This window comes from Microbacterium sp. NPDC089987, from assembly GCF_044748505.1.
In the GTDB taxonomy this organism is placed as follows: Bacteria; Actinomycetota; Actinomycetes; order Actinomycetales; family Microbacteriaceae; genus Microbacterium.
The window spans coordinates 627,110-681,315 of record NZ_JBIVGE010000001.1 but is presented as its reverse complement, the minus strand read 5'-3'; the positions used below and the strand labels follow the sequence as shown (position 1 = coordinate 681,315).

General features: G+C 69.3%; 62 protein-coding genes and 1 tRNA gene (2 of these 63 running past the window's edge). 28 read left to right on the top strand and 35 right to left on the bottom strand.

The window, feature by feature from the left end; genetic code table 11:
• Both ACIPV2_RS03150 and ACIPV2_RS03145 read left to right on the top strand, forming a co-directional pair.
• Positions 1-1,364, top strand: partial view of an MDR family MFS transporter gene (locus ACIPV2_RS03150; RefSeq protein WP_400838371.1) — the 3' portion only. Its footprint begins 112 nt before the window's first position; the window shows 1,364 of its 1,476 coding nt (coding positions 113-1,476); the start codon falls outside the window, past its left edge; it ends in the stop codon at positions 1,362-1,364.
• A 41-nt stretch (positions 1,365-1,405) separates the two neighbouring features.
• Positions 1,406-1,990 (top strand): carboxymuconolactone decarboxylase family protein, encoded by a 585-nt coding sequence (locus ACIPV2_RS03145; RefSeq protein ID WP_400838368.1) that lies wholly within the window; start codon positions 1,406-1,408, stop codon positions 1,988-1,990.
• Positions 1,991-1,995: 5 nt separating this feature from the next.
• On the opposite strand, the gene ACIPV2_RS03140 is transcribed toward ACIPV2_RS03145, so the two are convergent.
• Positions 1,996-2,205: a hypothetical protein gene (locus ACIPV2_RS03140; protein WP_400838365.1), complete on the bottom strand. Its 210-nt coding sequence runs from the start codon at positions 2,203-2,205 to the stop codon at positions 1,996-1,998.
• 103 nt (positions 2,206-2,308) lie between these two features.
• On the opposite strand from ACIPV2_RS03140, the gene ACIPV2_RS03135 reads away from it, so the two are divergent.
• Both ACIPV2_RS03135 and ACIPV2_RS03130 read left to right on the top strand, forming a co-directional pair.
• Positions 2,309-2,794: a DUF6328 family protein gene (locus ACIPV2_RS03135; protein WP_101187257.1), complete on the top strand. Its 486-nt coding sequence runs from the start codon at positions 2,309-2,311 to the stop codon at positions 2,792-2,794.
• Positions 2,795-2,933: 139 nt separating this feature from the next.
• Positions 2,934-3,224, top strand: coding sequence for a Fe-S cluster assembly protein HesB (locus tag ACIPV2_RS03130; protein WP_400838362.1), 291 nt, complete (start codon positions 2,934-2,936; stop codon positions 3,222-3,224).
• 63 nt (positions 3,225-3,287) lie between these two features.
• Here the strand turns inward: ACIPV2_RS03130 and ACIPV2_RS03125 are convergent, their stop codons facing one another.
• Positions 3,288-3,860, bottom strand: coding sequence for a Dps family protein (locus ACIPV2_RS03125; RefSeq protein ID WP_101187259.1), 573 nt, complete (start codon positions 3,858-3,860; stop codon positions 3,288-3,290).
• A gap of 176 nt (positions 3,861-4,036) precedes the next feature.
• Between ACIPV2_RS03125 and ACIPV2_RS03120 the strand changes: the two genes are divergently transcribed.
• Both ACIPV2_RS03120 and ACIPV2_RS03115 read left to right on the top strand, forming a co-directional pair.
• Positions 4,037-4,603: a 1-acyl-sn-glycerol-3-phosphate acyltransferase gene (locus ACIPV2_RS03120; protein ID WP_400838358.1), complete on the top strand. Its 567-nt coding sequence runs from the start codon at positions 4,037-4,039 to the stop codon at positions 4,601-4,603.
• Between the two features lie 7 nt (positions 4,604-4,610).
• Positions 4,611-5,081 (top strand): GNAT family N-acetyltransferase, encoded by a 471-nt coding sequence (locus ACIPV2_RS03115; RefSeq protein ID WP_400838355.1) that lies wholly within the window; start codon positions 4,611-4,613, stop codon positions 5,079-5,081.
• Here ACIPV2_RS03115 and ACIPV2_RS03110 read toward each other — a convergent pair.
• On the bottom strand, positions 5,056-6,114 hold the full coding sequence (locus ACIPV2_RS03110) for a tellurite resistance/C4-dicarboxylate transporter family protein (protein ID WP_400838352.1): 1,059 nt from the start codon (positions 6,112-6,114) through the stop codon (positions 5,056-5,058). The two genes, ACIPV2_RS03115 and ACIPV2_RS03110, sit on opposite strands and share 26 nt — an antisense overlap.
• Positions 6,115-6,145: 31 nt before the next feature.
• A complete protein-coding gene (locus tag ACIPV2_RS03105) occupies positions 6,146-6,715 on the bottom strand; it encodes an alpha/beta fold hydrolase (RefSeq protein ID WP_400838349.1) in 570 nt (189 codons plus the stop codon).
• 106 nt (positions 6,716-6,821) lie between these two features.
• Between ACIPV2_RS03105 and pdxH the strand changes: the two genes are divergently transcribed.
• Complete coding sequence (gene pdxH, locus ACIPV2_RS03100; protein WP_400838345.1) at positions 6,822-7,436, top strand: pyridoxamine 5'-phosphate oxidase; 615 nt, start codon at positions 6,822-6,824, stop codon at positions 7,434-7,436.
• Positions 7,433-8,128, top strand: coding sequence for a mismatch-specific DNA-glycosylase (locus ACIPV2_RS03095; protein ID WP_400838343.1), 696 nt, complete (start codon positions 7,433-7,435; stop codon positions 8,126-8,128). The genes pdxH and ACIPV2_RS03095 overlap by 4 nt, the downstream gene beginning before the upstream one ends.
• 19 nt (positions 8,129-8,147) lie before the next feature.
• Here the strand turns inward: ACIPV2_RS03095 and ACIPV2_RS03090 are convergent, their stop codons facing one another.
• Positions 8,148-8,315 (bottom strand): hypothetical protein, encoded by a 168-nt coding sequence (locus ACIPV2_RS03090; protein WP_400838340.1) that lies wholly within the window; start codon positions 8,313-8,315, stop codon positions 8,148-8,150.
• A 62-nt stretch (positions 8,316-8,377) separates the two neighbouring features.
• Here ACIPV2_RS03090 and ACIPV2_RS03085 point away from each other — a divergent pair, with 62 nt between their 5' ends.
• A complete protein-coding gene (locus ACIPV2_RS03085; protein ID WP_400838337.1) occupies positions 8,378-9,217 on the top strand; it encodes an endo alpha-1,4 polygalactosaminidase in 840 nt (279 codons plus the stop codon).
• A 22-nt stretch (positions 9,218-9,239) separates the two neighbouring features.
• Here the strand turns inward: ACIPV2_RS03085 and ACIPV2_RS03080 are convergent, their stop codons facing one another.
• The 4 genes from ACIPV2_RS03080 to ychF form a co-directional block, all read right to left on the bottom strand.
• On the bottom strand, positions 9,240-9,803 hold the full coding sequence (locus ACIPV2_RS03080; protein ID WP_400838335.1) for a dihydrofolate reductase family protein: 564 nt from the start codon (positions 9,801-9,803) through the stop codon (positions 9,240-9,242).
• A gap of 94 nt (positions 9,804-9,897) precedes the next feature.
• Positions 9,898-10,197: a HigA family addiction module antitoxin gene (locus ACIPV2_RS03075; protein WP_101187264.1), complete on the bottom strand. Its 300-nt coding sequence runs from the start codon at positions 10,195-10,197 to the stop codon at positions 9,898-9,900.
• A 9-nt stretch (positions 10,198-10,206) separates the two neighbouring features.
• Positions 10,207-10,488 (bottom strand): type II toxin-antitoxin system RelE/ParE family toxin, encoded by a 282-nt coding sequence (locus ACIPV2_RS03070; protein ID WP_400838331.1) that lies wholly within the window; start codon positions 10,486-10,488, stop codon positions 10,207-10,209.
• Between the two features lie 184 nt (positions 10,489-10,672).
• The gene (gene ychF, locus ACIPV2_RS03065; protein ID WP_400838328.1) at positions 10,673-11,746 is read right to left on the bottom strand and encodes a redox-regulated ATPase YchF; all 1,074 of its coding nucleotides are present in this window, start codon (positions 11,744-11,746) and stop codon (positions 10,673-10,675) included.
• 215 nt (positions 11,747-11,961) lie between these two features.
• Here ychF and ACIPV2_RS03060 point away from each other — a divergent pair, with 215 nt between their 5' ends.
• Positions 11,962-12,555: a 3'-5' exonuclease gene (locus ACIPV2_RS03060; RefSeq protein ID WP_400838325.1), complete on the top strand. Its 594-nt coding sequence runs from the start codon at positions 11,962-11,964 to the stop codon at positions 12,553-12,555.
• Positions 12,556-12,582: 27 nt separating this feature from the next.
• A complete protein-coding gene (locus tag ACIPV2_RS03055) occupies positions 12,583-12,966 on the top strand; it encodes an ankyrin repeat domain-containing protein (protein ID WP_400838322.1) in 384 nt (127 codons plus the stop codon).
• Positions 12,967-12,991: 25 nt separating this feature from the next.
• Here ACIPV2_RS03055 and ACIPV2_RS03050 read toward each other — a convergent pair whose 3' ends face one another.
• Together ACIPV2_RS03050 and glpX are read right to left on the bottom strand one after the other, a co-directional pair.
• Positions 12,992-13,270 carry a hypothetical protein gene (locus tag ACIPV2_RS03050; RefSeq protein WP_101187270.1) on the bottom strand — a complete coding sequence of 93 codons (279 nt, stop codon included), beginning with the start codon at positions 13,268-13,270 and terminating at the stop codon, positions 12,992-12,994.
• 106 nt (positions 13,271-13,376) lie between these two features.
• Complete coding sequence (gene glpX / locus ACIPV2_RS03045) at positions 13,377-14,363, bottom strand: class II fructose-bisphosphatase (protein WP_400838318.1); 987 nt, start codon at positions 14,361-14,363, stop codon at positions 13,377-13,379.
• A 182-nt stretch (positions 14,364-14,545) separates the two neighbouring features.
• Between glpX and fbaA the strand changes: the two genes are divergently transcribed.
• On the top strand, positions 14,546-15,574 hold the full coding sequence (gene fbaA / locus ACIPV2_RS03040) for a class II fructose-bisphosphate aldolase (RefSeq protein WP_101187271.1): 1,029 nt from the start codon (positions 14,546-14,548) through the stop codon (positions 15,572-15,574).
• Positions 15,575-15,638: 64 nt separating this feature from the next.
• On the opposite strand, the gene ACIPV2_RS03035 is transcribed toward fbaA, so the two are convergent.
• From ACIPV2_RS03035 to ACIPV2_RS03025, 3 genes are read right to left on the bottom strand one after another with little or no spacing between them, the layout of a single operon-like run.
• Positions 15,639-16,886 carry a hypothetical protein gene (locus ACIPV2_RS03035; RefSeq protein ID WP_400838313.1) on the bottom strand — a complete coding sequence of 416 codons (1,248 nt, stop codon included), beginning with the start codon at positions 16,884-16,886 and terminating at the stop codon, positions 15,639-15,641.
• A gap of 9 nt (positions 16,887-16,895) precedes the next feature.
• Entirely contained in the window at positions 16,896-17,441 is a 546-nt protein-coding gene (locus tag ACIPV2_RS03030; RefSeq protein WP_400838310.1) for a DUF6264 family protein, read from the bottom strand.
• 37 nt (positions 17,442-17,478) lie between these two features.
• Positions 17,479-18,519 (bottom strand): 4-hydroxy-3-methylbut-2-enyl diphosphate reductase, encoded by a 1,041-nt coding sequence (locus ACIPV2_RS03025; protein ID WP_101187464.1) that lies wholly within the window; start codon positions 18,517-18,519, stop codon positions 17,479-17,481.
• A gap of 144 nt (positions 18,520-18,663) precedes the next feature.
• On the opposite strand from ACIPV2_RS03025, the gene xseA reads away from it, so the two are divergent.
• The 8 genes from xseA (at position 18,664) to ACIPV2_RS02985 (ending at position 25,396) form a co-directional block, all read left to right on the top strand.
• Positions 18,664-19,941 (top strand): exodeoxyribonuclease VII large subunit, encoded by a 1,278-nt coding sequence (gene xseA, locus ACIPV2_RS03020; protein ID WP_400838307.1) that lies wholly within the window; start codon positions 18,664-18,666, stop codon positions 19,939-19,941.
• 43 nt (positions 19,942-19,984) lie between these two features.
• Positions 19,985-20,215, top strand: coding sequence for an exodeoxyribonuclease VII small subunit (locus tag ACIPV2_RS03015; protein ID WP_400838304.1), 231 nt, complete (start codon positions 19,985-19,987; stop codon positions 20,213-20,215).
• Positions 20,212-20,853, top strand: a complete 642-nt coding sequence (locus ACIPV2_RS03010) for a DUF4245 family protein (protein ID WP_101187276.1) — start codon at positions 20,212-20,214, stop codon at positions 20,851-20,853. The genes ACIPV2_RS03015 and ACIPV2_RS03010 overlap by 4 nt, the downstream gene beginning before the upstream one ends.
• Positions 20,850-21,524, top strand: a complete 675-nt coding sequence (locus ACIPV2_RS03005; protein WP_400838301.1) for a carbonic anhydrase — start codon at positions 20,850-20,852, stop codon at positions 21,522-21,524. Before ACIPV2_RS03010 ends, ACIPV2_RS03005 begins: the two co-directional genes overlap by 4 nt.
• Positions 21,521-22,915, top strand: coding sequence for a class II fumarate hydratase (locus ACIPV2_RS03000; RefSeq protein WP_400838298.1), 1,395 nt, complete (start codon positions 21,521-21,523; stop codon positions 22,913-22,915). The genes ACIPV2_RS03005 and ACIPV2_RS03000 overlap by 4 nt, the downstream gene beginning before the upstream one ends.
• Positions 22,916-23,729: 814 nt before the next feature.
• Positions 23,730-23,939, top strand: coding sequence for a DUF559 domain-containing protein (locus ACIPV2_RS02995; RefSeq protein WP_400838295.1), 210 nt, complete (start codon positions 23,730-23,732; stop codon positions 23,937-23,939).
• Positions 23,940-23,994: 55 nt separating this feature from the next.
• A complete protein-coding gene (locus ACIPV2_RS02990) occupies positions 23,995-24,540 on the top strand; it encodes a hypothetical protein (protein ID WP_400838292.1) in 546 nt (181 codons plus the stop codon).
• A 283-nt stretch (positions 24,541-24,823) separates the two neighbouring features.
• Positions 24,824-25,396 (top strand): PKD domain-containing protein, encoded by a 573-nt coding sequence (locus tag ACIPV2_RS02985; RefSeq protein WP_400838289.1) that lies wholly within the window; start codon positions 24,824-24,826, stop codon positions 25,394-25,396.
• A gap of 216 nt (positions 25,397-25,612) precedes the next feature.
• Here ACIPV2_RS02985 and ACIPV2_RS02980 read toward each other — a convergent pair whose 3' ends face one another.
• The 3 genes from ACIPV2_RS02980 to ACIPV2_RS02970 all read right to left on the bottom strand — a co-directional run bounded on the left by ACIPV2_RS02980 (position 25,613) and on the right by ACIPV2_RS02970 (position 29,053).
• A complete protein-coding gene (locus ACIPV2_RS02980) occupies positions 25,613-26,968 on the bottom strand; it encodes a PhoH family protein (RefSeq protein WP_400838286.1) in 1,356 nt (451 codons plus the stop codon).
• Positions 26,969-27,125: 157 nt separating this feature from the next.
• Positions 27,126-28,274 carry an aminotransferase class V-fold PLP-dependent enzyme gene (locus tag ACIPV2_RS02975; protein ID WP_400838283.1) on the bottom strand — a complete coding sequence of 383 codons (1,149 nt, stop codon included), beginning with the start codon at positions 28,272-28,274 and terminating at the stop codon, positions 27,126-27,128.
• On the bottom strand, positions 28,271-29,053 hold the full coding sequence (locus ACIPV2_RS02970) for an isoprenyl transferase (protein WP_400838280.1): 783 nt from the start codon (positions 29,051-29,053) through the stop codon (positions 28,271-28,273). Before ACIPV2_RS02970 ends, ACIPV2_RS02975 begins: the two co-directional genes overlap by 4 nt.
• Before the next feature lie 132 nt (positions 29,054-29,185).
• Between ACIPV2_RS02970 and ACIPV2_RS02965 the strand changes: the two genes are divergently transcribed.
• Both ACIPV2_RS02965 and ACIPV2_RS02960 read left to right on the top strand, forming a co-directional pair.
• Positions 29,186-29,872 carry a hemolysin III family protein gene (locus tag ACIPV2_RS02965; protein ID WP_400839893.1) on the top strand — a complete coding sequence of 229 codons (687 nt, stop codon included), beginning with the start codon at positions 29,186-29,188 and terminating at the stop codon, positions 29,870-29,872.
• A gap of 135 nt (positions 29,873-30,007) precedes the next feature.
• Entirely contained in the window at positions 30,008-30,481 is a 474-nt protein-coding gene (locus tag ACIPV2_RS02960) for an S-ribosylhomocysteine lyase (protein ID WP_101187286.1), read from the top strand.
• 12 nt (positions 30,482-30,493) lie between these two features.
• On the opposite strand, the gene ACIPV2_RS02955 is transcribed toward ACIPV2_RS02960, so the two are convergent.
• Positions 30,494-30,739: a hypothetical protein gene (locus ACIPV2_RS02955; RefSeq protein ID WP_101187287.1), complete on the bottom strand. Its 246-nt coding sequence runs from the start codon at positions 30,737-30,739 to the stop codon at positions 30,494-30,496.
• A 71-nt stretch (positions 30,740-30,810) separates the two neighbouring features.
• Between ACIPV2_RS02955 and ACIPV2_RS02950 the strand changes: the two genes are divergently transcribed.
• Positions 30,811-31,197 (top strand): DUF4307 domain-containing protein, encoded by a 387-nt coding sequence (locus ACIPV2_RS02950; RefSeq protein ID WP_101187288.1) that lies wholly within the window; start codon positions 30,811-30,813, stop codon positions 31,195-31,197.
• 122 nt (positions 31,198-31,319) lie between these two features.
• Complete coding sequence (gene greA / locus ACIPV2_RS02945; RefSeq protein ID WP_400838275.1) at positions 31,320-31,808, top strand: transcription elongation factor GreA; 489 nt, start codon at positions 31,320-31,322, stop codon at positions 31,806-31,808.
• Positions 31,809-31,870: 62 nt separating this feature from the next.
• Here greA and ilvA read toward each other — a convergent pair whose 3' ends face one another.
• Both ilvA and ACIPV2_RS02935 read right to left on the bottom strand, forming a co-directional pair.
• Complete coding sequence (gene ilvA, locus ACIPV2_RS02940) at positions 31,871-33,118, bottom strand: threonine ammonia-lyase (protein ID WP_400838272.1); 1,248 nt, start codon at positions 33,116-33,118, stop codon at positions 31,871-31,873.
• Positions 33,115-34,314, bottom strand: coding sequence for an AI-2E family transporter (locus ACIPV2_RS02935; protein WP_400838269.1), 1,200 nt, complete (start codon positions 34,312-34,314; stop codon positions 33,115-33,117). The genes ilvA and ACIPV2_RS02935 overlap by 4 nt, the downstream gene beginning before the upstream one ends.
• 69 nt (positions 34,315-34,383) lie before the next feature.
• Between ACIPV2_RS02935 and ACIPV2_RS02930 the strand changes: the two genes are divergently transcribed.
• Positions 34,384-35,646: a winged helix-turn-helix domain-containing protein gene (locus ACIPV2_RS02930; RefSeq protein WP_400838266.1), complete on the top strand. Its 1,263-nt coding sequence runs from the start codon at positions 34,384-34,386 to the stop codon at positions 35,644-35,646.
• 40 nt (positions 35,647-35,686) lie between these two features.
• Here the strand turns inward: ACIPV2_RS02930 and ACIPV2_RS02925 are convergent, their stop codons facing one another.
• The 3 genes from ACIPV2_RS02925 to ACIPV2_RS02915 all read right to left on the bottom strand — a co-directional run bounded on the left by ACIPV2_RS02925 (position 35,687) and on the right by ACIPV2_RS02915 (position 38,875).
• On the bottom strand, positions 35,687-36,253 hold the full coding sequence (locus tag ACIPV2_RS02925; RefSeq protein ID WP_101187292.1) for a LemA family protein: 567 nt from the start codon (positions 36,251-36,253) through the stop codon (positions 35,687-35,689).
• A gap of 73 nt (positions 36,254-36,326) precedes the next feature.
• The gene (locus tag ACIPV2_RS02920; protein WP_400838262.1) at positions 36,327-37,640 is read right to left on the bottom strand and encodes a D-arabinono-1,4-lactone oxidase; all 1,314 of its coding nucleotides are present in this window, start codon (positions 37,638-37,640) and stop codon (positions 36,327-36,329) included.
• Complete coding sequence (locus tag ACIPV2_RS02915) at positions 37,637-38,875, bottom strand: amino acid deaminase/aldolase (RefSeq protein WP_400838259.1); 1,239 nt, start codon at positions 38,873-38,875, stop codon at positions 37,637-37,639. The genes ACIPV2_RS02920 and ACIPV2_RS02915 overlap by 4 nt, the downstream gene beginning before the upstream one ends.
• A gap of 47 nt (positions 38,876-38,922) precedes the next feature.
• On the opposite strand from ACIPV2_RS02915, the gene ACIPV2_RS02910 reads away from it, so the two are divergent.
• Positions 38,923-38,995: transfer RNA gene (locus tag ACIPV2_RS02910), tRNA-Leu, on the top strand.
• 199 nt (positions 38,996-39,194) lie between these two features.
• Here ACIPV2_RS02910 and ACIPV2_RS02905 read toward each other — a convergent pair.
• The 9 genes from ACIPV2_RS02905 to ACIPV2_RS02865 form a co-directional block, all read right to left on the bottom strand.
• Positions 39,195-40,799, bottom strand: coding sequence for an FAD-dependent oxidoreductase (locus ACIPV2_RS02905; RefSeq protein ID WP_400838255.1), 1,605 nt, complete (start codon positions 40,797-40,799; stop codon positions 39,195-39,197).
• A gap of 20 nt (positions 40,800-40,819) precedes the next feature.
• Positions 40,820-42,184 (bottom strand): S8 family peptidase, encoded by a 1,365-nt coding sequence (locus ACIPV2_RS02900; RefSeq protein WP_400838252.1) that lies wholly within the window; start codon positions 42,182-42,184, stop codon positions 40,820-40,822.
• Entirely contained in the window at positions 42,181-42,714 is a 534-nt protein-coding gene (locus ACIPV2_RS02895; RefSeq protein ID WP_400838249.1) for a DUF501 domain-containing protein, read from the bottom strand. The genes ACIPV2_RS02900 and ACIPV2_RS02895 overlap by 4 nt, the downstream gene beginning before the upstream one ends.
• Positions 42,715-42,755: 41 nt before the next feature.
• Positions 42,756-43,271 carry a septum formation initiator family protein gene (locus ACIPV2_RS02890; RefSeq protein ID WP_101187297.1) on the bottom strand — a complete coding sequence of 172 codons (516 nt, stop codon included), beginning with the start codon at positions 43,269-43,271 and terminating at the stop codon, positions 42,756-42,758.
• A gap of 44 nt (positions 43,272-43,315) precedes the next feature.
• Positions 43,316-44,596, bottom strand: a complete 1,281-nt coding sequence (gene eno / locus ACIPV2_RS02885) for a phosphopyruvate hydratase (RefSeq protein WP_101187298.1) — start codon at positions 44,594-44,596, stop codon at positions 43,316-43,318.
• Between the two features lie 97 nt (positions 44,597-44,693).
• Positions 44,694-45,356: an O-methyltransferase gene (locus ACIPV2_RS02880; protein ID WP_400838246.1), complete on the bottom strand. Its 663-nt coding sequence runs from the start codon at positions 45,354-45,356 to the stop codon at positions 44,694-44,696.
• 31 nt (positions 45,357-45,387) lie between these two features.
• Positions 45,388-46,353, bottom strand: a complete 966-nt coding sequence (locus ACIPV2_RS02875) for a lysostaphin resistance A-like protein (protein WP_400838243.1) — start codon at positions 46,351-46,353, stop codon at positions 45,388-45,390.
• A 16-nt stretch (positions 46,354-46,369) separates the two neighbouring features.
• A complete protein-coding gene (locus tag ACIPV2_RS02870) occupies positions 46,370-47,404 on the bottom strand; it encodes a DUF1648 domain-containing protein (protein WP_400838240.1) in 1,035 nt (344 codons plus the stop codon).
• Complete coding sequence (locus ACIPV2_RS02865) at positions 47,401-47,751, bottom strand: GntR family transcriptional regulator (RefSeq protein WP_400838237.1); 351 nt, start codon at positions 47,749-47,751, stop codon at positions 47,401-47,403. The genes ACIPV2_RS02870 and ACIPV2_RS02865 overlap by 4 nt, the downstream gene beginning before the upstream one ends.
• 118 nt (positions 47,752-47,869) lie before the next feature.
• Between ACIPV2_RS02865 and ACIPV2_RS02860 the strand changes: the two genes are divergently transcribed.
• Positions 47,870-49,099, top strand: coding sequence for an APC family permease (locus ACIPV2_RS02860; RefSeq protein WP_400838234.1), 1,230 nt, complete (start codon positions 47,870-47,872; stop codon positions 49,097-49,099).
• A 129-nt stretch (positions 49,100-49,228) separates the two neighbouring features.
• Here the strand turns inward: ACIPV2_RS02860 and ACIPV2_RS02855 are convergent, their stop codons facing one another.
• From ACIPV2_RS02855 to ACIPV2_RS02845, 3 genes are all read right to left on the bottom strand, one after another.
• Entirely contained in the window at positions 49,229-50,578 is a 1,350-nt protein-coding gene (locus ACIPV2_RS02855) for a histidine--tRNA ligase (protein WP_400839891.1), read from the bottom strand.
• A gap of 166 nt (positions 50,579-50,744) precedes the next feature.
• Positions 50,745-51,419, bottom strand: a complete 675-nt coding sequence (locus ACIPV2_RS02850; RefSeq protein WP_400838231.1) for a MazG nucleotide pyrophosphohydrolase domain-containing protein — start codon at positions 51,417-51,419, stop codon at positions 50,745-50,747.
• 4 nt (positions 51,420-51,423) lie between these two features.
• A complete protein-coding gene (locus tag ACIPV2_RS02845) occupies positions 51,424-52,599 on the bottom strand; it encodes a Na+/H+ antiporter NhaA (protein WP_400838228.1) in 1,176 nt (391 codons plus the stop codon).
• Between the two features lie 57 nt (positions 52,600-52,656).
• Between ACIPV2_RS02845 and ACIPV2_RS02840 the strand changes: the two genes are divergently transcribed.
• Positions 52,657-54,206, top strand: partial view of a phosphoenolpyruvate carboxylase gene (locus ACIPV2_RS02840; RefSeq protein WP_400838225.1) — the 5' portion only. The gene runs 1,174 nt beyond the window's last position; the window shows 1,550 of its 2,724 coding nt (coding positions 1-1,550); it begins with the start codon at positions 52,657-52,659; its stop codon lies beyond the right edge, outside the window.

Genomic DNA, 54,206 nt, shown 5'->3' with positions numbered 1-54,206 from the left:
TCCTCAACGAGACGACGATGGGCATGGCGATCCCGCACCTGATCAGCGATCTCGGCATCACACCCATCGCCGCGCAGTGGGTCACCAGCGCGTTCATGCTGACCATGGCCGTGGTGATCCCGATCACCGGCTTCCTGCTGCGTCGCTTCACGACGAGGCAGATGTTCATCGGGGCGATCACGCTGTTCTCGGTCGGCACGCTGATCGCCGCACTCGCCCCCGGTTTCGCCGTGCTGCTCATCGCCCGCGTCGTGCAGGCATCCGGAACCGCAGTCATGATGCCCCTGCTGATGACCACCATCATGAACCTCGTGCCCGCGTCGTCGCGCGGCCGGATGATGGGCCGGGTGAGCATCGTGATGTCGCTCGCACCGGCGATCGGGCCCACGATGTCGGGCTTCCTGCTCGACCACTTCGGCTGGCGCGCGATCTTCGTGGTCGTGCTGCCCATCGCGCTGATCGCGATGTTCATCGGCTGGCGCTGGCTGACGAACGTCGGCGAGACCATGCACGCCCCGATCGACCTGCTGTCGGTGGTGCTGTCGGCCTTCGGCTTCGGCGGACTCGTGTTCGGCCTGAGCCAGATCGGCAGCCTGGGCAGCGGAGCCGGCGGGACGCCCATGACGATCGCACTCGCGGTCGGCGTGGTCGGGCTCGCGCTGTTCCTCTGGCGCCAGGTGCTGCTGCAGCGCGGGGACGACGCGCTGCTCGACCTGCGTGTGTTCGCCTCGAGGGACTTCTCGCTGTCGATGATCCAGATGTTCCTGCTGTCGCTGGCGTTCTTCGGCAGCATCACGGTGATCCCGCTGTTCCTGCAGGATGCCCTGCAGCTGAAGGCGCTCGATGCCGGTCTGGTCGTGCTGCCCGGAGCCCTGGCCATGGGTCTGCTCGGCCCGGTCATCGGCCGCATCTACGACAGTCACGGCACCCGCATCCTGCTCATCCCCGGGTCGATCCTCGCCGCATCGATGCTGTGGCTGTTCACGACGGTGACCGTCGACAGCTCGATCTGGCTGGTGCTGGTCGCTCAGACGCTGCTCTCGGTCGGCCTCGCACTGTCGTTCACTCCCCTGTTCACGGCGTCGCTCGCCTCGCTCAAGCCGAAGTTCTACTCGTACGGCAGCGCCGTCATCGGCACCATCCAGCAGGTCGCCGGTGCGGCGGGGATCGCCGTCATGATGGCCGTCTTCACGTCCGCGGTGAACGCCGGCGGCGGCACCGAGGTGCCCGAGGCCGTGGCGGCAGGCACTCGCATGTCGGTCACGATCGGCGCCATCATCGCGTCCGTGACGATCATCGGCGCGTTCCTGATCCGCAAGCCCGAGGACGACGGCGAGGGCGCACCCGCACACGGCGCTCACTGACGCTCTTCCGCCGGGGCAGGCGGCGGAGTACCGTCCGCTTCATGATCATCACCACCCCGGCGCCCGAGGGCGCCAGCGGATCCGTCGCGGCCATGTACGAGGGAGACCTCGCGGCCGACGGCTTCGTGCATTCCTACACCGCTGCGATGGCGGTGAACCCCGAGGCGCACGACGCGTTCGTGGCGCTGGTCAGGACAGTGGTGCCCTCCATCGGCGTGCGGATCTACGAAGCCGCCACGCTGGGCGCCGCCCGAGTGATCGGGTCATCGCACTGCCTGATCGCCCACGGACGCAAGTCGATGAAGGCGGGCGTCGTCGACGAAGCCGGTCTGCGGGCCTTCGCCGCCGACGACGACTCCGCCTTCACCGTCGCCGAGCAGGCGGTGATCCGCTACGCGGAGCGGCTCTCCACCTCGCCGCGGGAGATGACGGATGCCGATACCGCCGAGCTGCGCGAACACGGCTTCACCGACAGGCAGATCGTCGACATCACGCTCGCCGCCGGCCTGCGCAATCACTTCAGCCGTTCGCTGCTGGCGCTCGCGGTGCCGCTCGATGACGATCCCCTGATCGCGCCGGAACTCGCTGCCGCACTCCGCCATCGCGTGGAAGGCGACGCGGAGTAGACGGGTCAGCTCCGGTCCGAGTGGGATGCCGTGGCATCCTTGGCGTCGACGGGCGCCTGCCCGCCATCCGCGCCGTCGGCACTCGCCGACACGGCGGGCGGCAGCGTGCAGTGCCCGTCGGCGCAGACGCCGGCAGCATCCGCGCCGATCAGCTGCAGCCCCGGCGGTGCTGCGAGGATGCGCGACGGGCTCTGAGGTGCCTGATTCTCTGGCATCCCTCGATCGTACGCCTGCGCACAGTCGCGGGACGAGAGCAGCGGATCGCGCGGCCGCAAGCCTCTCGTCTCGCGCCGGATCGGACGTGTAGCGTCCGATGTCATGAACGACCCGCACGCCGACGCCCAGCACGACGGGCGCGACGAGACCGCCACCGAGCGCGCCGACCGCAACTGGGAGGAGCTCATGCAGGAGCTGCGCGTCATGCAGACGGGCACGCAGATCCTCACCGGCTTCCTGCTCGCCGTCGCCTTCCAGCCGCTCTTCAAGGATCTGTCCGACCAGCAGCGCCTTCTCTACATCGTGCTGGTGCTGCTCGCCGCGACGGCGACCATCCTCGCCCTCACCCCGGTCGGGATGCATCGCGTGCTGTTCGCCCAGGGACGCAAGGCCGAGCTCGTGCAGGCCGCGCATCGGATCGTGAAGGCCAACATGGTCGTGATCGCCGCGCTCACGGTCGGGATCACCGTGCTCATCATCGACTTCACCTTCAACCACGTCTTCGCGTTCATCGCGGGCGGGGCCGGTCTCGTCGTCATCCTGCTGCTGTGGCTCGGGCTGCCCCTGCTGCTGCGCCGGGACCGCTGAGCGCTCGCCCGCCGTGGACGCGCTGGGTGTGAAACCCCTCAGAGTCCCCGGCTGAGCTTGAAACCGGGCGGGCGGGTGCGGAATCGTGGCACGCACATCGCGCCGTACGGTGCGGTGTCCGCAACCGGAAGGAGAGCCCATGCTCACCCTGACCGAGAACGCAAACACGATCGCGGCGACCATCGTCGCCCAGCAGAGCACGACGCCGGATGCCGGACTTCGCATCCACTCGTCGGGCACCGAGACCGAACCGCGCTTCGCGGTGACGGTCGCCCCCACGCCCGAGCCGGGCGACTCCATCATCGGCGACGAGGAGATCCGCGTATTCCTCGAGAAGGCTGCCGCCGACGCCCTCGACGACAAGGTGCTCGACGCCTCGGTCGACGAGCAGGGCGCTGTGTCGTTCAGCCTGCTGCCGCAGCCGGCCTGAGTGCCGCCCACGACGAGGGCCGTCACCCGATCGGGTGACGGCCCTCGTCTTGTCTGCGCGCGGTCAGGCCGCAGGGGTGCGGTTCTCGGCGCTGACCATCCAGGCGAACTGCTCGAGCTTCTCGATGATCGCGTGCAGGACGTCCGCTGAGGTGGGGTCCTCATCGTCGACCTGGTCGTGCACACGACGCATGGTCGCCACCGTCGCCTCGAGCCGCTCGGTGATCAGATCGATCGTGTCGGTGGTCGAGACCTCGCCCGTGGGGAACTCGGGCAGGGTGGTCGTCTTGGCTACGGTCGCGCTGCGCCCGTCCGGGGCCGCGTGAAGTGCGCGCAGGCGCTCAGCCACGGTGTCGCCGAAGGTGCGCGCGGCCTCGATGATCTCGTCCAGCTGCAGGTGAGTGTCGCGGAAGTTGCGCCCGACGACGTTCCAGTGCGCCTGCTTGCCCTGCACGGACAGCTCGATGAGGTCGACGAGCACGGCCTGCAGATCGCGGATGAGGTCGGGCGACGCCTGGAAGCCCTTCTCGGCGTTCTCCAGTGGCGTGCTCTCAGCGGCATCCTTCGTCTTGGCCGCATCCTTCGTCTTCGTGCCGGCGCTCTTGGACTTCTGGGTCGCGGTGCTCTTGGCTGCCATGAATACCACCTCTGCCTTCTGCGCGGCGCTGCGCGCCGCACGGTCCGTTGTGTGTTGGGCCCGACGCTAACACCGGGCACCCAACTGCCTGAGGGGGTTGATTTCGACGCGCAGACCCGCCAGCCGCCGCTGGGGCCATGCCGACGTGCGCATATCGGCTGCCGTAGCGTGGATGGATGCTTCGACGTCTGACCGCGCGGATCTTCTGGCTCTGCAGCCGCTGGACTCTTCGGACCCACCCCGCACCGACGCAGCCGACCGTGCTGATCGGCGCCCCGCACACCTCGAACTGGGACTTCGTCCTCATGCTCGGGATCGCCTGGCGGCTCGGCGTCCACGTGCGATGGCTGGGCAAGAAGAGCCTGTTCCACGGCTGGCGGGGACCGGTCATGCGCGCGCTCGGAGGCATCCCGGTCGATCGCGATGATCCCGGCCGGGTGGTCGGGGATGTCGTGGCGCAGGTGCGACAGGGCGAGGTGTTCGGGCTGGTCGTCACGCCGGACGGCACCCGCAGGGGCCACACCCATTGGAAGTCGGGCTTCTACCGCATCGCCAGGGAGACGGGGATGCCCGTGACTCTCGGCTATGTCGACCGCACCACCATGACGTGCGGCCTCGGCCCGACCATCGAGCTCACCGGCGACATCCCGGCGGACATGGACCGCATCCGTGCGTTCTATGCCGACAAGGCGGGCCTGCGTCCCGCGCACCGCGTCGAGCCGCGCCTGCGCGAAGAGGGATGATGGAGGAATGGCCTCTCTCGACGTGACGTACGCCCCGATCTCGACCGACGACGCCGGTGAGGTGCTGACCCTGCAGCGGGCCGCCTTCGTCTCGGAGGCGCAGATCTACGGCAGCGCCGACATGCCGCCGCTGACGCAGACGCTCGAGGCTGTGCAGGCGGAACTCGCCGACTGCTACGGCTGGACGGCGCGGGTCGACGGGAGGCTCGTCGGCGCTCTGCGCGGGCGCATCGACGGCGACCTCCTGCTGGTCGGCAGGATCGCGATCGCTCCCGACCTGCAGGGCGAGGGCATCGGCCGAGGGCTGCTGGATGTGGCCGAGCGAGAGAGCGGAGCGGCGCACGCCGAGCTGTTCACCGGAAGTCTGAGCGAGGCGAACATCCGCCTGTACGAGAAGTGCGGCTACAGCGCCAGCGAACGAGTGCCGCAGGACGACGGCACCGAGCAGATCTTCATGCGGAAGGATCTGCGCGGCTGAGCGGCGCCGACCGCCGTGCGGCCCAAACCGTGCGCCCGGCGTGATGCAGCATCCCGGCGAAGACGACCGCCCACACCGCGACGGCGATAACCAGGCCGACCCGTCCCACCGCGCCCGCCGCAGGCAGCCGGTCCGCCTGCGCGAGCGATTCGGATGCGACGGCGAACATCCCGACGGGGAACACCATCGACCACAGCGTCGGAACGTACCGCAGCGGCACGCGGTGCACGCCGTGCCGCCAGACCCCCGCCCCGATCAGCAGCGGAATGAGCCAGAGGCAGAAGACCCAGAAGATGACGACCGTGGCGGCGATGAGCGGCCGCACGGCGTCGACGATCGGTGTCTGAGGCATCCGGACGATGCTCGCCCCCGCCACGACGGCGATCGCGAGAGCGCCCATCGCGACCCAGTACGCCGGGTCGAACTGCTGCGGCGTGACGCCGTAGTGCACCACACGCAGCAGCACGAGCATCGCGATGGCCGCATACAGCACCACGCCCACCGACCACGCGAGAACCGCGAGCACGCCCACCCAGATGGCCGGCTCGCTGCCAGCCGGCGGGTGCAGCTGCGTCATGCTGATCGCCAGTGACTGGCTCGCGACGGCCCAGATGAACCAGGTGCCGTTGGCGCGGGCCAGAATGGGCCTGCCATCGCGCGTCATCAGCACCTGCCACGGCAGGAGGTAGCCGAATACGACCCAGATCACCCCGGCGAGCAGGAACAGCGCGACGGCCGGCGCCATCAGCCCTTCCCGCGCGAATCGCACGCCGAGCACTCCGGATGCGGCGACGACGGTGAAGTACCCGAAGGCCTTCTCGGGGTCGCGCAGGTCGGCGACGACGTTCCTCCTGAACGCGACCGCACGCCAGATGTAAAGAGTCCAGAGCACGACGTAGAGCGCGGCGGCGATCCACAGGAGCGCCACGGACAACGGGCGGATGCCGAGGTCGTGCAGTCCGATCGAGACGATCCCGGTGCCCATCACGGCGGCGAAGTAGCCGGGCGCCAGATCGGCGATCGCTGCGCGCACCGGGTTCATCATCGGGTCTTCGGCGGGAGGGTCAGTCCCAGTCGAGGTACTCCTCGATCACGACCGCAGTCTCGATCGGGTGCGTCGCGACGAAGTAGTGGTCGGCTTCGGGGATGCGGGTGATCGTCGCGCGCTCGGGTGCGGTGGCCTGCAGCGCCTCGGCGTTCGCGGCCGGGGTGACGTCGTCGTTCTCCGCCTGGATGATCAGGACCGGGATGCCAGGGGCGAGCGGGATCTGCTCGTCTTCGACGCCGAGCATCAGCAGACCGTTGACCCGCTCGGGGTGCTCCACGGCAAAGGTGCGGGCGATGGTGCTGCCGTGTCCGTGCCCGCCGATCCAGGTGTCTTCGATGTCAAGATCCTCGATCACCGCGGCCGCGTCCGCGGCGCGGTCGCCTGCGGTGATGCCTTCGGCATCCGCGCGGGAGCCGATGCGCACCACGCGGAATCCGGCCTCTTCTGCGAGGTAGTGCGAGATGACGCCGAGACCATCTGCCTCCAGGCTGCGGTCGGTGACCAGCACGAGCGTGACGGGACCTTCGCCCTCATCGACGAAGGGAACGGCGCGGCCTTCGGGTTCGAAGATGCGGGGCTGGGTCACGATGTGTGCTCGCTTCCGGTCGGTCGGTGGCGCGTCGATGGCCTCCCCCAGCGTACCGGGCGGCATCGCGGTCGACGACTTCGCGCGAGTCCGGCACCATGGGTCCATGTCCTCTGCTCAGCCGCCCACGACCCCCTTCCCGCTCTTCGATGAATGGCTCGCCGAGGCGCGCAGCGCCGAAGCATCCGACCGTCCGTTCTCTGCCACGGCCATGACGCTCTCCACTGTTGCGCAGGTCAGGGATCAGTGGCGTCCGCGTTCGCGAATGGTGCTGCTGAAGGACTGGGACGAGCGCGGCTTCGTGTTCTTCACGCACGTCGACTCCGACAAGGGCCGAGAGCTCGCGACGTGTCCGCAGGCGTCGCTGGTCTTCCACTGGCCCGAGCTCGAGCGGCAGATCCGGGTGGAGGGCGTGGCGGCGCCGGTCACCCGCGAAGAGGTCGAGGCGTACCACGCCACCCGTCCGCGCGGATCGCAGCTGGGCGCGTGGGCCTCGCGTCAGAGCCGGCCGATCGCCGACCGCACAGAGCTGGAGGCGGCGGTCGCGCGGGTCGAGGAGCGCTTCGCGGATGCCGAGGTGCCGGCGCCTCCGCACTGGGGCGGATTCCGGGTGGCTCCGGAGCGGATCGAGTTCTGGCAGGGCCGACGGTCGCGCCTGCACGACCGTCTCGTCTACCGGCTCGACGCGTCCGGCTGGACGCAGGAGCTGCTGGCTCCGTGAGCGATTCCGGCTCCGAGGCCGTCGCACTCCCGGCCGACTGGTCGCCCTGGCGTGCGCCGTCGCCGCTCGACGGACGGCCCCCGAGCCCCGCCGATCTCGCTCATGCGACCGCCGCACGGCTCCGGCGCGATGACGTGCTGCCCTATCCGACCGACGCCGAGTCCGCCGGCCGCGTGCGGCTGCTGATGGTCGGCATCAATCCGAGTCCATGGACCGTGGCCGTGAACGCGCCTTTCGCGCGACCGGGAAATCGGTTCTGGCCGTCGCTGGCCGCCGCCGGCCTCGCCGACGAGGTCGTGGACGCGTCGCGCGGCCTGTCGCCGTCGGACGAGCGGATGCTGGCCGCGCGCGGCATCGGCATGACGAACCTCGTCGCACGCCCCACGGCGCGCGCAGACGAACTCGAGACGCATGAGCTGCGCGCCGGCGGCCGCCGTCTGCTCGATCGGGTGCACGTGCTGCGGCCTCGCCTGGTCGCCGTCGTCGGCGTCACCGCGTTCCGCACCGCGTTCGCCGTGCCGCGAGCCCGCATGGGCGCGCAGGAGGCGGGCGCGCTCAGCGGATGGCCGACGGGGATCCCGCTGTGGGTGGTGCCCAACCCGAGCGGGCTGAACGCGCACGAGACGGTCGAGAGCCTCGCGGAATGGTGGCGGAAGGTGTGGGCGGCGAGCGCACCGTCATCCGCGCCGTAGCGAGACGGCAGCGCTGCGGTCAGTCGCGGGAGTGCACCGCGGAGTGATCCGCGACGTCGGGTTCGGCCCGCAGGACGTCCGCGATCTCCTCCTCCGGCCGCGGGGGGATGCTCTCGTCGTCTTCCAGCGCGGGGATGATCGGCTCGTGCCGCTCATCGTGCGAGGACGGCTGATTCGGATCGGACATGGTTCCTCCCTCGGTCGACACCGACAGAGTACGCCCTTCTGATCCGGCTCTATGCTGGCCGGATGTCTCGAGCGCCAGGAATGATGAGCGCGCGGCGCATGGCCATGCTCGCCTCCCTGGGCCTGTGTGCCGTGCTGCTGATCGCCTGTGCCGCGCAGCCGACACCCAGTCCCACAGTGACGGAGCTCCCCGCGCACGGCGGCTTCGACTATCAGCTGGGCGGCGCCTACCCGCCGGATCCCGACGTCTCGCTGGTCGTGCGCGATCGCGCTGCGAGGCCTTCCGACGGGGCCTACTCGATCTGCTACATCAACGCGTTCCAGACGCAACCCGCCGAACAGGATCACTGGCCGCATGACACGCTGCTCACCAGCGACGCCGGCCCGGTGATCGACCCCGACTGGCCGGACGAGATCCTGCTGGACACCTCGACCGCCCCCAAGCGGGCCGCGATCGCCCACCTGCTGACGGCGTGGATCGAGGGATGCGCGCACGCGGGGTTCGACGGAGTCGAGTTTGACAACCTCGACAGCTTCACCCGTTCGGACGGTGCGCTCACCGTCGACGACAATCTGGCGCTCGCGGCCCGGATCGCGCGGATCGCCCATGACGCGGGGCTGACGGTCGGGCAGAAGAACGCCGCCGAGTTCAGTCTGCGTCTGCGCGACGAGGCCGACTTCGATTTCGCCGTTGCGGAGGAATGCGCAGCCTACGGCGAATGCGGCGCCTACACGAAGGTCTACGGCGACGCTGTCATCGACATCGAGTACACCGATCAGCTGCCGGAGAGCTTCGCTGCCCTGTGCGCCGAAGAGGCGTCGCCGAGAGTGATGATCCTCCGCGACCGCCACCTCGTCACGCCCGATCAGAACGGCTACGTGTACGAGGCGTGCGAACGCTGACCGCGGCCGGCTAGGCGTGCCGCTATGCGGCCCTGTAGTGCAGCATCGTGAATCCGTTCTCGAAGACGCGGCTCTCGGCCAGACGCAGGTCCAGGCGCGCATCCTCGGGCAGTGCCCGCAGACCCCCGCCGAGGACCACCGGCACGATGAAGAAGCGGAAGTCCTGCACGAGACCTGCGCGTATGGCAGGCCCGGCCGTCGTGGGCCCGAAGATCTCGACCTCCCCGTGCGCCTGCTCGGCGATCTCCGCGATCGCATCGAGGGTGAGCTCAGGAACGAGCTTGTGGTTCTCCCGCGTCATGTCCTCCGCGGTCGACGTCGACGACGCGGCGACGATGTCGAGCCCTTGCCACAGTCGAGCGAACTCGCGTTCGTCGTCGCCCCAGTCCTCTCCCTCGGGCTCCGCCTCCCAGTAGTGCATGAGCTCGTAGGTGCGACGTCCAAGGATCTCCGTGGAGATCGACGCCATCCGCTCGACGTGCACCCGGAAGACCTCCGCACTCGGCGCGCCGAACTGGAAGTCACCATCGGGGCCGGCGGCGTACCCGTCGAGCGAGACGGTAGCGGTGAAGCTCAGAGTTCCCATGTCTCATGCTCGCGCCGTGCGGGACCCAGCGCAACGGCCTCATGAGCGCAGGGAGACCATGGCGGGCCGCCGCGGTTGGGGCCTTCTAAATTGCTCATGCGACCTTCAATGGCGTGATCGCGGCGATCTGCTCGGACACGCGGTCCTCAGCAAGCTCCAGCTCATACCGCGTCTGCAGGTTGAGCCAGAACTGCGGCGAGATCCCGAAGTAGCGCCCCAGTCGAAGCGCAGTGTCCGCCGTGATAGCCCGCTTGCCGTGCACGATCTCGTTGATCCGGCGGGGAGGCACACCTATCGACACGGCGAGCTTGTTCTGCGTGATACCAAAACCCTCGATGAAGTCCTCCATCAGAACCTCGCCCGGGTGGATGGGCGGGTAGAGCTTCTCCGACATGACCCCTCCTCAGTGATAGTCCGTGATCTCGACGTCCTCAGGACCAGCGTCTGTCCATCGGAAGCAGATCCGCCACTGCTTGTTGACGCGGATGCTGTGCTGACCAGCTCGGTCGCCCTTGAGCGCTTCCAGACGGTTACCCGGAGGCACACGCAGAGCATCGAGTGTCGGTGCAGCATCCAGCAGATGAAGCTTGCGATTCGCGACCTTATGGATCCGCGTGTCGAATCCCTTCACCGGCTCGCGACGCCACACGCGCTCAGTGTCGCGGTCGGCGAACGATCTGATCACAGGAGGATCATATAACGCTTCACGTCATTAACGCCAGGCGTTAAGCCCGACTTCATCGCTTGATGTCCGCTGCAGCGCTGCGGTTGGCATCTGAGACCAGCGCAGAAGGCCCCGGCCTCGCTCGACTCGGAGCACGAACGGGCGCGTTTCGTCTCGCTGCGCTCGCTCAACGACCGGGGAGGGCTCAGACGTTGAAGCGGAACTCGACCACGTCGCCGTCCTGCATGACGTAGTCCTTGCCCTCCAGGCGCGCCTTGCCCTTGGCGCGAGCCTCGGCCACGGAGCCGGTCGCGACGAGATCCTCGAACGAGATGACCTCGGCCTTGATGAAGCCCTTCTCGAAGTCGGTATGGATCACGCCTGCCGCCTGCGGCGCCTTCGCGCCCTGTGGGATCGTCCACGCGCGCGACTCCTTCGGCCCGGCGGTGAGGTAGGTCTGCAGGCCGAGGGTCGCGAAGCCGATGCGGGCGAGCTGGTCGAGACCCGACTCGCTCTGGCCGGTGGCCTCGAGCAGCTCCTGCGCGTCCTCGGGATCGAGCCCGATCAGCTCGGACTCGATCTTCGCGTCGAGGAACACCGCCTGTGCGGGCGCGACGAGAGCCTCGAGCTCAGCCTTCTTCGCCTCGTCGGTGAGCACCGACTCGTCGACGTTGAACACGTAGATGTAGGGCTTCGCCGTCAGCAGGCCGAGCTCCTTGATGGGCGCGAGGTCGAGGCCGGCAGTCGAGAGCAGCTGGCCGCGCTCGAGGGCGTCCTTCGCCGCATTGGCGGCATCCAGAACCGACGGGTCGGTCTTCTTCTGCTTGACTTCCTTCTCGAAGCGCGGAAGGGCCTTCTCGATCGTCTGCAGATCGGCGAGCATGAGCTCGGCGTTGATGGTCTCCATGTCGCCCTTGGGGTCGACGGTTCCCTCGACGTGCACGACGTCATCGTCGACGAAGCCACGCACGACCTGCGCGATGGCGTCGGCCTCGCGGATGTTGGCGAGGAACTGGTTGCCCAGCCCTTCCCCCTCGCTCGCGCCGCGCACGATGCCGGCGATGTCGACGAACGACACGGTGGCGGGCAGGATGCGCTCGCTGCCGAAGATTCCGGCCAGCACCTGCAGACGCGGGTCTGGCAGGTTGACGACGCCGATGTTCGGCTCGATCGTCGCGAACGGATAGTTCGCCGCGAGCACGTCGTTCTGGGTCAGCGCGTTGAAGAGGGTGGACTTGCCGACGTTGGGCAGGCCGACGATTCCGATTGTAAGAGCCACGGGATACGAGTCTACCGGCGGTGATGCCCCCAGCTGGCGCGGAGAGCTGCCGAGATCCGGACGAAGGACCAGCATCCGGATGCCCGGCAGCGGAGCGTCCGGATGTCGGGCGGCTCGCCGCCCCCGGGCACGCACGCGGCCCGCGAATCGCCCATGTTCGTCAGCCTACGGCGAGTCTGCGGGCCGGCATCCGGATGCCGCGGGATGGTGGATCCGTGCCACTGGATTTCACTGCGATCGACTTCGAGACGGCGAACTCCAGTCCCGCCTCCGCCTGCTCGGTCGGGCTCGTCCGCGTCCGCGACGGTCAGGTCGTCGCGCAGACCGGATGGTTGATCCGGCCGCCGATGGGCCACGACCAGTTCAACGAGTGGAACATCCGGATCCACGGCATCCATCCGCACCACGTCAGCGACGCCGCGACCTGGGCCGAGCAGCTCGACCGCCTCTGCGCTTTCGCGGGAGACGACGTGCTCGTCGCGCACAACGCCGGATTCGACCTGAACGTGCTGCGTCGCGCGTGCGAGGCCACCGGGCTCGTAGCCCCGCCGTACCGCTCGCTGTGCTCGCTCGCCGTGGCGCGCAAGACCTACACCCTCGACTCGTACCGCCTGCCGCTGGCAGCCGCGGCGGCGGGGTTCGGGGACTTCCCGCACCACGATGCCCTGGCTGACGCCCGAGCGTGCGCGCAGATCGTGGTGGACGCCGCGCAGCGTGCTCTCGCGCATGACATCGCGGCGCTCAGCGAAGCACTCGGAGTGGCCCTGTCAGCTCCGCTCGTCTGCGAGCTCGAGCCCGCCCTCGCCTGAATCCTCGTCATCCGACAGAATGGTAGGGTGACGAACGGACTGAGCCTCGAGGTCATCGAGGGCACTTTCGACCTGGCCCGGCAGGGCCGTACCGAACCGCTGAGCGAGATGATCGACGCGGGCGTGCCGGTCGATGTGCGCAATCCGCGTCAGGACACGCTGCTGATCGTCGCGGCCTACGCCGAGCACCTCGAGACCGTCGCCGAGCTGATCGCGCGGGGTGCGGACCTGGATGCCGTCAACGCGAACGGCCAGACCGCCGTCTCGTGTGCGGTGTTCCGTCGCAACGAGCCGCTGCTGCGGATGCTGCTCGATGCCGGCGCTGATCAGGATGCCGGTGGGCACAGCGCGAAGCAGATCGCCGACCAGTTCGGTCTCGGCGACATGCGCGCCGTGCTCGACTCCTACTGAGGGGCCCGAGTCGGGAGCCGATGGTTCAGGCGCCGCCCGGCACCCACGACAGCAGCGCGATGACGACGCTGGACGTCGCCAGGAACGCGCCGATGAACCACCACGAGCTCAGCTCGTGGCCCTCTGCCCGCCGCACGCGGAAGAGCACGTCAGCGCGACGAGCGGGGTCGAACCCGGGCTGCACGGTGGCCTTGGCCTGCTGAGCGGCCATGATCTGCTCCTCGGTGACCCGGAGGATGCGGCCGGTCGGGGTGGTGATGTGCGGGGCGCGGCTGGGGCTCGCAGACGGCTGGTTGAACGGCATCCCGAGCACTCCTCTTCATGACCATGCCGGCGCTCTGATCACGCCGTACCCGCTTATTCTGCCAGCCTCTGCTGGGAATGCCGGCAGGCGAGGTCGGATGCTCGCGTCAGAGCCACTTCGAGACGAGGTGATCCGACACGATACGGCGCAGCGTGCCGGAGGCTCCGCGCAGCACGACGCTCTCGGTGTAGAGGTAGTTGCCCTCGCGTCGCACACCGCGCACCAGCTGACCGTCTGTGACGCCGGTGGCCACGAAGATCGTGTTGTTGCCCTGCACCAGATCGTCGGCTTCGTACACCTTGTCGAACTCGAGCCCGGCGTCGACCCCACGCTGGCGCTCGTCGTCGTCGCGCGGCCAGAGGACCCCCTGGATGTGACCGCCGAGCGCCTTGATGGCGCAGGCCGTGACGATCCCCTCCGGGCTGCCGCCGACCCCGACGCACATGTCGGTGCGGGCGTCGTGGCGCGCGGCGTTGATACCGCCTGCGACGTCGCCGTCGCTCATCAGCCGGGTTCCCGCTCCTGCCTCGCGGATGTCGGCGATGAGCTGCTCGTGACGCGGACGGTTCAGCACCGACACGACGATCTCGTCGACCGGCTTGCCGAGCGCCTTCGCCAGACGGCGGATGTTCTCACCGATGGGCTCGCGGATGTCGACGACGCCGACTCCCGCGGGGCCGGTGACGAGCTTGTCCATGTAGAAGACGCTGGAGGCGTCGAGCATCGAGCCGCGGTCGGACACCGCGAGCACAGAGAGGGCGTTCTGTCGTCCTTCGGCAGTGAGCGAGGTGCCGTCGATCGGGTCGACAGCGATGTCGCACTCGGGTCCGCGCCCGGTGCCGACGACCTCGCCGTTGAACAGCATCGGGGCGTTGTCCTTCTCGCCCTCGCCGATGACGACGCGGCCCTGGAAGTCGACCGTTCCGAGGAAGGCTCGCATCGCGTCGACGGCCGCGCCGTCGGCAGCCTCCTTCGCGCCTCGGCCGATGAACGGCACCGCACGGATCGCCGCCGCCTCGGTGGCGCGCACGAGTTCCATCGCGAGGTTGCGGTCGGGGCGGAGGGGGCTGAGATCTGCTGTGAGGCTCACCATGCCGGTCAGCATAGTGACGGAGGAAGACGAAAATCAGGACTTTTCACGATGTGAGCGCGAAGAAAGCGCGGTTCTTGCCGTGTGCTAAAGATCCGGGGCCGGGCCGGTGTAACCCCGGCGGAATGCGCACTCCTGCGGGCTAAAGTGAGCATGCACCCCGACCGACAGAAGCAGGAGAACTCATGCCCGTCGCCACTCCGGAACAGTACGCAGAGATGCTCGACCGCGCGAAGGCCGGTGGCTTCGCGTATCCCGCCTTCAACGTCTCGAGCTCGCAGACGATCAACTCCGTCCTGCAGGGTCTCACCGAGGCAGGCTCCGACGGCATCATCCAGGTGACCACGGGCGGAGCCGACTACTTCGCCGGCCACACCGTCAAGGCTCGCGCGACCGGCGCTCTCGCCTTCGCGCGCTACGCGACCGAGGTCGCCAAGAACTACCCCGTCACCGTTGCACTGCACACCGACCACTGCCCGAAGGACGCCCTGGGCGGCTTCGTCGAGCCGCTGATCGCGGCATCCGAAGAAGAGGTGAAGGCGGGTCGCAACCCCATCTTCCAGTCGCACATGTGGGACGGCTCGGCTGTGCCGCTCGATGAGAACATCGAGATCGCCAAGGAGCTGCTGCCTCGCATGAAGGCGATCAACGCCATCCTGGAGGTCGAGATCGGCGTCGTCGGCGGCGAGGAGGACGGCGTCGCGCACGAGGGCTCAAACGACGCCCTGTACACGACCTTCGCGGACGTCGACCAGGCGATCCAGGCTCTCGGCCTCGGCGAGCAGGGCCGCTACATCGCAGCCCTCACCTTCGGCAACGTGCACGGCGTCTACAAGCCGGGTGGCGTGAAGCTGCGTCCCGAGCTGCTCGGCGAGATCCAGGCCGAGGTCGCCGCCAAGTACGGCACCGGCCCGAAGCCGCTCGACCTGGTCTTCCACGGCGGATCCGGCTCGAGCGACGAGGAGATCGCCCTCGCGGTCGCGAACGGCGTGATCAAGATGAACATCGACACCGACACGCAGTACGCGTACACGCGCGCGATCGCCGACTACATGTTCAAGAACTACGACGGCGTGCTCAAGGTCGACGGCGAGGTCGGCAACAAGAAGCAGTACGACCCGCGCGCCTGGGGCAAGATCGCCGAGTCGGCGATGGCCGCTCGTGTCGTCGAGTCGACGCGTCAGCTCGGCTCGTACGGCCAGTCCAAGAGCTGACCCACCGAATCGGAAGAGGGATGCCCGGAGTCGGACGACTCGGGGCATCCCTCTTCTCGACTCGTCAGCGCTGACGGCTGCGGCGCACCCAGATGGCCAGATCGACGATCGCGTCGACGATCATCAGCGCACCGAGTCCCCGCACAGCACCTGACCGCGTCCGCGTTGCGGCGATACCCGCGGTGAGCTCGGCGACGCCGATGGCCGCGCCGAGCGTCGGCCGCTCGCGCAGGAACCGTGCTGCGCGTGCGAGGGGACGTTCGCGCCGCGTCAGAGCGGTGACCTCGGTGATGCCGCCGACGGCGAGGTCAGCCACCGTACGCGGCCAGCCTCGCGCACTGAAGCGACGTCCGGCCGCATCGCCATCGATGCCCGCTGTGACCAGCGTCGCCGGCACGCCGAACGCCGCGACGAAGGCGCGAATGCGCTCGGTCTCGCCGGCCGTCCCGCCGAGCGCCTCCGGAGCGCATGCCCGCGTCGCCGCCTCGATGTCGAGCGCATCGCCCAGACGCAGTCCGCGCAGCTCGTCGCCGGCCCCGTCGGCCTCGAGCAGCATGCGACGGTAGACCTCCGCGCTCTCGGGCACCGCGATGGCTTCGAGATCGAGCACCGGCTCTGTGAAACGCTGGATGTTCGGCCAGAACATCCCCGTGCATCCGCCGGCGGTCACCTCGACCCACACCTCACCGTGCTGAGGCAGGTTCACCTCGATGATCGGCTCGTCGGCGCTGCCACTCGACACGGCCCCGTGGCTCTGGCCGGTGGCGTAACGGTACAGCGACCAGGTGCCGGCCTCGACGTAGTCGACATCGACGCCGGTCAGCTGCGCGGTGATCCGCGCGCCCCAGGGACCACGCCGGGAGAACTCCGCGACCCGGACCGGCTCCACGGCGAAGCCGTCATCGTCGCCGCTGTCTGGCATCCCGAACCCGCCGAGATCCTCCGATGCCGCGGCAGGATCGTCGAGCTGCTCGAAGGCGGCGCCGAACTCCTCGTCGAGCTCCTGGTCGACCTCCTCGAGCGCGTCGTCCGGCTCTCCGAGGTGCAGGGTGAGCCCGGCTTTCTCGAAGATCTGCTGCAGTGCGATGACGTTCAGGTCGAACCGCAGGCGGTCGTCGGCGTCGAGAGCCACCACGTCGCCGCTCTCGGTGACGGGTATCAGATAGACCGCCTCTTCGCCGTCGAAGCCTCGTGAGGCCGCGAGTACGCGCTCGCTCCGCAGCAGATCCGACGCGGTCGCGGTCGGGTCATCACCTGCCGGGGACTCGACGGAGGCGTAGCTGACGTGGAACGCGATCTGCTCTTCTGACACCCCTTGAGGCTACCCGGCAGGTGCGGAGAGCATGCCCGCCACGAAAGCCGGGTCGCTGAACATCACCACCGAGATGCACGCCGAGACGAGCGACATCGTGATGACGAAGCCGACGAGCGGGATCCACCAGGCCGACCTGCTGCGCTTCAGCTGACGGAACGACAGCCATGCCGTCACCGCGTAGCCGGCGAGCAGAATCACCACGGCGATCACACCCCAGGTGCGCGCAGCGGCATAGTTCGTGAATTCGCCCTCGAGCCCGAGCATCTTCATCGACTCGCTCAGCGTCGGCGCCATGTTCACGAACTGCGGGATCGATGAGAGGACGTTCACCAGACCCAGGCCCAGCAGCACGAGCGTGACGAGACGTCCGACGGGCTGGGCCGGCGCTCCTCCGAGAGCGGGCCGAGCGGGTCGGCTCGGGGCCGCCGGCCCTGCCAGAGGAGGAGATGAAGCGGATGCCGCCGGCTCGGCGCTCAGCGGAGGCAGACCCGCGCGCGCACGCTGCTCTTCAGGAGAGGCATATTCGCCGTATTGCGGCCGATCGACGCTCATGATCCCACGGTACCCGCCGCGTCTGGGGTGCGGCGGGTCAGCGCGAGACCCGCCCGCCGAGAGCGCGCTCGTCGCGCTTTCCCGAGCTGTCCTGTCGCAGCTCCTTCGGCAGCGAGAACATGAGGTCCTCTTCTGCGGTGCGCACCTCTTCGACGTCGGCGTAGCCGGCTTCGTCGAGTGCCTCCAGAACCTCGCGCACGAGCACCTCGGGCACCGAGGCGCCGCTGGTCACACCGATCGTGCGCACGCCGTCGAGCCACTCCTGACGCACCTCGTCCGCGTAGTCCACGCGATAGGCGGCCTTCGCGCCGTACTCGAGGGCGACCTCGACCAGACGCACGCTGTTCGAGGAGTTCGCCGAGCCGACCACGATGACCAGGTCGGAGTCGCTCGCGATCTTCTTGATGGCGACCTGGCGGTTCTGGGTGGCGTAGCAGATGTCATCGGAGGGCGGGTTCTGCAGCTCGGGGAAGCGAGTGCGCAGTCGGTTCACCGTCTCCATCGTCTCGTCGACCGAGAGGGTGGTCTGCGAGAGCCAGACGACCTTGTTGGGATCCTTCACGACAACGGTGTCGGCCTCGTCCGGCGAGTTGACGATCGTCACGCGTTCGGGCGCGTGACCGGCAGTGCCCTCGACCTCTTCGTGACCCTCGTGGCCGATGAGCAGGATCTCGAAGTCGTCGCGCGCGAAGCGCACGGCTTCGCGGTGAACCTTGGTGACCAGCGGGCAGGTGGCGTCGATGGCGTGCAGACCGCGGTCGGCAGCGCCCTGCACGACGGCCGGCGAAACTCCGTGCGCGCTGAAGACGATGTGTGCGCCCTCGGGCACCTCATCGACCTCCTCGACGAAGATCGCGCCCTTCTGCTCGAGCTCGGTGACGACGTGGATGTTGTGCACGATCTGCTTGCGCACGTACACGGGGGCGCCGTAGCGCTCGAGCGCCTTCTCGACGGCGACGACTGCGCGGTCGACGCCCGCGCAGTAGCCGCGCGGGGCGGCCAGCAGCACGCGCTTCTCGCCGTCGACCGGACGGTTCTCGAGGCGGGCACGCTCGACGGCGCGACGACGGGTCGGGATGTGCGGCAGGGGCAGCGAGACAGTGGTTGAGCTCACTCCCCCAGTCTACCGATGCCACCTGTTCACGGGCCGGGAGCGGGCGTTCCCCGCGCAGCTCCGACGGCCCGTGGTCGCCGCGTCGGCGGCATCCGGAAGAATGGCCGGGTGACCGTCTTCGAAGCAACCGCGATTCCCGGCGAGCCGCCGCCCGCCGACTCGGTCGCACCGCGCGACTCGACGCCCGCGGCGCCGACGTCGGTCGCGCGCCTGAACGGCACGATCCGCGACTTCATCGCCCGCTGGAACACCGTCTGGGTCGAGGGCGAGATCACCTCGTGGAACCTGCGCGGCGGCAACGTCTTCGCGCGCCTGAAGGACACGCGCTCGGACGCGCAGATCTCGATCCGCGTCTGGTCGAGCGTGCGCCCCCGCATCCCCGCCGACCTCGCCGTGGGCGACCACGTCGTGGCGGCCGTGAAAGCCGACTACTTCGTCAAGGGCGGCGACTTCAGCTTCATCGTCTCGGCGATGAAGCACGTGGGCCTGGGCGACCAGCTCGAGAAGCTCGAGAAGCTGCGTGTGCAGCTGCGTCAGGAGGGTCTGTTCGACCCGTCGCGCAAGAAGAGCCTGCCGTTCCTGCCGCACTGCATCGGGCTGATCACCGGTGAGCGGTCGGATGCCGAGAAGGACGTGCACCGCAACGCTGAGCTGCGCTGGCCGCAGGTTCACTTCCGCACCGAGCACGTCGCCGTGCAGGGTGACCGGTGCGTCCCCGAGGTGCTCGCCGCCCTGCAGCGTCTGGATGCCGATCCCGACGTCGACGTGATCATCATCGCCCGCGGCGGCGGCGACCCGCAGACCCTCCTGGGCTTCAGCGACGAGCGGCTCGTGCGGGCGGTGGCTGCGGCATCCACTCCGGTCGTCAGCGCGATCGGGCATGAGAACGACCACCCGCTGCTCGATGACGTCGCCGATCTGCGTGCGTCGACGCCGACGGATGCCGCGAAGCGGGTCGTTCCGGATGTCGGTGAGCAGCGCGCGATCGTCGCGCAGCTGCGCGCCAGGGCCACCACACGCCTGACTCAGCGCATCTCGCACGACATCGCGCAGCTCGAGCAGCTGCGCTCGCGTCCGGTGCTGCGCTCGCCCGATCCGATCATCGACGACCGCGCCCAGGAGGTCTGGCTGCTGGCATCCCGCGGCCGCGACACCGTCACCAGGGCGCTGGATGCCGCCCACCGGTCCACCGCGGAGCTGCGGGCCTCGCTGCGAGCCCTCTCCCCTGCCGCCACACTGGCTCGCGGCTACGCCATCGCGCACCTCGACGACGGACGCATTCTCAGCGACGCGGCCGATGCTCCCGCGGGCACGGCGATGACCGTGACGGTCGATCGCGGATCGATCCGCGCCGTGTCGGAGGGGCAGGCAACGGAAGCAGGCTGAGCAGCGGGATCGGCGATGTCCGACACGCCGGTAGGATGGGGGCGTGACTGCCCCCAACGACTCCCCTGTCGAAGAACTGTCGTTCGAGGCCGCACGCGACGAGCTCGTCCGCGTGGTCGCGGAGCTCGAGCAGGGCTCGCCCACCCTCGAGCACTCCCTTGCTCTCTGGGAGCGCGGTGAGGCGCTGGCCGCCCGCTGCGAGGAGTGGCTGCTGGGCGCGAAGCGCCGTCTCGACGCGGCCCGTGATGCGGCATCCGGTGGAGCAGCGGAATGAGCCGGGAACCGCGCGTCGTCGCAGGTCTCGGGCGACCCGAGACCGCCCAGGAGACCGCCGATCGCAAAGCGGCGGCCAGCAAGGTCTACCGCTCGAGCCAGACGTTCCGCAACCTCATCGCGGCGCTGATCGTGACGGTCGCCGTCGTCGCGATCGTCGTGCTCGGAGTGCCGCGCGGCGAGGTTCCCGACCGCCCCGCCATCGACGTCGCCACGATCGCCGCAGACGTCGAGACGTCGATGCAGCGGCCCGCACTGGTCGTCGAGGCCGACGACTACTGGCGGGTCAACGAAGCCGCCCTCTCGGGCGGCAGCACACGGGTGTGGACGATCACTCTCGCCCCTGCCGCCGACGACGAGCGCGGGTTCGTCCGCGTCGCGCAGGCCTTCGCAGCCGATGTCGGCTGGGCGCCGCAGGTGCTCGACGGCATGGCCCCGAACGGCACCACGACGATCGACGGTCGCGAATGGGACGAGTTCGATCTGCGAGGCCGCGGCGCCGCGAACATCTCCTATGCCATCGGAACCCAGGCCGGCCCCGATTACATCCTGCTGTACGGCTCGCAGTCGCCCGAGGCGACAGCCGAGCTGGCAGAGACCCTGTCCGCACAGATCGACGACCTTGAGGAGGCCGAATGACCGCAACGCTCACCCCCGCTGAGGCATGGCGGGAGATGCTCGACGGCAACAGGCGATTTGTCGCCGGCACGCCCGCGCACCCGCACCAGGACGTCTCCAAGCGCCATGAGCTGGCCGACGGTCAGGCACCGATCGCGACGCTGTTCGGATGCTCGGACTCGCGCCTCGCCGCGGAGATCATCTTCGACAAGGGTCTGGGCGACCTGTTCGTCGTCCGCAACGCGGGGCAGGTGATCGGCGAGTCGATCGTCGCGAGCCTGGAGTACGCCGTCGGCATCCTGAACGTCCCGCTGATCGTCGTTCTCGCGCACGACTCATGCGGAGCGGTGCGCGCGGCCATCGACGGCACCGCGATCGACTCGGCTCCGCTCCCGGCCGGCATCTGGAAGCTCATCGCACCGATCGTCCCCGCAGCGCGAAAGGTGCTCGCCGAGACCGGCGGCACGACGCCCGCGGACATCGACGCGGAGCTGGTCGGTCGCGAGCACCTGCGCAACACCGTCGCAGATCTGCTGCATTCGTCCGAGATGATCAGCAACGCCGTCGCCGACGGCCGCCTGGGCATCGTCGGCGCCAACTACCGTCTCGCAGAGGGCACCGCGGTGCCCGTCGTCACTGTGGGCATCGACACCGAGGGCTTCGTCCTCGCTTCCGAGGAGGGATCGGCATGACCGACATCGAGTACCGCATCGAGCACGACACCATGGGTGAGGTGCGCGTGCCCGCGAAGGCGCTGTACAGCGCGCAGACCCAGCGCGCCGTGGAGAACTTCCCGATCTCGGGCAAGGGTCTCGAGTCCACCCAGATCGCCGCTCTCGCGCGCATCAAGAAGGCCGCCGCGCTCGCCAACAAGGAGCTCGGCACGCTCGACGGCGCGATCGCCGACGCGATCGCCCAGGCCGCCGACGAGGTGGCATCGGGAAAGCATGACGGCGAGTTCCCCGTCGACACCTACCAGACGGGCTCCGGCACGTCGTCGAACATGAACATGAACGAGGTGCTGGCGAACCTGGCATCCGGAATCCTCGGCTCTGCCGTGCACCCCAACGACCACGTGAACGCGTCGCAGTCATCGAACGACGTCTTCCCGACGTCGGTGCACATCGCCGTCACCCAGGCGCTCATCGACACGCTCATCCCCTCGCTCGACCACCTCGCCGTCGCCCTTGAGGCGAAGGCCGAGCTGTGGAAGGACGCCGTGAAGTCGGGCCGCACCCACCTCATGGACGCGACCCCGGTCACACTGGGCCAGGAGTTCGGCGGCTACGCCCGTCAGATCCGCCTCGGCATCGAGCGTGTGCAGTCCGCCCTCCCCCGCGTAGCGGAGGTGCCGCTCGGCGGAACGGCAGTCGGCACGGGCATCAACACCCCGCTCGGCTTCCCGCAGAAGGTCATCGAGCTGCTCGCAGCCGAGACCGAGCTGCCGATCACCGAGGCGAAGGATCACTTCGAGGCGCAGGCCAACCGCGACGCCCTGGTCGAGACCTCGGGCGCGCTGCGCACCATCGCCGTGTCGCTGACGAAGATCAACAACGACCTGCGCTGGATGGGGTCGGGCCCGAACACCGGTCTCGGCGAGCTGCACATCCCCGACCTGCAGCCCGGATCGTCGATCATGCCCGGCAAGGTCAACCCGGTCGTCCCCGAGGCCGTGCTCATGGTGTGCGCGCGCGTGATCGGCAACGACGCGACGGTGGCCTGGGCGGGAGCATCCGGCTCGTTCGAGCTGAACGTCGCCATCCCCGTGATGGGCACGGCGCTGCTCGAGTCGATCCGTCTGCTCTCGAACGCCGTGCGCGTGCTGGCCGACAAGACCATCGACGGCCTCGAGGCCAACGTCGAGCGCGCCGCCGCCTTCGCCGGCATGAGCCCGTCGATCGTCACGCCGCTGAACAAGGTCATCGGCTACGAGGCTGCGGCGAAGATCGCCAAGCACGCGGTCGCCAAGGGCATCACGGTGCGCGACGCGGTCATCGACCTCGGCTACGTCGAGCGCGGTCAGATCTCGGAGGAGGAGCTCGACGCGAAGCTCGACCTCCTGTCGATGACGCACGCCGGCTGAGCCGGGGGGCGCCTTGTGCGCCTTTGCACAGATTTCCCCGTTCTGCACACGGATCCGCACGATTCGTGTGCAGAGCGGGGATTTCTGTGCTTGGACGCTTCTCCACACCTCAAACCCATCCACAACTTGTCCCCAATTCCTGGGATTCGGCACCGTCAGGTCCCTCCGCAGTCGCCAGAGTGGATGCCTTGCTCTCGGCTTCCGACACCATCCACCGCCTCGGCGGCGTCGCTCGAGGCGGGCACCTCCTGACGCTCGGGTTCGATCGTCGTCACCTCTCTGCCGCTGTGGCACGGGGTGAGATCCGACGTGTGCGACCCGGCGTCTTCAGCACGAACACTCTCTCTGGCGAAGTCCACACCGCAATCACCCACGGCGGCGCTCTCACCTGCGTGAGTGCTCTGCGTCTGAAGGGCGTCTGGACGCTCTCCGAGTCCGAAGCGGTCCACGTCTGGATGGGCCCGGGACGCCATGCCCGAGCGCACGAAAGATGCGGTTGCGTCAACCACTACCAGCAGGGACGCCCACCGCTGGGCACCGCTTCTCTCGTGACGGCACTGCTTCACTTTCGTCAATGCGAAGGCGATGAGGCGTTCTTCGCGGCCTTCGAGTCGGCTTGGCGCAAAGGGCTGCTGTCACGCGCGCAGCGCAATCAGGTCCGCGCCGGACTGCCCCGGGGTGCGCGGTGGCTGGTCGACCTTGCGAGACCGGATGCCGACAGCGGCCTGGAATCGCTGCTGCGGCTACGGCTTCACATCCTCGGCGTCCGCCTGGAGTGCCAGGTCACCATCTTCGGCATGGGGCGGTCGACTTCGTGGTCGACGGTCGCCTCATCATCGAAGCAGACGGCAAGGAGAACCACGACGGACCTACCAAGCGGCACAAGGATCTGGTTCGGGATGCCGCGGCTTCCGCCCTCGGGTACGAGACCCTGCACTTCGACTACGCACAGATCATCCACGACTGGGCTACGGTGCAGCGGTCCATCATCGCTGCGCTGCAGCGAACGGCTCAGCGAGCGTGACGCCGGCTGTGGATAACTTCCCCGGCGTTCCAACGATCCGGGTTACCGTGGTGCCGTGACGATGACGACCCCACTCGTGCGCACCGGCTCGGCCCTCGCCGCCGCCGGCCTGCTGATCGGGATGCTGTCGGCCTGCACTCCTGATGAGCCGACCCCGAAGCCCACGAAGACCGCCGCCTTCGCCACGGATGAGGAGGCGTTTGCCGCGGCAGAGGAAACCTATCGGGCGTATGTGGATGCGGTGAACACCTCCGACTTAGATCGTCCAGAGTCTTTCGAGCCTGTCTACGATTTCTTGACGGGAACGGCCCTCGCGGTTGAAAGGGAAAGCGTCAGCAAGTACCAAGCAGCGGCCATCATGCGTGAGGGCGACACCAGGTTCGATCGCTTCACTCCGGTCGCCGCCAGCGGCGAGACCATCACTGCCAACCTCTGCATCGACGTGAGCGCGGTGCAGCTTACATATTCTGACGGGTCTTCCGCCCTACCCCCCGATCGGCTGACGCGTGATTCTCGAGAGGTTACGTTTGTGTCCGGCGGCTCCCCCACGGGGCTTGCAATATCCGAGTACGACAACCCGGAAGGCGACTTCTCGTGTTGACCCGGCTTCGTCATCTGAAGGCTCTTGTGCTTGTCGTGACCCTCGGCGCGATGCTCTCTGTGACCGCACCTGCCGTCGCCGAAGAGAACGGCGACGAGCCGCCCACAGGCATTTTCGACCTCTGGTCAAAGAACAGCGACGGCACGACAACCATCGGGGGGAAGTCGCAGAGGCCGGGCTCGAACGGTATCCATCTTCTTCCTCAAGACGGCCTACCTCGGGCGGCTCGAACGCCACGATCGGCAACAGCCCTCGCCAATCCACCGGCTCCGATAGCTGCGTCGTGGACTGGGACGCGTATCTCGGGTGCTGGAGTGTCGGCGCTCCTAGTGTCCCCGCCCAGCCCGAGGATGGCGAGGAGTCCCCGGGCCTGCCGCCGATCACCATCACTGACCTGGCGAGCTTCTCCCCGGCCAAGGGCACCGTACTGGGCGAGCCGGACAACCTCGGCGTCGCGGGTCTGCCGACGAACTTCGTGACCGAGGCGGCGACGCACGTCCGTTCCGGCCAGCTGTTCGGATTCCCGATCGATGTGCGCTTCACGCCCGCGGCCTACACGTTCCACTACGGCGACGGAGAGTCGAACACCACCTCCTCCCCCGGCGCGAGCTGGCAGAGCCTCGGCCAGGCGCAGTTCACCCCGACTGGCACCAGTCACACCTACACCGAACGCGGCACGTACGACGCCAGCGTCGACGTCTCGTACACCGCCGAGATCGACCTCGGCGCCGGATGGTTCCCGATCGAGGGCCGGCTCGACATCTCTGGACCGACGCAGCAGATCCGCATCTTCGAAGCGCACACGGCCCTCGTCGCCCGCACCTGCGCCGAACAGCCCTCGGCCCCGGGCTGCTGAAACAGCCATTCACGCTCAGCCCGCCCGCTGAGCGCGCACGACCGGGCATCCGCGCCCCCTCCAGCCGGCCCGGCGGCCGTAACGCGATACGAACCGCGGGCCGACACTCCAGATGTCGGACGCATCTTCAGCGATCGCCCGACAACTGGTGTGTCGGCCCCCATGACGTCAAGTCAGCGAAGCCTTCGGACGAGGCGGCCAACCCAGCCAAGCAGGTCAGCTCAGCTCGCCACCCTCCAGCAGCTCGGTCACGAGCGCCGCGATCGCCGAACGCTCCGAGCGCTGCAGCGTCACGTGTCCGAACAGGTCGTGACCCTTCAGCGTCTCGATCACGCTCGCGATGCCGTCGTACCGGCCGACCCGAAGGTTGTCGCGCTGCCCGACATCGTGTGTGAGGATGACCCGCGAGTTCTGCCCGATGCGGCTCAGCACCGTCAGCAGCACGTTCCGCTCCAGCGACTGCGCCTCATCGACGATGACGAAGGCGTCGTGCAGCGACCGGCCGCGGATGTGCGTGAGCGGCAGAACCTCGAGCATCCCGCGCTCGACGACCTCCTCCAGCACGTTGCCCGAGACCACCGATCCGAGGGTGTCGAACACCGCCTGACCCCAGGGGTTCATCTTCTCGCCCTGGTCCCCCGGCAGGTAGCCGAGCTCCTGACCGCCGACGGCGAACAGCGGACGGAACACGATGATCTTCTTCTGCTGCTGCCTCTCGAGCACCGCCTCCAGACCCGCGCACAGCGCGAGCGCGGACTTCCCCGTGCCGGCTCGCCCGCCGAGCGACACGATGCCGACCTCCGGGTCGAGCAGCAGGTCGATCGCGATCCGCTGTTCAGCCGAGCGGCCGTGCATCCCGAACACCTCACGATCTCCTCGCACCAGCCGGTACTCGCCATCCGCGATCACGCGACCGAGCGCCGAGCCGCGCTCGGAATGGATGATGAGCCCGGTGTTCACCGGCATCCCCCGCACCTCTTCGCTGAGCCCGACCTCGCTCTCGTACAGGTCGCTCATCTCGTCGCCCGAGAGGTCGAGGGTCGCGATGCCAGTCCAACCGGCATCCACCGCCTGCTCGGCCAGGTACTCCTCGGCCGCCAGACCCAGCGACGCCGCCTTCACGCGCATCGGCAGGTCCTTCGACACGATCGTGACGTTCTGCCCGTCGCCGGCGAGCTGCGCCGCCGTGGCGAGGATGCGGCTGTCGTTGTCGCTGAGCCGGATGCCCGCGGGCAGCAGCGACATGTCCGCATTGCCCAGCTCGACGCGCACAGTGCCGCCATCCCCCACCTCGATCGGGAAGTCCAGCCGACCGTGCTCGATGCGCAGCTCATCGAGGTGGCGCAGCGCGCGCCGGGCGAAGTAGCCGAGCTCAGGATCGTGGCGCTTGCCCTCCAGCTCGCTGATGACCACGACGGGAAGCACGATCGAGTGCTCCGCGAAACGGAACAGGGCCTCTGGGTCGCTCAACAGGACCGAGGTGTCGAGCACATATGTGCGAAGAGCCGTGTCATCGTGTGACACGGCTCGGGCTGCTGACGTGGACTGCTGCTGTGCTGTACGTGTGGTCACGATCCACTCCCACTCGGGATGTGCTCCCGGCTCTGCAGCGAGTCGACCAGGGTCACGAGTCGCAGACCTTCAGGCCGACCCGACCGGACACGGTGTCCGATGCCATGAACGTACTTCCGCGACGTGCACGACGCGCGCGACACGCTGAACACGTCGCTTAAGTTCCGGTGAACGGCCGACGTCCGAACCCCTCGAGCGCCGCATCCAGCATGTCGAGCGTCTCCTCGCTGGTCCCCGCGTGCGCAGCCACACGCACAGCGCCCGCACGGCTGGTGAGCACCAGTCCCGCGTCGGCGAGCGCGGTGCCGAGCGCCTCCGCGTCATCCGGCACCAGGGAGACGATCCCCGCTCGCCGCTGCGGCTCGCGCGGCGTCTCGACCCGGATGCCATGGCGCGCCGCCATGTCGATCATCCGGGCGACGTTCTCGGACACCCGCGACTCGACCCAGGCAACGCCGACACCGTGCAGCTCGTCGAGAGCGGCCGCTAACCGCGCGGACGCGAGATGGTCGGGAACGCTCGTCGTGTAAGCACGCGCTGTGGCGGCGGGAGCGGGGACGGCACCCCGGAACGGGCCGCTGGCAGCCAGCCCGGTGATCCCGCTCAGCACCGGCGCGACGCGCTCGCGCGCCGCATCCGAGAAGCGGGCGAACCCCGTGCCGCGACCGGCCCGCAGCCACTTGTAGCCGTGACCGACGACGACGTCCGCCGCCGACCAGTCCTCCTCGACGACGCCGAACGACTGCACGGCATCGACGACCAGCAGACGCTCCGGGCCGATCAGCTCGCGAAGGGCCGCGAGGTCCGCGCGATAGCCGGTGCGATAGTCGACGTGGCTCACCGCGAGCGCGGTGACCGACGCGTCGAGCGCGGCGCCGACGGCATCCGCAGTCACCCATCCATCCTGCGGGTCGATCCAGCGCGGCGCCAGCCGCCCCTCCGACAGATCGGCCGCCCGCTGCAACGGCAGGGTGATGCTCGGGAACTCGGAGGTCGCGGCGATCACCGTGCCGGTCAGTCCGTACAGGGCGTGCTGCAGGGCATCCGTCGAACTCGGGCGCAGCACCACCTCGTCGGTTCGTGCGCCGAGCAGCCCGGCGAGCGCGTCGACGGCCTCGACGCTGCTCGACTGCACTCGGGCGTGGTCGTGCGGAGAGAAGGATGCGAGCTGCTCGCCGGCACTGTCGAGTGCCGCCCGCACCGCCGGCGACAGCGGGCCGAGAGCCGCCCAGTTCAGATAGCCGGTCTCGCCGGCGAACGACACGAGGTATCGCTCCGCCGTCTCCGGCGGGGTCTCCTCGGTCATCGTCCGAACCGGCGGTCGCGGTCGGCGAAGTCGCGGATGGCTCGCAGGAAGTCCACCTCGCGCAGGTCGGGCCCGAGCGCCTCGACGAAGTAGAACTCGCTGTGCGCGCTCTGCCACAGCAGGAAGTCGCTCAGTCTCTGCTCGCCGCTGGTGCGGATGACGAGGTCGGGATCGGGCTGGCCGCCGGTGTACAGGTGCTCGCCGATCATCTCGGGCGTGAGCTGCTCGGCCAGGTCCTCGAGAGTGCCACCGGAGGCATCGTGCTTTCCGATGATGCTGCGCACGGCATCGACGATCTCGTTGCGTCCCCCGTAGCCGACGGCGAGGTTGACGTGCAGCCCGGCGTGTCCGCTCGTGCGCTCCTGCGCCTCCGCCAGCACCCGCGACAGCTCGGGCGGCAGGATGTCGGAGCGTCCCACGTGCTGCACCCGCCACTCGCCGTGCTCGGCGAGCGAGTCGGCGAGTTCGGCGATGATCTCGATGAGATCGCCGATCTCCTTCGAGTCGCGTTTGAGCAGGTTGTCGGCCGAGAGCAGGTAGAGCGAGACCACGCCGATGCCGAGCTCATCGCACCAGCCGAGGAATTCGCGCATCTTCGCGGCCCCCGCACGGTGACCGGCGGCCGCGCTTTCGAAGCCGAGTTGGCGGGCCCATCGACGATTGCCGTCGATCATCATGGCGACGTGGTGGGGAGCCTTCGACGCATCTATGCGCCGCCGCAGGCGTCTCCCGTAGAGCCGATAGAGGGGTCCCCGTCCCGAGCTCTCGCGTGCAGTCACGTGCCTACGCTACCGCCACCGACGCCGCCGCAGCACTCAGGACATGTACCGCTGGCGGCATGCGCCCGATCGTAGAGTGAGCGGGTGAGCACCCGACCCTCTGACGACGCAGATGTCCCCGAGCTCCCCCTGATGGAAGCGGCCGCGGTCGATGCCGCGGTCGAGGTCAGACCGACCTGGCGAGGCTGGATCCACGCGGGCACCTTCCCGGTCGCGATCGTCGCCGGCGTCGTGCTGATCACCCTCGCGCAGGGCGCTCCCGCCAAGTGGGCGGCAGCGGTGTTCATGGTGACGTCGATGCTCCTCTTCGGCAACTCGGCACTCTACCACCGGTTCGACTGGGGTCCGACGACCAAAGCGGTTCTCAAGCGCATCGACCACGCCAACATCCTGCTGCTGATCGCCGGCACGTACACGCCTCTCGCGACGCTCGCGCTGCCGCCGCAGAAGGGGCTCACGCTGCTCGTCGTCGTGTGGAGCGGGACGGTGCTCGGCATCCTGTTCCGCGTCTTCTGGATCAACGCCCCGCGCTGGCTGTATGTCGCCCTCTACCTCGCACTCGGCTGGGCCGCGGTGATGTACATGGCCGATCTGCTGCAGGCCAACGTGGCGATGATGGTGCTCGTCTGCGTCGGCGGTCTGCTGTACACCGCGGGAGCGATCGTCTACGCCATGAAGAAGCCGAACCCGTGGCCCGGGCACTTCGGATTCCACGAGATCTTCCACGTCTGCACCGTGCTCGCCTTCCTCTGCCACTGGACGGCGTGCCTGCTCATCTCGCTCGAGCCGCTCTCCCCCTCGCTCGGCTTCGGCGCCTGACGCCGACGGCGCGGTCTCGCATCCACTGAATCCGGATGCCCGATCCTGTGCCCTCGACGCGGGACGTAACGCTCCGCGTCGTCATCTCAGCGCGAGGGATACGCTCGAATTCCGCGTCACAGCAGAGGAGCGACAATGGCCGAAGTAGAGAGCTTCACCCTGGACCACACCGCCGTCAGCGCACCGTACGTGCGTCTCATCAGCGTCGAGCACGGGCCGAAGGGCGACGCGATCTCGAACTTCGACGTGCGATTCGTGCAGCCGAACGAGGGCGAGATCCCCACGGCCGGTCTGCACACCATCGAGCACCTGCTGGCGAGCGTCGTCCGCGACCGCATCGACGGACTCATCGACATCTCGCCGTTCGGATGCCGCACCGGCTTCCACGCGATCTTCTGGGGCGAGCCTGACGTCACGGACGTCGTCGCAGCGGTGCGCGGCGGCCTGCAGTTCATCGCCGAGACCGCCGCATGGAGCGACGTGCCCGGCGTCTCCGCCGTGGAATGCGGCAACTACCGCGACCACAGTCTGCACAGTGCGAAGGAGTGGTCGAAGACCATCCTCGATCAGGGCATCAGCCTCGACGCGTTCCAGCGCGTCGGGGTGTGAGCCGGACGGGTCTCAGCGCCTGTTCTCGTCGCCGTCGGCCTGATCGCGCAGCGCCGCCTCCTCGGCATCCAGCTCTTCGCGCACCTCTTCGCGGTAGCGCACCTTGCGGATGCGGCGGTTCATGTCCCAGATCAGCAGCACGACGGCGGCGACGATGATCACGATGATCGCGAAGCCCGCGAATCCGGGGGTCACCGAGTTCGGGTCGACCGTCATCGACGGCGTCGGCATCGGGGTGGTCTCACCGAACAGGATCATGGTCCGCCTTCTCCTCGCAGGTCGAATAACCTGGAAGTCCAGCCTATCCGCCGTCCACCCCCGGGAGAGACGTGACCACCGCACGCGAGCTCGATGAGCGATACGGTCGCACCCCCCGGCGACGCCTCCCCTGGATCATCTTCGGCGCCGCCGCCCTGGCGGCGGTCGTCGCCCTCGGCTGGACGATCGTGGCGAAGCAGATGAGCGCGGTGGATGCCGACGATCTGGGCTTCACGGTGGTCGACGCGCACAGCGTCGACCTGCGCTTCCAGTTCACCGCGCCGCAGGGCGCCGACGTCGCCTGCGCGGTGGAGGCGCTCGACGTGGAATTCGGCGTCGTCGGCTGGAAGATCGTCGAGATCCCCGGCGGGGAGCATCACACGAAGGGCGTCGCCGTCAGCATCCCGACCGTCGCCGAGGCGAACACCGGTTTGGTGAAGGCCTGCTGGGTCGCCTAGAATCATCCGAAAGATGACCGACGCCCCGGCCGATACCGGGGCGTCTTCGCATATCCCACGGGTCGTTCGACGACTCGATATCCGAGAAGCCCCTGCAGGGGCTCACACCGAAGGAGCAGGCTGTGTCCACAGACGCTCAGGTACCTTTCCTCACGCAGGAGGCGTACGACCGCCTCGTCGAAGAGCTCGAGCACCTCTCGACGGTCGGCCGTGAAGAGATCGCCGCCCGCATCGAAGCGGCCCGCGAAGAGGGCGACCTCAAGGAGAACGGCGGTTACCACGCCGCGAAGGACGAGCAGGGTAAGCAGGAGGCGCGCATCCGCACGCTGCAGCAGCTGCTGAAGACGGCGAAGGTCGGCGAGGCGCCCACCAGCCGCGGCATCGTCGAGCCCGGCACGGTCGTCACCGCGATCGTCGCGGGCGACGAGGAGGTCTTCCTGCTCGGCAGCCGCGAGATCGCAGCCGGCGGGGACCTCGACGTGTACAGCGAGGCCAGCCCGCTCGGTCAGGCGATCCTCGGCCTCAAGGTCGGCGACAAGTCCAGCTACGAGGCGCCCAACGGTCGCGCCATCACCGTCGAGGTCACGGGCGTCGAGACCTACACCGGCTGATCCGCGCAGACGACGAACGGCGGGATGCTCCAGAGCGTCCCGCCGTTCTCTGTCTTCCGGGATCAATCCGGGACGACGACGGGCGCGAAGCCGGCCTGCCGCAGCGTCTCCAGAGCGAGTTCGGTGTGCTCCGGGCCGCGGGTCTCGATCGAGAGCTGCAGGATCATGTCGCTGATCTGCAGACCATGCCCGTGACGGGTGTGCAGCACCTCCATGACGTTGGCGCCGGCCTGCGCGAGCAGATCGGACACCTTCGCGAGCTGACCCGGTCGGTCGGGAAGCGGGATGCGCACCGTCGCGTACCGGCCGGATGCCGCGAGCCCATGCGCCACGACCCGCTGCAGCAGCATCGGATCGATGTTGCCGCCGGAGAGGATCGGCACGGTCACCCCTGTGCCGCGCACCTTGCCGGCGAGGATCGCGGCGACTCCCACGGCGCCGGCCGGCTCGACGACGACCTTGGCGTGCTCGAGCAGCGCAAGAAGAGCGCGGGCGATGTCGTCCTCGGTGACCGTCACGACTTCGTCGACGAGCTCGCGGATGATCTCGAACGGCACGTCCCCCGGTTTGGCGACCAGGATGCCGTCGGCGATCGTCGGGTGCGTCTGGATCTCCACGGGGCTGCCGGCCTGCAGGGACGGCGGCACCGCGGCTGCGTTCTCGGCCTGCACGCCGATGACGCGCACGGTGCGTCCGGCAGCGGCAGCGGCTGCCTTCACCGCAGCGGCGACGCCGGCGATGAGTCCGCCTCCGCCGATGCCCATGATCACCGTGTCGACGTCGGGGACGTCCTGGATCACCTCGAGGCCGAGCGTGCCCTGTCCCACGACGATGTCGCGGTGGTCGAACGGGTGGATCAGCACCGCCCCGGTGCGCTCGGCGAACTCCGCGGCGAGTCGCAGCGACGTCGCCACCGTCTCGCCCTCGAGCACGACCTCAGCGCCGTAGCCTCGCGTGGCGAGCAGCTTGGGCACGGGTACGCCGAGCGGCATGAAGATCGTCGCCGGGATCCCGAGCATCTGGGCCGCGAGCGCCACGCCCTGCGCGTGGTTTCCGGCGGAGGCCGCGACCACTCCCCTGGCGCGCTCCTCCTCCGTCAGACGCGACAGACGATAGGTGGCCCCGCGGATCTTGAACGACCCGGTCCGCTGCAGGTTCTCCATCTTGAGCATGACCGGCGAACCGAGGACCTCCCCGAGCGCGCGCGACAGCTCGGTCGGCGTGCGGGAGATCACCCCCGCGAGGCTCTCCGCCGCGGCGGTGAACTCGGCAAGGCTCGGGATGGCGGCGACGCTGGGGACTGCGGTCATCGATTCCTCCTCTGCCGCTCGCGCGGCACTGTGCTCCAGATGAGATCTTCGGGGGCCGGCTCACGCCCCGTGCGCCACGCGCCCGAGCTGATGGTGACGGCCGCGACGTTGACGAATGCGGCGAGCGGAACCGCGAAGAGGGCTCCGGGGATCCCGGCGATCATCGCTCCGCCGGCCACCACGAGCACCACAGCCAAGGGGTGCACCTTGACCGCCGAGCCCATCAGGATGGGCTGCAGGATGTGCCCCTCGAGCTGCTGCACCAGCAGAACCACGCCGAGCATGAGCAATCCGATCACCGGTCCGTTGTAGACCAGCGCGAGGAACACCGCCACGGCTCCTGTGACGACGGCGCCGACGATCGGCACGAACGAGCCGAGGAACACGAGCACGGCCACGGGAATGGGCATGGGCACGCCGAGCAGGGCGGCGCCGACGCCGATGCCGACGGCGTCGATGCCGGCGACGAACATCTGCGTGCGCGCGTAGTTGACGACGGTGGCCCAGCCGTTGCGCGCTCCGGCGTCGGCCGCCGGCCGGGCGGCGCGCGGGAACAGCTTGAGCGTCCAGCGCCAGATGCCTGCCCCGTCGGCGAGCAGGCAGATGAGGATGAACAGCGCGAGCAGCGTGCCGGTGAGGATGTGGGCAGCCGTGCCGGTGACCGCGAGCGCGCCGTTCAGCAGCAGATCGGCCTGCTCGTCGAGCAGGCCGATGCCCTGCTGGATGTACGCGTCGATCTGCTGTTCGGTGAGCTGCAGCGGGCCGTCGAGCAGGAAGGCGCGCACCTGCTGGATGGCATCCATGGTCTTGGCCTGCACGTCGGGCAGCTGCGCCCGCACCTGCCACACCACCAGCCACAGCAGTCCCGTGACGACCGCGATCGTTCCGAGGACCGTGACCGCGATCGCCAGCCAGCGGGGGAAGCGAGCGCGAAGCATGAGCTGGAAACCGGGCCACAGCAGCGCGGTGATGAGGATGGCGACCATCAGGGGGATGACCAGCAGCTTGAGCAGCATCACCAGCCAGATGAACAGCGCGATCAGGCCGGCGATCACCAGCAGTCGCCAGGCGTATGCAGCTGTGACGCGGACCGGGGCCGGCACCTTGTCGTCGGCCGAGGTGGTCACTGTGCGGTCGAGCACGGGTGGCTCATATCGGAACGGATTGCGGAACCTCGGCCTGGGGTCGTCGCTCATTGTGCAATTCTACGTACGGCCCGAATCGCGCTCGCACCTGATGTCGGCAGGTGCGGCTACTCTGGCGCGGTGACCGCTCGACCCTCGCACACCCTCAGCGCCGCCGAGGCGCGCCGGATGACGCTGGCGGCGCAGGGGTTCTCTCGACGCCGACCGGATGCCGTGGCCGCCCGCCACCTGCATCGGACGATGTCGCAGCTGGGCGTGCTGCAGATCGACTCGGTCAACGTGTTCGCGCGCTCCCACTACATGCCGATGTTCTCGCGGCTGGGTTCGTACGACCCCGCTCTGCTGGATCGCACTTTCGTGTCGCAAACGACGCACTATGTGGAGTACCTCGCGCATGAGGCGACGTTCATGCCGGTCGCGGACTGGGCGCTGTGGGGCTTCCGCATGCAGGAGTGGCGTGAGCGGGCGGAGCGACCGGGCGCATGGGGCCACGTGCACAGCCGCACCCTCGACTGGGTGCGCGACGAGCTGCGCGCCCGGGGTCCGCTGCGACCCGCGGACCTGCGCGACGACGCGCCACGCGAGCGCGGCTCGTGGTGGGACTGGGACGACGCGAAGATCGCGCTCGAGCACCTGTGGCGCCGCGGAGAGGTGGCGATCGCTGGCCGGATGGGGTTCGAACGGCGCTACGGTCTGGCGGCGCAGATCATCCCGTCGGCCATCCATGACACCGTGCTCCCCCGCGCTGACGCGGTGCGCGAGCTGGTGCGGCGCGCGGCGCGATCATACGGCGTCGCGACCGTCGGCGATCTGAACGACTACTACCGCCTGCGCGATCAGTCCGCCGTGCGTGCGGCGGTGGGCGAGTTGGAAGACGTGGGCGAGCTGGAGCCGGTCTCCGTTCGAGGATGGGAGCGCGGGGGAAAGCCGATCGCGGCCTGGCGCCACCGCGACGCGACGCTGCCCCGCCGCATCGATCGAGCAGCGCTGCTGACCCCGTTCGACCCGGTGGTGTGGTTCCGGGATCGCGCTCTTCGGGTGTTCGACTTCGACTACCGGATCGAGATCTACGTGCCGGCCGACCGCCGACGGTACGGCTACTACTCCCTGCCGATGCTCGTCGGCGACCGCGTCGTCGGGCGCGCCGATCTGAAGGCCGACCGGGCCGCGTCGACACTGCGCGTGCAGTCAGCGTGGTGGGAGCAGCACGCCCGGCCCGATGTGGACGCAGCGCGCATCGCCGAGGAGCTGGTGAGCGCAGCGGCCTGGCAGGGTCTCGAGCGGATCAGCGTGTCCGGCTGGGGTGACGCGGCGGACGACCTGGCCCGCGCCCTGCACGGCCCCGAGACCTCCGTCGAACGTCACGTGCACCCGCGGGAATGACGAACGCCCTGTCGGATGACAGGGCGTTCGATCGCAGATGTCAGAACTGCACGCGCGGCGGTTCGGAGATCGCGCCGTCGTCGTTCACCTCGAAGAACTCGCGCTCGGTGAAGCCGAGGCCGCGAGCGAAGAGGTTGTTCGGGAAGACCTTGATCTTGGTGTTCAGCTCGCGCACGCCGCCGTTGTAGAAGCGACGCGCGGCCTGCACCTTGTCTTCGGTGTCGACGAGCGAGTGCTGCAGCTGCAGGTAGTTCTGGCTGGCCTGCAGCTGCGGATATGCCTCGGCGACCGCGAACAGGCTGCGCAGCGCCTGCTGCAGGTGCCCCTCGGCGACGCCGGCCTCGGCCGGCCCGGAGGCGGCGAGTGTCTCGGCACGCGCTCGGGTCACGCCCTCGAAGACCTCTTTCTCATGCGCGGCGTAGCCGCGCACCGTCTCGATGAGGTTGGGGATGAGGTCGGCTCGGCGCTTGAGCTGCACGGAGATCCCACTCCAGGCCTCGTCGACGCGCACCTTCAGCTGCACCAGCGAGTTGTACGTCGACCACAGATAGATGCCGACGAGCAGCAGCACTCCGACGACGATCAGTACCGGCCACAGCCATTCCATGCACAGCCCCCTCTTGAACCGACATCCATCCTATGCGCGGATCACTGCGCGTCGGCTGGACGACAGGCCGAGCTCAGGCCCCGAGGATGCGCTCGAGGTGCCGGTTGCCGAACAGCCGGTCGGGATCGAGACGGTCGCGCAGCGCGATGAAGTCGTCGAACCGCGGGTAGCGTTCGCGCAGCTGCTCGGCATTCAGGCTGTGCAGCTTGCCCCAGTGCGGGCGGCCGCCGTGCGCGAGCATGATCTGCTCGACCGCGTCGAAGTACTCGCGCGGATCGACACGCCAGTAGCGATGCACGGCGATGTAGGCGGTGTCCCGGCCGGATGCGGTCGACAGCCACAGATCGTCGGCCGCGGCGAAGCGGACCTCGACCGGGAACTCGATACGCCATCCGCGGTCGGCGATGAGCTGACGCAGCTCGCCGAACGCCGCGACGACGTTCTCGGCCGGCAGCGCGTACTCCATCTCACGGAAGCGCACGTTGCGGTGGTGGATGAGGACCCGGTGCGATCGATCCGAGCACTCCACATCGCCGGTCAGCGTGACCGCGAGCCGGTTGAACGGCGGGATCGCGGCCGGCACGAGCCGGCTCACCGCGCAGAACGCGCCGAACACGCCGTTCTCAAGGACGCTCTCGTCGAGCCAGCGCCGAAGGGCCGGGATGGGGCGGCGAGGCGCCGATTCGGGCAGGCGCGTCTGTGTCTTCGTCAGTGCGACGTCGGTGTGCGGATGCCAGTAGAACTCGAAATGATCGGCATCCGCCACCCGCTCGCGCAGCGAGCCGAGAGTCTCGTCGAGGGGCACAGGCGCGTCGAGCGCATGCATGACGAACGCGGGCACGCACTGCAGCGTGACCTCGACGACGATGCCCAGAGCCCCCAGGCCCACGACCGCTCCGGCGAGCAGCTCGCTGTTGTGATCCTGATCGATGCGCATGAACTCGCCTGCCGCGGTGACCAGAGTGAGGCCTCGCACCTGCGTGGCGATGCCGCCGAAGCGAGCGCCCGTGCCGTGGGTGCCGGTCGAGATCGCGCCGCTGATCGACTGCCGGTCGATGTCGCCGAGGTTCTGCATCGCCAGCCCGTATGGCTTCAGCAGTGCGGGGATGCGATGCAGGCACGTGCCTGCGAGCAGCGTCACGCGACCGGTCTGCGGGTCGGCGGAGACCAGCCCCTGCAGGTCGTCGAACTCGAGCAGCACTCCGGGGGCCGCGGCGATCCCGGTGAAGCTGTGCCCTGCGCCGACGGCCTTGACGGTGAGCCCCTGAGATGCTGCCGCCACGACCGATCGCTGCACACCCTCGGGCGAGCGCGGACGCTCGACGCGCATCGGACGCACGGCCGCCGTGCGGCCCCAGTTCTGCCAGGTTCCGCCGGGTCGCGTCATAGGAAGGCCTTCCCCTCGCCACGGTAGGTGGGCAGCTCGCCGATCACGGTGCCATCCGAGACGAGATGGTACCGGTCGACGCGCTCCGCCGGCTCGCCGCTCTTCGCATGCCGGAACCAGACCCGATCGCCGACCCGCAGCTCGCGTGCGGCCGGACCCCGCAGCGGCGTCTGCACCTCGGCCGCGGCTTCTCGTCCCAGGGTGCGCAGCCCTGCCGGCCACACGGGCAGGGGCTGACGGGATGCCAGGGCCGGGCCGGATGCGATCCAGCCGCCGCCCAGCACCGTCGCGATGTCGTGCGTCGGCTTGCGGACGACGTCGAGTGCGAACGCAGCCGCGGGCGCGGGCCGGAAAGAGCGGTACCCGTCGAAGAGGTGGCCGGCGAGCAGGCCGCTGCCCGCGGTCGCCTCGGTGAGCGACTGGTCGCTGCCGGTGAACTCCAGGGAACCGGTCCCTCCGCCGTTGAGGAACTCGAGGGGCGCCACCTGGGCCATCGCGTCGGCGATCTCGGCGCGCCTGCGGCGCAGTTCGTCGCGGGAGCGCGCCTGGACCATGCGGATCACCGGGGCGTCGGGCCCTGCGGCATCCCCCTGCCCGGCGATCTGCGCTTCGTACATCTGCAGCCCCACGAGGCGGAAGCCGGGGCGGCGCACGACCTCGCGGCCGAACGCGGCGACGTCCGATGCCGAGTACAGCGGCGACCTGCGCACACCGATATGACCGAGAGACGTCGATCGCAGCGAGGCGTCGACGTCGATCGCGACCCGCACCTCCGGCCGCGTGCCGGGAGCCGCGACGGAGTCGATCAGGTCGAGGTGAGCGGTGTCGTCGATCATCAGCGTGATGCGCGACGCCGCCTGCTCATCCCCGAGCAGTCGGCGCAGGCTCGCGCGGTCGACGGTCGGGTAGCCGAGCACGATGTCGTCATGCTGCTCGGCGAGCCACAGTGCCTCGGCCAGGGTGAAGGCGAGCAGTCCGCGGTATCCCGGCAGCTCGAGCACGGCGTCGAGCACGGCGCGCACCCGTACGGACTTCGTCGCGACGCGGATCGGGATGCCTCCGGCGCGCACGAGAAGATCCATCGCGTTGTGCCGCAATGCCTCGCGGTCGATCACCGCCACCGGTGCGGGCAGGTGCGCGGTCGCCTCGGTCAGCGATGACCAGTGGCGCTTGGGGGATGACCAGAGCGCGTCGGAATCGGATGTCGGGCGCTGGCCTGCAGTGAGATCGAGCACTCCCCCACCCTAATGACCCACCTCGAGCGTCGATAGGCTGAAGGCGGGCCCCCATAGCCCAATGGCAGAGGCAGGCGTCTTAAACACGCTTCAGTCTGGGTTCGAGTCCCAGTGGGGGCACGGAGTGACCGGCTGGCGCACGAGCACAGGCGAACTCGCGAGCGCAGGAGAAATCCGCCCGATCAGGCCTACCTCCGCGTGTTCTCCTGTTCTCGGTGGGCCGTGGAGCGGCCGTGGGGACGCGTTCGAGTCGCAGCGGGGGCACGAAGAAGGGTCCGCCTGAGCTCTCGCTCTGGCGGACCCTTCTCTCAGCCTCGGGTCAGACCGTCGTCTCGACGCTCTCGGTCTTCTCGGTCTCGGTCTTCTCGGCGGCGGGCTTCTTGGCGGCCCGCCGCTTCGCGGCGGGCTTCACTTCGTCTCGCTTCGCTCCCTCAGTGCGCCGCTTCGCCGCGGTCTTCTTCGCTGCCGGCTCCTTGGCGGGCGTTGCAGCGTCGGTGTTCACCGGAGCCGGCTTCCCGGCATCCGACTTCGCAGCGTCCTTCTGCGCAGCCGGCTCGGCAGGCGCTGCTGCCGGTGCCGCCGCCGGGCGCGGACGGGCGGCGTACTCCTCGAAGGCCGCGCGCGGGTGCTGCACGGCGGCGAGGTTCGCGAAGTCGCGACCGAGCCACACGTTGTTCCACCAGCCCCAGAGCACACGCCACTTGCGCTCCCAGGTCGGCATCGCCAGACCGTGGTAGCCGCGGTGCGCGATCCAGGCGAAGAAGCCCTTGATCGCGATGTTGCCGGACTGGAAGACGCCGTCGTAGAGGCCGAGGCCGGCCACAGCGCCCAGGTTCTTGTGGAAGTAGTCCTTGGTCCCCTCCCCGCGCAGCACGGCGACGAGGTTCTTCGCGAGCAGCTTCGCCTGACGCACCGCGTGCTGGGCGTTGGGGACGCAGGTGCCGTCAGGGAGTCCGCCGGTCTTGTCGGGGACCGCCGCGATGTCGCCGGCCGCCCAGGCGCCCTCGACGGGGTTGCCCTCGGCGTCGACGACCCGCAGGTCGGCCTGCGCGGTGATGCGGCCGCGCTGCTCGGTCGGCAAGTCGCCGCCGCGCACGACAGTGGGGTTCGCCATGACTCCGGCGGTCCACACGATCAGATCGCTGGGGATGACCTCGCCCGTCGAGAGCTCGACGTTGCCGTCGACGGCGCTCGCGACCTGGGTGTCGAGGTGGATGAAGGCGCCGCGCTTGGCGAGGTCCTTCATGACCCACTTGCTGGTCTCGAGCGAGACCTCGGGCATGATGCGTCCCATGGCCTCGATGAGGTGGAAGTGCGTGTCGTCGAACGACAGCTGCGGGTACTTCGAGATCAGCGACGAGGCGAACGAGCGCAGCTCCGCGAAGGCCTCGATGCCTGCGAAGCCGCCGCCGACGACGACGACGGTCAGCAGCCGGTCGCGCTCGGGGCCCGCGGGGATCGCCGCAGCCATGTCGAAGTTCGTCAGCAGGCGGTCGCGCACCGCGACGGCCTCTTCGATCGTCTTCAGGCCGATCGCGTTGTCGGCGATGCCCGGGATCGGGAAGGTGCGCGAGACCGCGCCGCCGGTGACGACGATCTGGTCGTACGCGAACTCGTACGGCTCGCCGATCGGCGGGGTGATCGTGGCGACCTTGTTCGCGTGATCGATGCCGGTCACCCGAGCGGTGATCACGTGAGTCGTCTTGAGATGACGGCGGTGCGTGACGACGGCGTGGCGCGGCTCGATCGATCCGGCTGCGATCTCCGGCAGGAAGGGCTGGTACGTCATGTACGGCAGCGGATCCACCATCGTCACATCGGCCTCGCCCTTGCGAAGGTGCTTCTCGAGCTTCCAGGCGGTGTAGAAACCTGCGTAGCCTCCACCGACAATCAGAATGCGGGGTGCAGTGCTGTTCTGAGGCACAGGGGGACAACTCCTCGTCGTCAGGGTGTGGGAGAGCGTCTACCGCGCTCCGATCGGATGCGCCGGGCAGCTGCGGTGACGCCAAGCGCTACCAGGATACCAGGCACCGTGAGGGCCAGCAGCGGCAGGGTACCGTATCGCAGCGACTCCGAAGTCGGCAGCAGCGGGGAGACCGCTTCGAGGGACTGCTCGACGGGGGGAAGCGGCGGCACGGCGACCGGCGTCGCGGGCTGCGCCGGCGCCGGCTGCTCGGGAGCGTCGGCGCGCCGATAGACGCGGATCCACTCCTTCAGATCGCCCATCGGGTTGCTCGCGACGCGGGGAATGGATGCCGTGACCGCAGCCTCGGCGTCGAGCAGACCGAAGCCGTAGAGCGGGTCCGGCGTGCGGGCCATGTCGGGCACCGGCACCGCCGTCCTGATCAGGCGGTTGATCACGTTCGCGGCATCCAGATCCGGGTGCGCGGCGCGCACCAGCGCGGCGGCGCCGGTGACGATCGGCGCGGCACCGCTCGTGCCGTCCCATGAGCGCAGGGTGCCGTCCGCCGACACCCCGAGCAGCGACTCGCTCGGTGCCGAGATGCCGATCGTGATGCCCTGGGTGGATGCCCCCTGGCTGGCGACCCCGGTCTGGTCCACGCCGCCGACGGTCAGCACACCCGGAATCGTGGCGGGCGCGCCGATCATCGAAGTTCCGCTGCCCCGGTTGCCTGCGGCGACGATCACGACGACGTCGTGCTCGAAGGCGTAGAGGAACGCCTGGTCCCAGCTGCGGTCCCAGTCGAGGGTGTTGGTGGTGAAGGAGAGGTTGATGACGTCCGCGCCGTGGTCGACGGCCCACTTCATGGCCTCGACCACCTGGTCGACGAACGGCTTCGTCGAGGCGGAGCCGGGGAAGCCGAGCGAGACCGACAGCAGCTGCGCCTCGGGGGCGACGCCGATCATCCCGGTGCCGTCGGGGTTTCCGCGTCCGGCGGCGAGTGAGGCGACCCAGGAGCCGTGGTTGGGATCGCGCACGCCGACGGGGGTGCGCCCGTCTGCACTGCCGACGCCAGACACGTCGGTGCCGTCAGCCACCGCTCCGTCGAAGATCACCGGGGGCTTGCCGATGCCGGTGTCGATGATCGCGATCTTCACGCCCTTGCCCCTGGTCACGCTCCAGGCCTGCCGGATCCCGGCTCCGTCGAGCCAGTACTCCGACGCTCGTGCCGGGTCGTTCGGGTCGTCGGGAATGGGCAGCGCAGCCGGCGTCGGGGTCTCGGTCGTCGCCTGCACCGCAGAGGTCGGCGAGGCATCCGAGGCGGATGCAGGCACGGCCGCGAACGCCGCGGATGCCACGATCGCCGCAGTCAAGGCGACGCAACGCAGCATCCGGGGAGCGGTCATGACGCGCTGTCCGCCAGCGCAGCGCCGGGGTCGATGCATGCGCACCGCTCGGGCGACCAGGTGGAGCGCTCCAGCGCGGCATCCCCCATCGGGTTCACGCCGGGGCCAGCCGCGAGGGCATGACCGGCGAGCGCGTGCAGGCACTTCACGCGCGTCGGCATTCCTCCCGCCGAGATGCCGTCGATCTCGGGGACGTCTCCGAACTGCGCCCGGTCGGCGAGGTACGCCTCGTGAGCGCGTCCGTAGGCCGCGGCGACGTCAGCATCCTCCTCGAGCATCCGCGCCAGCTCCGGCATCACCTGCGTCGCCTCGAGGGTCGACATCGCCGCGGTCGCGGCCGGGTGCGTCAGGTAGTAGAACGTCGGGAAGGGCGTCCCGTCGTCCAGACGGGGCGCCGTCGCCACCACGGTCGGGTTGCCGCAGACGCACCGCGCGGCGATGCCGATGACGCCGCGGGCGGCACGGCCCAGCTGGTTCGAGACCACGACGATCTCTGCAGCCGTGGGCGTCGGGAAGGGAGGTGTCGTCACCTCACCAGGGTACGCGAGGGACGCTGTGACCGATGTCGCGCCTACTGGTTCGGCGCCTCGACCGCGGTCTTCGCGAGCCCCGCGGAGGTCAGGCCGCGCAGCAGCTGCGGCATCCAGTCGGCCGGGCGCTCCTTCAGCTGATCGCTGACCTCTTGCTGCTCGGGCGGCAGATCGGCGGGATCGAGATCGAAATCGATGAGGAACGGCACTTCCCCCGGCTTCACGTAGTACAGCCGCTCGCGAGCCTGCGTGGTGATGTAGGCAGGGTCGTCCCAGCGATCGCGCTGACGCTCGAGATCGGCGATCTGATCCTCGGTCACCTGCACGGAGTGCTCGAGGGCGGCGATCTTCTGCTTCTGGCCCAGGTAGGTGCCGATGGTCGGCACGAGCACCCAGGTGCCGAGCACGACGAGCGAGAGCATGATGACGGCGAAGCCCGACAGGCGGATGCCGCTCGCCCACTCGCGCACGTCGACCGTGCGGGCGCCGGACGCCCGGGTGCGAGCGGGCGCCGCAGGCACGGACGCCGAAGGAGGAGGAGCGGGTCGTCTGGCCATGCTCCTCCTCCTTCGTTCGTTCAGATCAGCGCGTGCGCTTCGGCTCAGGCCTGGAAGCGCGGGAAGGCGGATGCGCCCGCGAAGACCGCGGCGTCACCCAGCTCCTCTTCGATGCGCAGAAGCTGATTGTACTTCGCGACGCGCTCGCTGCGAGCGGGCGCACCGGTCTTGATCTGTCCCGCGTTGGTCGCCACGGCCAGGTCGGCGATCGTGGTGTCCTCGGTCTCGCCCGAACGGTGCGAGAGCATGGCGGTGTAGCCCGAGCGCTGCGCGAGGCTGACCGCGTCGAAGGTCTCGGTCAGGGTGCCGATCTGGTTGACCTTCACCAGCAGCGAGTTCGCCACGCCGCGCTTGATGCCGTCGCCGAGGCGCTCGGGGTTGGTCACGAACAGGTCGTCGCCGACGAGCTGCACCTTCGCGCCGAGGGCGTCGGTGAGCTGCTTCCAGTTGTCCCAGTCGTCCTCGGCGAGGGCGTCCTCGATGGTGACGATCGGGAAGTCGGCGACCAGGCCCTGGTAGTACTCGATCAGCTCAGGACCGCTCCAGTCCTTGTTGTCGAGGCGGTACACACCGTCGTTGAAGAACTCGGTCGCGGCCACGTCGAGGCCCAGCGCGATGTCCTTGCCGGGGGTGAAGCCGGCCTTCTCGATCGCCTTGATGAGGAACTCGAGGCCCTCGCGGTTGCTGGGCAGGTCGGGCGCGAAACCGCCCTCATCGCCGAGGCCGGTCGCGTAGCCGGCGGCCTTCAGCTCGCTGCGCAGGACGTGGTACGTCTCGACGCCCCAGCGCAGCGACTCCGAGTAGGTGTCGGCGCCGATCGGAGCGAGGAAGAACTCCTGCATGTCGATGCCGTTGTCGGCGTGCTCCCCGCCGTTGATGACGTTGAACAGCGGGACGGGCAGCAGGTGCGCGTTGGGTCCGCCCAGGTAGCGGAACAGCGGCAGGTCGGCCGAGTCGGCGGCGGCCTTCGCGACGGCGAGGCTGACGCCGAGGATGGCGTTGGCGCCCACGCGCTTCTTGTTGTCGGTGCCGTCGACCTCGTTGAGGATCTCGTCGACGATGCGCTGCTCGCTCGCCTCGACGCCCTCGATGGCGGGGCCGAGCTCGTCGATGACGGCCTCGACGGCCTTCAGGACGCCCTTTCCGCCGTAGCGGCCCTTGTCTCCGTCACGCAGCTCGTACGCCTCGAAGGCTCCGGTGGATGCGCCGGAGGGGACGGCGGCGCGCTGGACGACGCCGTCATCGAGGAGCACCTCCACCTCGACGGTCGGGTTTCCGCGCGAGTCGAGAATCTCGCGTGCGCCTACAGCCTCGATCAGTGCCACAGAAGTGCTCCTTCGAAAGGGAGGGAAGGGTGGTGGTGGAGCGACGTCGATCCGCGATTCAGTCTAGCCATGCCCGTTCGCGCCGCTCGGGCGCATGTCAGACGACGAGCGCGAGGGCGAAGCCGTCCCAGCCCTTGGCGCCCACGGTCTGCAGCGCTGTTGCGTCGAAGCGGGGATCCTCCGCGAGCATCCGGAGCGCCTCCTGCGTGCCGATGACCTTCGTGTCGGCGGTCCGCTCGTTCACGATCTCGCCGTCCCGGCCGATGTTGTCGAGGATGACCACGGTGCCCGGATGCCCGAGCTTCGCCGCCCAGTCCAGGTAGAGCGTGTTGGATTCCTTGTCGGCATCGATGAAGACGAGATCGAACCCGCCGACGAGCGTGGGCAGCACGTCCTCGCCGCGGCCGATGCGGATCTCGACGCGGTCGCCGACACCGGCTGCGGCGATGCTGGCGCGGGCGATCTCGGCGTTGTCGTGCTCGGCCTCGATGGTCACCACGCGGCCCTGCTCGCCGACGGCGCGTGCCATCCAGATGGTCGAGTACCCGCCGAGGGTGCCGATCTCGAGCACGCGACGTGCGCCGCTCATCCGCACCAGCAGGTTCAGGAGCTTGCCCGCGACCGGCGCGACCTCGATGTCGGGCATGCGGGCAGCCCTCTGCGCGGACAGCGCGCGCTCCAGCGCCGGGTCGCGCCCGACCAGCAGGTCGGAGAGATACTCGTCTGCGACGCGCCAGGCGTGCGGGGTGGATTCGACCATGCGCCCAGCCAAGCCGCCGCGCACGCCGAGGTCAAGCGGGCGGAGCGCTGCCAGGAGCCAGGGCCGGTGCGGCGAGAGCCGGCTGCCGGCGGAACTGTCCGGTGAGCAGCAGCGCGACCGCCACCAGCGCGCACGCGATCCAGCCCGAAGCGCCCAGCACGAAAGCGAGCGCGGGATCAGGACGGGTGCCTGCGGCGTACAGCAGCGTCGGCAGGCCGGCCGCCGCGTTCACGGCGCCATGCGCGAAGACCGCCGGCCACACCGACCCCGATCGCAGACGCAGCCATCCGAGCAGCACGCCCCATGCCAGGCATCCGGCCGTCATCAGCAGCACACCCGTGATGTCGGTGCGTCCGAAGTTGTAGCCGAGCAGGATGATCGGCGCGTGCCACAGCCCCCAGACCGCGCCGCTGATCAGCAGGGCGGACCACGTCCCGTACCGACGCAGGGCAGGAACGAGGAACCCGCGCCACCCGATCTCCTCGCCGAACGCGGCGACCGCGTTGACCGTGGCGGCGGCGACCGGAACCGCCAGCAGCTGCACGGCGACCAGCACGCCGAGAGGTGGAAGCGCGACAGCACCGGCGGGACCCGCTTCCAGCACTTCGGCGAACCCGGAGAAGGTGACCAGGTCGAGAGTGATCCAGCCGCACAGGGCCGCGACGGCGAGCGCGAGCACCACGACTGCGATCGTGCCGAACAGCCCGATGGCGCTCATGCCGATCACGCGCTTCACCGGGCGCAGCGGCCACATGCCCAGGAAGCGGAGTCTCTGACCGCGCGGCACGGGCCGCAGCACGAGCATCACCACGAGCAACGCGACCGCGGGCGTGTACATCATCGCCGCCAGCACCAGCCCGACGAACGGCGAGGCCAGCCCGTCGCCCAGCCAGAGCGGCAGCACCACCGCCCACGCCAGCCCGAGTGCGAGCAGCACGAACACGACGATGGCCCCGAGACTCACCTCCGGCGTCCGGTCAGTCGACTGATCTGTCATCTCGCTGCGCCTCCGCTCATTCCGCTGCTCGGTGGTCGAGGTGGGCCTGCAGGGTCGCGGCGGCCGTCTCGGCGCCGTCGACAGTGATCACGACCGCGCCCTTGCCGCGGCGACCGACCTCGAGGGCGGGTCCCGTGCGCAGCACGATACCGGTGCGACCGTCGAGGCCCACGCGCCAGCCGATTCCGCCGAACTCGGCGAACGGGTGGCACTCGATCGCGCGCACGGCGGTGATCTCGTCCAGCGGCACGTTCAGTCGAGGAAACCCGAGTGCGGAGCGGACCTTCAGCCCGTCAGCACCGGCCCGCACACGGAAGGATGCCGTCGCCGCGAGCGCGAGACCGACCAAGACGAGCACGAGCAGGGGAATCCAGGCGCTTTCGGGCGCCTGCAGCAGCATCACCGCGCCCACCCCGATCAGCACGATGCACGTGAATCCGATGATCATGACACCGGCGGGCGCCATGCTCGCCGAGCCCATCCAGACCACCCGCTCCCCCGCAGAGATGGACGGGAGACGCGTGCTCCTGAGCGTCGGCGCCGGCGTCGCCGCGATGTCGGGCTGCAGCACCCAGCCGGCGGCGAAGAACAGCAGCAGTGCGCAGAACCCGCCGATGAGAACGGGCAGCACGTTGGTCGCGTCACCGGCGTCCGTCAGGCCGCGCTGCATCCAGGTCGAGCCGGCGTTGATCACGGCGCTGAAGCCCGACAGTCCGAGCGCGAGCGCGCCGAGGAACCGAGCCGTCGCGCCCCACTGCCGCCCGGCCATGGTCAGCGTTGCCGTCGCCAGCAGCAGCGGAAGGCCGAGCCCGACGACCGCGGCGAGCCACAGGTACGTGACGGGCGGGCCGTAGCCGTCGACGCCGCCGGCGTCCCAGTGCGTCGCCGCGGGGTCGGGCATGTCGGGCATCCAGACGGCGATGAGCCCGATGGTGACCGCAGTCAGAACGGCGGGGATCACGAGACCGACGACCACGAGGGCGCGTCGGGCTCGCCGAAGGTCGACATCGGTGGCGGTGGCGGTGGCGGGCGGCGTGCCGGGCGTGGTCATGAGTCCATCTCCTTGATGAGAGCGGCCAGAGTGGCGGGGGCGACGCCGAGAGCGGCGCCGCGCCGGACGAGTGCAGTGATCTCGTCGGCGAGTTCGGCGAGCGGTGCGGCCGAGGCCGAGATCACCGCTCCGCGCCCCCGGCGCAGCTCGACGAGCCCCTCGTCGCGCAGCTCCTGATAGGCGCGGAGCGCTGTATGGACATTGACCTCGACTGCTTCGGCCAGTTCTCTCGCGGCGGGCAGTCGGTCGCCGGGAACGATCCGTCCCGCGAGCACCTCGGCGCGTACCGATGCGGCGATCTGCTCGAACAGCGGGCGAGGGCTGTCCGGGTCGATTCTGATGAGCATGCGCGCCTCCTGACGCTTACTCTATTCCGGCTATATCAACTAGGGCAAGTAGAATTACGCGCGTCACGTCGCCCGACTGCGTCACCTCACGTTCACCGCAGAATGCAAGCATGGGCGGATGCCGCTCGCTCGCCGCCTGAGTCTCACCGACGCCGTCGCGATCGGTCTGGGGTCGATGATCGGCGCCGGGGTGTTCGCCGTCTGGTCGCCTGCCCTCGGAGTCGCCGGCTCCGGCCTCCTCATCGCCCTGGGAATCGCCGCTCTCGTCGCGTTCTGCAACGCCACCTCGTCGGCGCAGCTGGCTGCCGTGCACCCGGTCGCGGGCGGCACATACGCCTACGCGCGCGCCGAGATCGGGCCCTGGTCGGGCTTCATCGCGGGGTGGTGCTTCGTGATCGGCAAGATCGCGAGCTGCGCGGCCATGGCGATGACCTTCGCCGCCTACGCCGCGCCCGAGGGCTGGCGGACGCCCGTCGCCGTGCTCGCGGTCGCCGCGCTCGCCGTCGTCAACTGCTTCGGCGTCACGCGTACGGCGCTGCTGACGCGCATCCTCGTGGTCGTCTCGCTGCTCGGACTGGCCGCGGTCGCGGCATCCGGAATCGCCGCCGCACCGGAAGCCACTCCCGCTCCCCTGCCGGATGCGACGGCCTATGGCGTGCTGCAGGGCGCGGGACTGCTGTTCTTCGCCTTCGCGGGCTACGCGCGCATCGCGACCATGGGCGAGGAGGTGATCGATCCCGCGCGAACGATCCCCCGTGCGATCGTGCTCGCTCTCGGCGGGGCAGTCGTCGTCTACGTGCTGGTGGCCGTCTCGATCATGCTGACGCTGGGAGCGGATGCCATCGGCACCGCGCATCCGCTCGCCGACGTCGCGGAGGAGGCGGGCTGGAGCTGGGCAGCGCCCGTGGTGCGCGTGGCAGGCACGACGGCGTCTCTCGGCGCACTGCTCGCCCTCATCACCGGCGTGGGACGGACGACGCTTGCGATGGCGCGCGAGTCGGATCTGCCGCGGTTCCTCGCCGTGGTCGACGAACGGTGGCAGGTGCCGCAGCGCGCGGAGATCGCGGTGGCGCTGATCGTGATCGGGATCGTGCTGGTCGCCGATCTGCGCGGCGCGATCGGCTTCTCATCGTTCGGCGTGCTGCTGTACTACCTGATCGCCAACGCCGCGGCGTTCCGTCAGCGCGCCGACGTTCGCCGGTATCCGAAGGCGCTGCAGGTGATCGGTGCGGTCGGATGCCTGGTGCTCGTCTCGACGCTGCCCGCGCTCGCCTCGCTGATCGGCACCGGCGTCGTACTGGCCGGAGTCGGATTCCGGATGCTGCGGCTGAGGCTCGCCGCGCGCTGAGGCTCGCCGCGCGCTGAGCGCTGCCACAGGGCCGGTGGCCACGCGAGCGCAGGCGAACGATCGAGCGCAGGCCGGATTCCGTGAAATCCGCCTACGCTCGTGTGTTCGCCTACCTCGGAAAAGGCGAAATCAGGCGAGCGGCTTGACCTCGGCCGTGCCCGGCTCGTCTCCGGAGCGCACCGACGCGAAACCGGTGTACCCATCGGCGGCCGAGCGCTCGAGCAGCGCCTTCATATTCTTCGCGCGGCGCTCGAGGCGCACGCGAGCGACGCCGTCGCGCAACAGCGCGGACTTGTGCGCCAGCAGCACGGCGACCGGCACGTCGGCGTCGTGCACGAGCACGACCGCCTGCGCCTGGTCGGCCTCCTGCTCGGCGACCAGGTCGACGATGCGCTCGAAGCCGATCGAGAAGCCCACCGCGGGAACCTGCTGGCCGAGGAACCGCCCGATCATGCCGTCGTAGCGTCCGCCGCCGCCGAGCGAGTAGCCCACCGAGGGGTGCGCGAGCTCGAAGATCGTGCCCGTGTAGTAGCCCATCCCACGCACGAGGAACGGGTCGTAGACGAGAGGCGGGTCCGCCTCGAGCTGGTTCCCTGCGGCCTGTCCTGAACCTGTCGAAGGGCCTGCCGAAGGGCGCGCGGCCACGACCGCCTCGCCGAGCGAGACGAGGTGCGCGACGATCTCGTCGGGCGCGCCCTCGGGCAGCGCCTTGCGAATCTGCCGCTCGCCGTAGGGGTTGTACTCGCGCGTCTGCGGGCGCTTCAGGAACGCCTCGAACGCGTCGACGGCACCGGAATTGGGTCCCTGCGGCCTGTCCTGAGCTTGTCGAGGGGCCTGCCGAAGGGCGCGCTCGCGCAGCTCCGCCGCGACGCCGTCGGGACCGATCTTGTCGAGCTTGTCGATCGTGATGAGCACGCCCGGGCGCTCGTCCTCGGTGAAGCCGAAGCTGTCGAGCATCCAATCCAGGGCGCGGCGGTCGTTGACCCGCACCATGCCGCCCTCGAGACCGAGTGCGTCGATCGTGTCGAGGGACGCGACGATCAATTCGGCCTCGGCGCGGGCGCTGTCGTCGCCCATGATGTCGATGTCGCACTGCACGAACTGGCGGTAGCGCCCCTTCTGGGGCCGCTCGGCACGCCAGACCGGTCCGATCTGGATCGCGCGGAACACCGTCGGCAGCTGCCCGCGGTTCGTCGCGTAGAAGCGCGCCAGCGGGACGGTGAGGTCGTATCGCAGGCCGAGATCGCTGAGGGCCGCCGGGTCGTCGGCTGCGGCTCGGATGCCGTCGGCGTCGAGTCCGCGGCGCAGGATGCTGTACGAGAGCTTCTCGTTGTCGCCGCCGATGCCGGCGTGCAGGCGTCCGTGCTCCTCGACCACCGGGGTCTCGATCTCGTCGAAGCCGTGCGCACGATAGCGCTCGCGGATGACGGCGAGCACGCGCTCGCGACGGGCCTTGTCAGCGGGGAGGAAGTCGCGCATGCCGCGCGGCGGGTTCACAGTTGCCACAGGTCCATCTTTCCAGGTCACGCGCAGCGGCATCGTCGCTGGCGGCCCGGCTGCGCTGCGGAAGGCGCGTTCCCTGCTTCGCGGACCTCGTGGCGCGGAGCAGAATGCCGGTCACCGCGCCGGTCGGCGCACCCGGGCCTCAGCTGCCGGATTCGGCGGCGCGGACGTCGGATTCCAGCAGCCGGAGGCGCTCACGCAGCGCGCGCTCGGCATCCCATCCCTGCTCGCGCGCCTGCGCGACCAGGGCGAGCAGCGCATCGCCCATTTCGGCTTCGGATGCGGGCCCTTCGACAGGCTCAGGGACCCAGTGGGCGGGAGGCGCGACGGCCGAACCGATGACCGAGGCAGCCCGTCCGAGAAGCTTCTGCGCTCGCGCCAGCGCGGGCATGCCCGCCGGCACACCGTCGAGCACGCTGCGACGCTCGCGCTTCTCGGCCGCCTTGGCCGCGTTCCAGTGCACGAGCACCTCGTCGGGCGTCGTCGCGACAGCATCGCTGAAGACGTGCGGATGCCGCCGCACCATCTTCTCGGTGAGCCCACGCGCCACGTCGTCGATGTCGAACGCGTCCGATGGGCTCTGCGCGGTGATCGCCGCGTGGAAGAGCACCTGCCAGAGCAGGTCACCGAGCTCTTCGCGCATCTCGTCGCGGTCGTCGCGCTCGACGGCGTCGATCAGCTCGTGCGCCTCCTCGATCAGGTACGGCACGAGGTCGCGATGGGTGATCCGCTGCGACCAGACGCATCGCTCACGCACCTGCCGCATGGTCTCCGCAGCGGCACGAAGCGCGTCGGGCTCGGTGAGCGGATCGGTCATCGGCTCACTCCACCGCGGCGGCGAGCCGGCGGTACGACCGCGCGCGGGCGGTGACGACGACGCCAGAGAGCAGCAGGGCGATCAGCGAACCGCCGAGAACGCCGAGGATCGCCTGGTCGCGGATCTCACCCTCGCCAGCGAAGGCGAGGTTCGCGAGCAGCAGCGAGACGGTGAACCCGATGCCGCCGAGGGTCCCGGCGGCGAGGATGTCGGGTAGCCGCAGCGCGGGCTCGGTGCCCTTGGGTCTGATCTGCATGCTGAGCCACCCGAACAGTCCGATGCCGATGATCTTGCCGACCGGCAGCGCGATGAGGATCCCCCAGAACGCCGGGGACAGCTCGGTCGGCGAGACCTGAGGGATGACGACGAACGCCGCGACAAAGGCGAAGACCGGCAGGATGGCACCGTTGACCGTGGGCTCGAGCGCGTGCCGGGTCTTCTCGGCTGGTGCCGGTGACATCGCGAGCCCCAGCATCACGCCGGCGATCGTGGCGTGGATTCCGGAGAGCGCCATGAAGCCCCAGGCGATGACGCCGATGACGCCCATCAGCACGGCGAGCCCCGACGACCCGTTCTTCGCGACTACTCGGCTGAGCACGGCGAACACCGCGACGCACGCGACCGCGAGAGCGAACATCAGCCAGTTCACGTCGTGCGCGAAGAGGACGGCGATGAAGATGATGCCGATGATGTCGTCGAGGATGGCGAGGGCCAGCAGGAAGACGCGCACCCCCGAGGGCAGGCCCTTCCCGAACATGGCCAGCACGCCGAGCGCGAAGGCGATGTCTGTGGCCGTCGGAATCGGCCAGCCGACGGCCGTGCCCGCTCCCGTCGCGGGCCCGGCGATCAGAAGGTAGATGGCGATCGGCACGATCACGCCGCCGGCGGCCGCGATCGCCGGCTGCACGGCCTTGCGCGGCGAATCGAGCTCGCCGTGGGTGAGTTCGTGCCGCAGCTCGATCGCGACGACGAGGAAGAAGATCGCGAGCAGTCCGTCGGCCACCCACTCCTCGATCGAGAGGTCGAGCCCTGTACCGGGGATGACGATATGCGCATGCAGCACGTCGGCGATCCCGTCGTGGGTGGCCAGATTCGCCAGCAGCAGGCCGAGAGCCGCGGCGGCGAGGAGGAGCGCCGCGGGGAACTGCTGGCCACGAAGGGGGTTGTCCGAGATACGCATCCCCTCCACTCTGTCACAGGGAACGGACGGGCCGTTCGGGCGGTTTACTCTCGAAGCATGTCGCTTGAGCCCACGAACACCGAAGCCATCCGCGTCATCACCCGATTCGAGGCCTCCCACGGCATTCCCGACGCGATGCGCGCGGATGTCCGGATGCTCGGCGGCCTGCTCGGGCAGGTGCTGCGCGAGTCGGGCAGCGTCGGGCTCTTCGAGGATGTCGAGAGGCTGCGGCTGGCCACGATCCAGGCGTCGGACGCCGACGGCGACGGGGCGGCGTTCGCCCGCGCGGCCGAGATCGCCGACTCGTTCACCATCGAGCGCGCTGACGAGGTCGCACGCGCCTTCACCTGCTACTTCCACCTCGTCAACCTGGCCGAGGAGCACCAGCGCGTGCGCATCCTGCGCGAGCGGTCCGGCCGCCCTTCGACAGGCCCTTCGGCAGGCTCAGGACAGGCCGCAGGGACCCAATCACGGGAGGCCGACACCGTCGCGACCGCCTTCGCCCAGCTGACGAAGGAGGTCGGGGAGGATGCCGCTCGCGAGCGGCTCGCCGAGCTGCGTTTCCACCCGGTCTTCACCGCTCACCCGACCGAGGCACGTCGCCGTGCGGTGTCGGGCAGCATCCGCCGCCTCTCCGATCTGCTCACCGAGCACGACGCCGCCAGCGAGGGCGGCGCCGACGAGCAGCGGGCCCGCCGCCGGATGCTCGAGGAGATCGACACGCTGTGGCGCACCGCGCCCCTGCGTGCCCAGAAGCCCACCCCGACCGACGAGGTCCGCACGGTCATGGGCGTGTTCGACGAGACGCTCTTCAGCACCGTGCCGCACGTGTACCGCCGCATCGACGACGCGCTGCGCGGTGACGAGTCCGGAGCCAGCAAGCCCGTCGTCCCCGCGTTCGTGCGCGTCGGCTCATGGGTCGGCGGCGACCGCGACGGGAACCCGTTCGTCACCGCGTCGGTGACGAGGGAGGCTGCGCAGATCGCCTCCGAGCACGTGCTGCGCGGACTGGAGCGTGCGCTGGAGCGCATCGGCCGCACTCTCACCCTCGACGCCGCCGACACCCCGCCGAGCGACGAGGTCAGCGCGATCTGGCAGCGCTTCGCCGACGGGCATCCGGAACTGGCGGATGAGATCGCGACCCGCTCCCCGTCCGAGCCGCACCGCCGCGTGATGCTCGCGCTCGTGCACCGCGTGCACGCCACCCGCACCGAGCAGGGTGCCGCCTACGGCGCCCCCGAGGAGCTGCTCGATGACCTGCGGGCGGTGCAGTCGTCGCTCGCGGATGCCGGGGCCCGCCGCCACGCGTTCGGCGGCCTGCAGCACGTGATCTGGCAGGTGGAGACCTACGGCTTCCACCTCACCGAGCTCGAGGTGCGTCAGCACTCGAAGGTGCACCGGCAGGCTCTGGAAGAGCTCGACGCCGGTGGCGAGCTCAGCGCGCAGACCGAGGAGGTGCTCGATGTGTTCCGTGCGGTCGCCGACATCCAGCGCCGTTACGGGCTTCGCGCCGCCGGGCGCTACGTCGTCTCGTTCACGCAGTCGGCGCAGGACCTCGCCAACGTGCACCGGCTCGCGACCTACGCGCTGGGCGATCAGGCTCCGGT

Excerpts from the sequence above, each read along its gene's own strand:
- ACIPV2_RS02860 (WP_400838234.1), top strand. The coding sequence starts at position 47,870 with ATGCCGCTCGCTCGCCGCCTGAGTCTCACCGACGCCGTCGCGATCGGT.
- ACIPV2_RS03140 (WP_400838365.1), bottom strand. The coding sequence starts at position 2,205 with ATGCCAGAGAATCAGGCACCTCAGAGCCCGTCGCGCATCCTCGCAGCA.
- ACIPV2_RS03115 (WP_400838355.1), top strand. The coding sequence starts at position 4,611 with ATGGCCTCTCTCGACGTGACGTACGCCCCGATCTCGACCGACGACGCC.
- ACIPV2_RS02920 (WP_400838262.1), bottom strand. The coding sequence starts at position 37,640 with ATGACGCGACCCGGCGGAACCTGGCAGAACTGGGGCCGCACGGCGGCC.
- ACIPV2_RS03090 (WP_400838340.1), bottom strand. The coding sequence starts at position 8,315 with ATGTCCGATCCGAATCAGCCGTCCTCGCACGATGAGCGGCACGAGCCG.
- ACIPV2_RS03085 (WP_400838337.1), top strand. The coding sequence starts at position 8,378 with ATGTCTCGAGCGCCAGGAATGATGAGCGCGCGGCGCATGGCCATGCTC.
- glpX (WP_400838318.1), bottom strand. The coding sequence starts at position 14,363 with ATGGTGAGCCTCACAGCAGATCTCAGCCCCCTCCGCCCCGACCGCAAC.
- ACIPV2_RS02900 (WP_400838252.1), bottom strand. The coding sequence starts at position 42,184 with ATGACCGCTCCCCGGATGCTGCGTTGCGTCGCCTTGACTGCGGCGATC.
- ACIPV2_RS03120 (WP_400838358.1), top strand. The coding sequence starts at position 4,037 with ATGCTTCGACGTCTGACCGCGCGGATCTTCTGGCTCTGCAGCCGCTGG.
- ACIPV2_RS03005 (WP_400838301.1), top strand. The coding sequence starts at position 20,850 with ATGACCGCAACGCTCACCCCCGCTGAGGCATGGCGGGAGATGCTCGAC.
- ACIPV2_RS03135 (WP_101187257.1), top strand. The coding sequence starts at position 2,309 with ATGAACGACCCGCACGCCGACGCCCAGCACGACGGGCGCGACGAGACC.
- ACIPV2_RS02855 (WP_400839891.1), bottom strand. The coding sequence starts at position 50,578 with ATGCGCGACTTCCTCCCCGCTGACAAGGCCCGTCGCGAGCGCGTGCTC.
- ACIPV2_RS02925 (WP_101187292.1), bottom strand. The coding sequence starts at position 36,253 with ATGGAATGGCTGTGGCCGGTACTGATCGTCGTCGGAGTGCTGCTGCTC.
- ACIPV2_RS02850 (WP_400838231.1), bottom strand. The coding sequence starts at position 51,419 with ATGACCGATCCGCTCACCGAGCCCGACGCGCTTCGTGCCGCTGCGGAG.
- ACIPV2_RS02870 (WP_400838240.1), bottom strand. The coding sequence starts at position 47,404 with ATGACCACGCCCGGCACGCCGCCCGCCACCGCCACCGCCACCGATGTC.
- ACIPV2_RS03075 (WP_101187264.1), bottom strand. The coding sequence starts at position 10,197 with ATGTCGGAGAAGCTCTACCCGCCCATCCACCCGGGCGAGGTTCTGATG.
- ACIPV2_RS03050 (WP_101187270.1), bottom strand. The coding sequence starts at position 13,270 with ATGCCGTTCAACCAGCCGTCTGCGAGCCCCAGCCGCGCCCCGCACATC.
- ACIPV2_RS03000 (WP_400838298.1), top strand. The coding sequence starts at position 21,521 with ATGACCGACATCGAGTACCGCATCGAGCACGACACCATGGGTGAGGTG.
- ACIPV2_RS02960 (WP_101187286.1), top strand. The coding sequence starts at position 30,008 with ATGGCCGAAGTAGAGAGCTTCACCCTGGACCACACCGCCGTCAGCGCA.
- ACIPV2_RS02880 (WP_400838246.1), bottom strand. The coding sequence starts at position 45,356 with ATGGTCGAATCCACCCCGCACGCCTGGCGCGTCGCAGACGAGTATCTC.
- ACIPV2_RS02975 (WP_400838283.1), bottom strand. The coding sequence starts at position 28,274 with ATGACCGAGGAGACCCCGCCGGAGACGGCGGAGCGATACCTCGTGTCG.
- ACIPV2_RS03010 (WP_101187276.1), top strand. The coding sequence starts at position 20,212 with ATGAGCCGGGAACCGCGCGTCGTCGCAGGTCTCGGGCGACCCGAGACC.
- ACIPV2_RS02890 (WP_101187297.1), bottom strand. The coding sequence starts at position 43,271 with ATGGCCAGACGACCCGCTCCTCCTCCTTCGGCGTCCGTGCCTGCGGCG.
- pdxH (WP_400838345.1), top strand. The coding sequence starts at position 6,822 with ATGTCCTCTGCTCAGCCGCCCACGACCCCCTTCCCGCTCTTCGATGAA.
- ACIPV2_RS03125 (WP_101187259.1), bottom strand. The coding sequence starts at position 3,860 with ATGGCAGCCAAGAGCACCGCGACCCAGAAGTCCAAGAGCGCCGGCACG.
- ACIPV2_RS02875 (WP_400838243.1), bottom strand. The coding sequence starts at position 46,353 with ATGACAGATCAGTCGACTGACCGGACGCCGGAGGTGAGTCTCGGGGCC.
- ACIPV2_RS02935 (WP_400838269.1), bottom strand. The coding sequence starts at position 34,314 with ATGAGCGACGACCCCAGGCCGAGGTTCCGCAATCCGTTCCGATATGAG.
- fbaA (WP_101187271.1), top strand. The coding sequence starts at position 14,546 with ATGCCCGTCGCCACTCCGGAACAGTACGCAGAGATGCTCGACCGCGCG.
- ilvA (WP_400838272.1), bottom strand. The coding sequence starts at position 33,118 with ATGACCGCAGTCCCCAGCGTCGCCGCCATCCCGAGCCTTGCCGAGTTC.
- ACIPV2_RS02965 (WP_400839893.1), top strand. The coding sequence starts at position 29,186 with ATGGAAGCGGCCGCGGTCGATGCCGCGGTCGAGGTCAGACCGACCTGG.
- ACIPV2_RS03080 (WP_400838335.1), bottom strand. The coding sequence starts at position 9,803 with ATGGGAACTCTGAGCTTCACCGCTACCGTCTCGCTCGACGGGTACGCC.
- ACIPV2_RS02865 (WP_400838237.1), bottom strand. The coding sequence starts at position 47,751 with ATGCTCATCAGAATCGACCCGGACAGCCCTCGCCCGCTGTTCGAGCAG.
- ACIPV2_RS02845 (WP_400838228.1), bottom strand. The coding sequence starts at position 52,599 with ATGCGTATCTCGGACAACCCCCTTCGTGGCCAGCAGTTCCCCGCGGCG.
- ACIPV2_RS02955 (WP_101187287.1), bottom strand. The coding sequence starts at position 30,739 with ATGATCCTGTTCGGTGAGACCACCCCGATGCCGACGCCGTCGATGACG.
- ACIPV2_RS03145 (WP_400838368.1), top strand. The coding sequence starts at position 1,406 with ATGATCATCACCACCCCGGCGCCCGAGGGCGCCAGCGGATCCGTCGCG.
- ACIPV2_RS03130 (WP_400838362.1), top strand. The coding sequence starts at position 2,934 with ATGCTCACCCTGACCGAGAACGCAAACACGATCGCGGCGACCATCGTC.
- ACIPV2_RS03030 (WP_400838310.1), bottom strand. The coding sequence starts at position 17,441 with ATGAGCGTCGATCGGCCGCAATACGGCGAATATGCCTCTCCTGAAGAG.